Source organism: Lentibacillus kimchii, from assembly GCF_042666895.1.
In the GTDB taxonomy this organism is placed as follows: Bacteria; Bacillota; Bacilli; order Bacillales; family Amphibacillaceae; genus Lentibacillus; species Lentibacillus kimchii.
On record NZ_JBHTGR010000022.1, the window covers coordinates 1 to 57,671 of the forward strand.

Here is a 57,671-nt window from a genome sequence, read left to right on the forward strand (position 1 = left end):
GGCAGCCTGAATCACAAGCAAACAATCGAATAAACATGATCATTTATGATCAATGTGTCGAATATTTTCTTGTCCGAAAAATGGGGTATTGACCACAGGCACCAGTCCAATCCCTCCCATTTTAATTTCTGATAATTTGTAATATAATTAATGTTAGCCTGGAGAGGAAGGGAGATTATTAAATTTATGGCTAATTTCGGCAACCAAGTGCAGTTCCAAAAATACAGGACGATGCAAAATCCGGATCCGCACAGGCTTCCGGTCGTATATGAGGAATGGGAAAGGAAGGCTCGAGACGTTCTGGAAGATGGGCCCTATTATTATGTTGCTGGCGGTGCTGGCGGCGGCAAAACCATGAATTCGAATCTGAATGCTTTTAATCAGTGGCATCTTGTGCCACGCATGCTCCGGGATGTAGAGGAACGGGATTTGACTGTGAACCTGTTTGGCGAAACATACAATTATCCGGTGTTACATGCCCCAATTGGTGTTCAATCGATTATTCATGAGGAAGGCGATCTTGGTTCAGCGAGAGCCTGTGCGGAAATGGGCATTCCGTTTATTGCCAGTTCTGCATCAACTGAACCGATGGAGACAATCGCTGATGAAATGGGCGAGGCGCCGAAGTGGTTTCAGCTCTACTGGAACAAGAACCCTGACGTTACGGCAAGTTTCCTTGAACGGGCAGAATCGTCCGGTTATTCAGCTATTGTTGTGACACTGGATACGCATACACTTGCCTGGCGGGAGTATGATTTAAAAAATGTTTATTTGCCGTTTTTAATGGGAGAGGGAGTGGGCAACTATATGTCTGATCCTGCCTTCCGTGCAAAGCTTGAAAAATCTCCTGAGGAAGATCCTTTGTCTGCTACTATGCAATGGACGGAACTGTTTGGCAATCCCGGTCTGACATGGGATGATTTATCATTTTTGCGGGAGCATACGTCGTTGCCGATTTTATTGAAAGGAATATTGCATCCGGATGATGCGAAGCTTGCCATGGAACATGGGGTTGACGGGATCATTGTTTCCAATCACGGAGGACGTCAGGTGGATGGCGCCATAAGTGCTCTTGATGCGCTTCCGCAAGTTATGGACGTGGTTCAGGATAAACTTCCTGTTTTAATGGATAGCGGCATACGACGCGGTTCGGATATTTTGAAGGCCATGGCTCTTGGCGCAAAGGCTGTACTGGTCGGGCGGCCTTGTATGTATGGATTGGCCGCTGCTGGGGAGGAAGGTGTGCACGAAGTTCTGCAGAATATGCTGGCCGACATGGATTTGACGATGGGTTTGGCTGGTGTAAAATCAGTCCATGAATTAACGCCATCTCATCTGGAGGAGTACCAATAGACAATAGGGTCTGCATCTGAGATGACCAGCCTCCTTCCGTTAAAGTGAATGCTGTACTCGAATGATCATGCAGCTTTAGTTCTTGCCAATCTTTGATATAATGGCATTTATAACCACCGTAACGGGAGGATTTTTAGTGAAAAAAACGGCTCCAGATAAAGACATTGAAAAACCTGCCGCAGATGGATCGGCTGTTGTCGTCGGTGCGTCGCTCTCCGGATTAATGGCTGGTATTGCTCTGGCTCGGGAAGGATTGCATGTAACCATTTTAGAAAAAGCCGATGAGGACAGGCCTGGCGGCGCGGGTTTGCAAGTGGACGGTGGTCTGTTTGATCGGTCGAAAACAGCACGTTATTTGCGAAAAATCGTAACCGATGGAAAGAAATCAATCAAGCTTTGGTCAACGCTCGAAAATCGTTTGCGGACAGAAGTTCAATCTTATTCGACCATTGATTTATGCTTCAATGTACGTGTGCAAACGGTAGACCAGGATAATGCAGCCGCGTGGGCTGAGACGGATGAGGGCGAGGTGTTTCGCGCTGATATCCTGATTGGTGCTGACGGCCATCGCAGTCAGGTGCGTCGCCATGTGGCGCCGCATAAACCAGATGCAACGTATGCTGGCTACTTGGTATGGTTTGCCTCTATCAAAGAAGAATCTATGCCTGAAGGTGAACGTCCAGGCGATGGAGGTCCGAGTGTGAATATGCTGGGCGGCATTAATGGCGGTTTCTTTTTCGGTTCAGTGATTGGACGGGAGGACGGTTCACCCGGATCAGAGAACAGGCGCATTGGCTGTACGTTTTATGATAACACGCGCAATGATCAGTTGCGCCGTCTCGGTTGTGTCCAAGGCAATGTTGTGCATCATTCCCTTGCAGGCCCGGATATTCCGGACGATACACTGGATAAATTAGCTGACCAGGCTTATGAAAGGTGGCCCGAGCCGTGGCTGTCCGCGACGCTCAAGGCTCTGGAGACAAGGAATCTTACGGGAATCCCCATCAAGGAGTATGTGCCGGACAATCTTGTCAAAGGACGTATCGGTCTGATTGGCGATGCCGGGCATGTCCCCGCTCCGATCACGGCCAGCGGTTTTAACGAGTCATTGCAGGATGCAGCGGCCCTGAGCAAATGTGTATCCGCAGGTGTGCAGGGAGATGCGGGCACTAAGGCGCTGGATAAATATGAATCACTCCGTTTAAATAAAGTACGTCAAATGGTGGAATCCGGCCGGGGTTTTGGAATGTCGTATGGCCGTCCGTAGTGGAATGGGTCATACGTGCAACAGCTGGCCAGGTATGCTGGAGGCAGGTTAGAAATGAGACTCGCAATTATTGGCGGCGGCATTGGCGGGCTTGCTTTAGCGGCTGGCCTTCATAAAAAAGGTATCAAAGCGCATGTATTCGAAAAGACGCAAGCGTTTAAACCGCTCGGTGCCGGTCTTGGACTGGGAGCTAATGCGGTGCTTGCCCTGGACCGCATGGGCATTGCGGACGCGATTGAACAAGCTGGTATGCCGCTCCAGGAGCAGCGGTTATTAAACGATGAACTTACGGTGATGAATCGGATTGACTTTTCCCGGTTGAAGAAGCGGTACGGCAAAGAGACGCTGACCATTCATCGGGCCGATTTGCATGAAGCCTTGTACAATGCCGTTGATCCGGATTATTTCCATTTTAATAAGCAGGTGATAGATTTTAACCAGTACGAGGATCAAGTCACGCTGACATTCCAGGATAATGTCACGGAAACGTTTGATTATGTTATAGCGGCAGAGGGCATTCACTCGGTATTCCGGCGCGCGCTTGTGCCGGGAAGTGAACCGCGTTTTGCGGGTTATACGTGCTGGCGGGGCATTGCTTGGAATAAAGGTGATGTGCCATATTATACATCATCGGAAGCTTGGTCTGGACGAGGCCGTTTTGGCTGGGCACCGCTTTATGACGGGCGTGTGTACTGGTTTGCCTGTGTCAATACGCAGGCAAACAATGAATATTATGCTAATCTGACGAAAGAAGGCACGGCGCGCTTGTTTGGGCATTTTTCGCCGACAGCAGAAAGATTGATCCGCGAAACGGAAAGCGGCTCTTTCCTGCATCACGATATTCACGATATCAAGCCGCTCGATTCCTTTGTATACGGACGCATTGCGCTGGTGGGTGATGCAGCGCACGCGACCACGCCGAATATGGGGCAGGGTGCGGGCCAATCAATTGAAGATGCTTATGAATTAATGAACGCCATCAGTCAGGAGTCTTCTATGCCGGCTGCTTTATCGCGCTATGAGGCAAAACGTCTGAAAAAGGCCAATAAAGTCATCAAGCTTTCCCGGCAGATTGGCTGGGCGGCTCAGTGGCAGCACCCGTTAGCCACCGGTTTTCGCAATACAGTGCTTCCGCTGGTCCCCGAATCGTTACTGTTTCGCAGGCTGATGTTTCTGTTTAAATAACAATGGTCAGCCTTTGACGGTATGGTATGAGCGTCTAATCGTCTGCTGCGTCAGCCTGCGATGGTTTACGCCTGTCACCAGTTTCTGCAGATTCATCTGATAATTCGTCTGCTACATCATAATAATTGAGCGCACCTAATCCACCCTCATTGATCATTCGGGAAATCCCCTCTGTCCGCATTTCCTCGTCTCTTTCTGGTCGATTCTTCATGATCAATCCTCCTTTTTAATGTTTGACTATTATCTTTCAAACCCGTCTCATTTATGTCACACCTTTATAATTAGCGGCACGTTTATACGCCACTTTCCTAGAATTCTATGTGCTGAAAACGTATCATGGTATGATGAATGATGAGGAGGGTGTCGTGTGAAAAGAACAGGCCTGTTTTTATTAATCATTTCGTTTATAATGCTTTTAAGCGCATGCAGCGGTGATGGGGAAACGCCTGCCATAACAGACAAAGCGATTCAAGAGGCGAACAATACGATTCATGACGAAGCAGAGGTGCGCGATTCGTCGATTGATGTGTCCGAAAAAGATGAGGAAATCATCTTTATCCTTCAAGTGGATGCATCGACAAGCAAGCAGCGTGCTCAGGAATTAAGTGAAGCCTACATTAAAAAACTTGCCGCAGGTGTGGCAGAGACACCGGACAACGTTAGTGATCCGCCGGAGAAAGACAGTCTCGGCGGGCTTTATGATCATTATGATATACGGGCAGGGGTCAAAAATCCGTCTGATGAATGGCTCCTTGAAGGGGGTAAAATTGGATCAGCTTCTGGTATTATATGGGAATGAGCGGGGTGTTAACTGTATAGCAGCAGCCGACGAATGATTCTGACAACTGCAGTGCATACCCGACACGTGCTATACTGGAGGCCAGGCATTGGGATGGACGGTGAGACGGATGACAAATCGTCAGAAAGAATTGATGCACCGATTACTGACGCAGTCAAATGAATTTGTGCAGGTGCAGGAACTGGCTGATGAGCTTGATTGCTCGGAGAAGACCATTCGGAATGATTTGAATCAGCTGGAGCGTGCGTTTGAAACCGATTCCTCTTTACGGTTTGCGCGAAAACCTGGCATGGGTGTATCCCTTGTCATCAGCAATGAGGCTAAATCCCGGCTGTTTCGCCAGCTGTATCAGTCACAGACGACGCAGGAACATGAACAAATCGCTGAGATAACGTATCAGCTTTTAGTCAGCAACAAGCCTATGACATTAACATTTCTTGCTGATAAGTATTATACCAATAAAATGACCATCAAGCGCTACCTTGAAAAAATTGCTGAATGGCTGGAAGACTACAATTTAACGCTTGTCTCTAAACAGCGTCTCGGCAGTCAGGTGCAGGGAACTGAGCTTAACAAACGCAATGCCCTCGCCCATTTGTCGGAACTCGTGACCTCAAAGATGCAGGAAAAAGCTTATGTGCTGCAGCTGTTTCCGGAACAGGAGATTAACACCGTCAGAAAAGCGCTGCGTGATCTGCAGACACAGTTCTCGTTTTCCTTGAATACTGGTGAGTTTGAGAGCTTGCTGATTCATGGCTTAATCATGATTAAACGAACGCGGCAGCGCTCACTTGTAGCTGTGGAAAATGACACTGAAAAGGGACGCGGTGTGACACTGGAAAACTATCACATGGCCGCTTGGTTCTTAAATCAACTGGAGACAATGCTCGGGCTTAGATTTCCGGAAAATGAGCATATCTATTATACGTGGCATCTGGAAAGCTGCAGGGAAGCACGGCTAGTAACGGATCAGGCGGCTAATCATCTAATCAAGAAAGTTGTTCCAAAAATCACAGAACAGCTGGAGCGGATGACCATGAACCATTTTCAGGCGGATCAGGTATTGCTTGATGGTCTGCAGACGCATCTGGAGTCAGCCATTGACCGGCTGCAAAATGGATTGACAATCCGCAATCCGATGCTTGAAGATATCAAACAGAAATACCCGTATATGTTTAGTATGGTTGTGTTTGCGGTTGAAGATGTGAATGAGACGTATGACCTGACCATTCCAGAACATGAAGCAGCTTATCTGGTTCTTCATTTCCAGGCTTCTGTTGAACGAATGGCTCAGGAACAATCTTATCGTAAACGTGTTGTGATTGTTTGTGAGCTTGGTGTCGGTATGTCGCATTTGCTGCAAGCGAAACTGGAGCAGACATATCAGCAGCTTGACATCATTGGTGTCACCAGCAAGGCAGAGGCTGAGTCGTTTGCGAAACAGCATGCAGCTGATGTCATCATTTCAACAACGGCGATGCCAGATGCTGCTTTGCCTGTCATTGTGGTGTCGCCCCTTTTAGAAGCAGATGATAAAGAGCGGCTCAATCAATGGTTTCGTTCCTCGGATGCCGATGACCCGGTTAGTCAGGAAAAAATCGGTGCACTCCAGCAGCTGTTGCGTGATGATGTGCTCTTTTTGGATATGCAGCAGACGCATCGGCTGGAAGTGGTGGAGATTATGGCTGAGAAGCTTGTTGCGCAAGGTTATACTGACCGGTCGTTTGTTCATAGTGCCATGCTGCGGGAACGATCGTCCGCTACCTCGATCGGAGGAGGGATCGCGATTCCGCATGCCCGGCCGGATCTTGTGACGGAATCGGTTGTCGCAGCAGCCATCCTGCCAGAGCCGCTGCTGTGGGGACATGAACAGGTTTCTGTGGTCTTTCTTCTGGCTATTGCCAGACAGGATGCTCATATGATTAAACCACTGATGCAAACCATCGCATCGATAAGCCGGCAGCCTGCTTTGGTTAAACAGCTGCAGGGAGCAACAAGCGTCGCTGCTATCGTGAATGCGCTTTATCAATAATTCATTTTTTGCCACTTCTCCGGTAAAAGTGAATTATTTTTTATGGGGAAAACCATTATATAATGTAAGCGGATTATCAAAGGGAGGGATTCACTGATGAAGCTCTTAGCTGTAACGGCCTGTCCGGTCGGGATCGCTCATACGTACATGGCGGCTGAGAATCTGCAAAACGCAGCGGATGACTTGGGTGTCGCTATCAAGGTTGAGACGCAGGGCTCGATTGGCGCAGAAAACGAACTGACGGCTGATGATATTAAACAAGCTGACGCCATTATTATTGCGAGCGATAAAGAAGTGGATAAAGAACGTTTTGCCGGCAAACAATTGCTTGTTGTTGGTGTTCAGGAAGGGATCAATAACCCCGAAGAACTGATTAAACGTGCTCAAAGCGGCGATATACCCGTGTATGGAAACGGCGGAAACGATAAGCAGCCAGCTCAGGCTAAGCAGGACAAAAAAGACGGGCAAAACCCGATCTATCGTCACTTGATGAATGGTGTCTCGTATATGATTCCGTTCATTGTTGTCGGTGGTCTTTTGATTGCGATTTCATTAGCACTCGGCGGTGAACAGACAGACGGTGGCCTGAAAATACCGGATGATTCGTTCTGGAAACAAATTGAAAATATCGGTAACGCATCATTCAGTTTTATGGTCCCTATTTTAGCTGCTTTTATTGCTTACAGTATTGCTGACCGCCCGGGACTGGTACCTGGCATGGTCGGTGGTTATATAGCTGTTACGGGAAGCTTTTATGGCAGTGAAGCTGATGCTGGTTTCCTGGGTGGTATTATTGCAGGTTTTCTGGCAGGTTATGTTGCCCTTGGGATCAAAAAGATTAAGGTGCCACAAGCGGTACAGCCTGTCATGCCCATTATATTCATACCAATTATTGCGACATTAATTGTCGGTGCCGTGTTTATTTTCGTTGTTGGCGCACCGGTCGCCAGCGTATTTGAATCGCTGACAACATGGCTGCAGGGAATGCAGGGTGCCAGCTCGATTATCCTTGCCTTAATTCTTGGCGCTATGATTGCAGTTGACATGGGCGGACCCTTTAATAAAGTCGCCTTTCTGTTTGGTTCAGCGATGATTGCTGAAGGGAACTTTGAAATTATGGGAGCAATTGCGGTTGCGATTTGTGTGCCGCCACTTGGCATGGGACTCGCAACATTCATGAACAAACGCAAGTATGAGTCTACGGAAAAAGAAACGGGTAAGGCATCCTTTACGATGGGCTTATTCGGTATTTCCGAAGGTGCTATTCCCTTTGCAGCGCAGGACCCGCTGCGAGTGATTCCAAGTATTATGGTCGGATCAATGGCTGGATCCGTGATTGCGATGATGGGCAGTGTTGGTGACCACGTCGCTCACGGCGGGCCGATTGTAGCCGTGCTTGGTGCCATTGACAACATCGTGATGTTCTTTATCGCAGCTATTGTCGGTACGGTGGTAACGGCTCTCTTGGTCAACGTATTGAAAAAAGATGTGACACCGAAAGCTGTAACCCCTGAAGGTGTGGCTGTCGGCGGCACTGATAATACAGATAACAATTCTGATCAATCAGAGACAAATGCCAGCCAATCCACAGACGCGGCTGAATCGGAGACCAATACGGAAACGGAAGGACAGACCGATCAGGAATCCATTACGATTAATAAATTAACGGATATTCTGACAAAGGATCTAATCACAACAAACGTTGAAGGGACAACTCAGGAAGCAGTCGTTGATGAATTTATCGGCATGCTGAATGCCGAGAATCTGATTTCCTCAACGGAAACGATGAAGCAAGCGATTTTCGAACGGGAACAGGAAAGCACAACCGGAATGGGAATGAACATTGCGATTCCTCATGCGAAGTCAGCTGCGGTTAAGCAGCCTGCAGTTGTCTTTGGTCACAGTCAACAGGGCGTCGACTGGAAGAGCATGGATGGAACGGATGCTCATTTGATCTTCATGATAGCAGTTCCGGAAGAGCGCGCTGGAGACGATCATTTGCGAATCCTGCAAATGCTTTCGCGCAAGCTCATGGATGAATCATTCCGCAACGACTTATTGCAGGCGGATTCTAAAGAAAAAGCCTACGAGCTGCTGGATACGATTCAATAATTATTTAAGAGAGGATCAGCTGTTGTGATCCTCTCTTTTTACGTGTCAGAGAGTTTGGCGTATACATGATTCCAGGTTTGTTTACTGGCTTCATCGATCAGGAGCGGCTGGAAACCGAAGTGCAAGTAATTATGTATGGCGGCCAGATTGTGCGGCTGCGTTTTTAAATAAGCCTGGTTGTGGTGTTGAGCGAGCACATTCATGGCTTTAGCAATTAACGGCTTGGCCAGTTTTTGCCCTTGATATGCCGGATGAATAGCGGTCCAGTGCAGCCGCCCGATTGTTTGGTGGTTGTACGCATTAAACCAGGCCATTGTGGTACCAGCATAATTACCGTTCGGATTCAACAGGAAGATGAGACGTTTTCGTACTTCATCCAAGTGTGGCTCGCACTCATTCTGGAACCGTCGCAATGCGCTTGCTTCAATTTGGAATTCATTGGCGGCGGTTTCGATTTCCGCCCAATGATTTCTGTCATCGAAATCGCTGAAAAATTGAAATTGATAACCCTCCGGGAGAGTGTGATCCGGAATAAAAGATAAATCGTGTGTCATGTATAACGTATTTTTCATTAAAGCTCACCACAAATCATTTAGTACTATAACTGTATTATAGCATAAAATAGTTGCTATAATGAGATTAAAGCTGATCGAATTTAACGTAATGGAGGGAGTTCCATGTCTAACGAACCGATTTTTTTACAGCCCGTATTCAAAGAAAAAATATGGGGCGGCCAGAAATTAAAAACGGAATTTAAGTATGATATCCCGTCTGAGCAGACAGGGGAGGCTTGGGTCATTGCAGCCCATTCTCATGGCGCAAACGTTATCGAAAACGGACCGCTAAAAGGCTGGACGCTCGCTGACGCCTGGGAGAAACATGGCGATCTATTCAATCGTGCGCCAGATGCTGATGATGCTTATCCGCTTCTGGTTAAAATACTGGATGCTCATGATGACTTGTCGGTCCAGGTTCATCCGAATGATGCGCTCGCCCGCGAAATGGAAAATGAGCCATATGGCAAGACAGAATGCTGGTATGTATTGGATGCTGAGCCGGATGCTGAACTGGTTCTTGGCCATCATGCTGAGACGCAGGATGAGCTGAGTCAAATGATGGATGATGGTAAATGGGACAAGCTATTGCGGCGTGTGAAAGTGCAGCCTGGTGATTTCGTGTATGTTCCCAGCGGCACGATTCATGCGATCGGCGCAGGTGTAGTTATTCTCGAGACCCAGCAGAGTTCGGATATTACGTATCGTGTCTATGATTACGACCGGCAGGACAGTCAGGGCAATCAACGCGAATTGCATCTTGATAAGGCTAGACAGGTGACAAATGTTCCTCATCAGACTCCGGAATTGGATCAGAGCACGTCGCATGTTGGTGACATGAAGGTGACGAAACTGGTGGAAAATAACTATTTTGCAGTCAGTCACTGGACACTTAACGGTACAGTTGAAAAGACGCTATCGACAGACTTTCTGCAAGTCAGTGTAATTTCAGGTGAGGCTGTGCTGAAGGTTGATGGCGACGAATATTCTCTTTATAAAGGCACGAACTTCATTTTGCCACATGACATAACGGAGTATGAGCTCTCTGGTGAAGCTGATTTTGTGGTGTCATGGGTTTCGTGAAAAACATATTAACCGCGTGAAGACTTTAGTCTTTTTCTCTGCTAAATCTGAGCTTCGTTTGATTTAGAGTCGATCACTTTCGTTTTATCCCCCCTCCTTTTTATGTTGTTGTTTACAGGGATGCTTTAAACAATGGTCTGAATTCTTATTCTCATTTCAGGGGTAGTTTCAGTATATGGCTTGCGGGTATACTGTAAGGGGCATGAATTAGAAATAAGACAGGAAAGGAGGAAAATTATGGCGTCAATGACAGTTGGGCTGATTCCTTCTCCGGATTTGCCTGCAAATGTTGCTGAAAAAGTTATTAGCCGATTGGCTGAAGACTTGGAGAAGCGCGTCGATGCAACCGTTGATTGGCATGTTGAAAGAGAAGTTAATCCGATTACAGGAGCTGCGGAATATGTCAGTGACATTATTGAAAAGGCGGCCCGTATTAAACAAGAGCACGCTTGGGATTATGTGATCTGTCTTACCGATCTGCCGAGTTTTTCCGATTACAAGGCCGTTACGACAGACGCCAGCGTTCAGCGCGGAGCAGCTCTGGTATCTTTACCGTCGTTCGGTGCTTTCCCGCTTAAACACCGAATCCGGAAAGCGTTCGTTTTTATTGTTGAACTGCTTTATACCAATGGTTACACAGATCAAACGGAAAAAAAGACGTCACCTATTCGCGAGCGGTTTTTATTAGCCAGGGTTAACCGAGTCATTCCACAGGAAAGCGGCAGTACAGATGTACGCTTTATTCTGCAATCAAGCGTTTTTGGCTGGCTGCGGGTATTGTCCGGCATGACATTCGCTAACCGGCCGTGGCTGGCGCTGAAGTCTTTTAAAAAAATTCTGGCTCTGGCCTTTGCGACAGGGACTTATATATCGATTTTTTCAACACCGTGGCAGTTAAGTGTCTCCTATACACCGCTCCGGTTTATACTGCTGATGCTTTTGTCTATTGGCGGCATGGTGACATGGATTATTTTTGCTCATAATTTATGGGAAAGGCCTTCATCTAAAGGGCAGAATCAATACCGGATGTTATATAATACCACGACTGTTATGACATTAATCTGTATTGCTGTTCTTAATTATGTTCTGCTGTATGCGATGTTTATGTTCAGTATTTCACTCTTTGTTCCAGCTGGTCTGTTTGAGGAATGGACCGATTCTGGTACTGATCAGCCTTTGCAAAATTTCATGCGGCTGGCGTGGCTGGCAACGTCACTTGGAACACTCGCCGGAGCCATTGGTGCTACCGTTGAAAAAGAAGACGAAATCCGGCATATTGCGTATTCTTACCGGCAGCTGACACGCTACTATCAAATGGAGCAGGGCACAGTCGAATCAGATAATCGTGGTATCGCAAAAGATGAATCGTCCTCTTATGAGGGAACAGAGCAAAGACACAGAGAGGAGGAGGGTGCGCCATGACACAAACGATTAAAATTGGTCTGATTGCAGCGCCTGAGCTTGCGGAAAGACTGGCTCATGACTTGGCCAGGACGTTGCCTGACACACTGACAAGCGCGCTCTCCCGTGAAGCAGAATGGGAGGTAGAGACTGTCGTTGATTCACTGACCGGTGCCGCTGAAACAGCTGGCGAGATTATTAGTGAAGCCGCCGGTTACCGTCAAACAAAAGATTGGGATTATATTATCAGTCTGACAGATTTGCCTGTGTTTCATAATAAATATATCGTTGCCGTTGATATCGATGAGGATCGTGACGTCAGTCTCATTTCTATTCCAGCATACGGCTGGATGCCTGTTTTGAAACAAATCCAGAAAACGGTGCTGCATAATGTCCAGCATATGCTGAGCGCTGATGAGAGGGAGCGTGCGGTTCCGGGCTCTCGGGTGCTGCAGAGACAATTTCCCATTTCGCCCGTACGAAAAATGCGGGCAAGGCTTGAGGAGACGGGGAATCGCCACACGCGCTATATCTTCACACCGCAAGTGAATGGCACGATTCGTTTATTATCGGGCATGACATTTGCTAATAATCCGTTTAGCATGATGACAAGTCTGACAAAGGTTATTGCGATTGCGTTTACCACTGGTTCGTTTGGGATGATTTTTACAACGATGTGGCAGTTGAGTCATTTATTTTCAAGCTGGCGTCTGGTAATCGTGACATTTGCAGCTATTTTCGGTATGGTTCTCTGGATAATCATGGCCAACGATCTCTGGGAACGTCCGTCAACGCGAAGTCAAAAACGTATTCGCAGGCTTTATAACTTAACAACAGTGCTGACCCTGGTGATTGCTGTTAGCATTTATTATGCGGTCTTATTTTTGTTGTTTTTAGTTACCTCACTTGTATTTATCCCGCCAGATTTTCTGGGCGAAACGTTATCGCTTAAGACGTCTGCCGGTATGGTGCAATACTTGAGAATCGCCTGGTTTGCATCCTCGATTTCGACTGTGGCTGGTGCCATTGGCGCCGGACTGGAAAATGAGGCACTGGTGCGCAACACGACCTATGGCTACAGGCAAAAACACCGCTGGCAGCAGACACATTAAACAGATGAATGGAGGCATCTGCCCGCTTTAATCACGACTCTTCAGGGGTTGTGCTTACTCGCTGATTGATGTAATATCGTGAAGGATGTAATATGTGCATCAGTGTGTCTGCGGTTGCTGCGATGGCATCATGTTTGTGAGTGTTTAAGGAAAAGGGGGCAGGCAATATGGCTTCGGTGGATTTATCACGTTCTTATAGACGCTTGATTGTGGCGATTACCTTATCGGCATCTTTTTTATCTGTTTTGACACAATTTCTGCTTATCACAGCCTTCCCGAAAATCATGGAGGAATTCTCCGTTAACTCGACGGAAGTTCAATGGCTGACAACTGGTTATATGCTGACGATAGCCGTCTTGATTCCAATAACGGGCTATTTGATCGATAAATTTAAAACACGGACATTAATGCTGAGTGCGATGTCGATGTTTTTTATTGGAACATTGATTGGTCTGGCGGCACCTTCCTTCCCTGTCTTGCTGGCAGGACGGATCTTTCAGGGTGTCGGTTCTGGTATTATGATACCGCTGATGCAGACGATTCTGTTTTTGGTGTTTCCTAAGGAAAAACGCGGATTCGCGATGGGACTGGCCGGTCTTGTGATTAATGTGGCACCTGCTATCGGGCCGCCGATATCGGGCGTTATGGTACGCTATTTTGAATGGCGTTCATTATTCTGGGTAACGCTTCCGATTGCTGCATTAATTCTTGTTTTGGTATTTATATTTATGCGCAATATTACGGAACAGCGAAAAACAGATATTGATTTTTCCTCAATTATACTGTCAACGGTCGGTTTTGGCGGCATGCTGTACGGATTTAATCGCGTAGAGGATGCAGGCATAGGAGATCCGATTGCGATTGTGAGCATGCTTGTGGGTGCTGTCGCGCTGGCGCTATTTGCTGTCCAGCAGCTGCGGTTGCAGACGCCGATTTTAGAACTGCGCGTGCTCAAAGTGCCTACGCTGGCATTAGTTGCATTTGTTTCGATTCTCGCATTCAGTCTGCTTATTTCGTCTGAGACGATGCTGCCGATGTATGTACAGAACGCGCAGCAGTTTTCGGCATTTTATGGTGGTCTGATTGTGATGCCTGGTGCTTTAACGCTTGCGCTGATGTCGCTTTTCGCAGGCAATTTGTTCGATAAATATGGCGGAAGAATCATTGCGATTATAGGGTTTGTTTTGTTAGTTGTGAGCACACTCGGCTTCCATTTCATTCTGACGCTTGACACACCATTTATTGTGACGATGATACTCTTCATGCTGGCCATGGCGGGTGTCGGTTTGATTAATATGCCGATCATGACCGCCGGCATCAATGCGCTGCCAGATGAGCTGATTCCGCACGGGACTGCGGTTGTCAATACAGCACGGCAGTTTGGTGGATCACTCGGACTGACGTTTATCATTTCCTTTATCAGTCAGGCTGAAACTGGCTCGGAAGCGGTGGATCCTTTGAATTATTTAAGCGGTGTGAAAACAGCCTTTTTCGTTGCCTTTCTATTCGCGGTGATTGGATTGATATCCGCCTTCTTTATCGACCGGAAGCGAAAGTCAGCTAGAGGCTAAGTGACGTTAATAGCAGTAAATCACAGGAAAAAAATAAGCTTGCCGTCCCCGGGGGGAATTCGCAAACCCCGGGGCTGTTTAATGATTCAGCTGTTCAGGGCCTAACTAAATGAAAATTACGAAAAGCCTCTCTTTTTTCTATTATATTGACGATTGTGACGTTATAGCAGTATAGTAGTCAATACTATAAAACAAATATAATTTTGTTTAAATTTTAACGATTGAAAGGGGTTTAGTACATTGTCCTCTGCACAGCAACGAAAAACACCTAAAGGTTTCTTTGGACATCCCCCTGCGATGTTCACATTATTCAATATGGAATTATGGGAGCGTTTTTCCTACTATGGCATGAAGGCGCTCGTCATCTATTATATGTACTATGAAGTATCACAGGGCGGCCTCGGTTTATCGAAAGACTTAGCTTCCTCTATTATGTCGGTTTATGGGTCGCTTGTCTTTATCTCCGGTATTATTGGCGGCTGGGTTGCGGACAGAGTTTTAGGCAACCGCAATACGCTGATCTGGGGCGCTCTCATTATTATGCTCGGGCATATTACACTATCATTTCCGGGTGGAGTTGGGCCATTATTTATCGGAATGCTGTTTATCATTCTGGGCTCCGGCTTAATGAAGCCAAATATTTCGAATATTGTTGGAGATTTGTATAGTCCGACAAGCCCTAAGCGTGACGCAGCTTTCAGTCTGTTCTATATGGCTGTCAACATTGGCGCTCTTGTCTCGCCGCTGATTGTCGGTCCTGTCGGGCGGAATGTCAATTTCCACTTAGGTTTCAGCCTGGCTGCGATTGGCATGGCGCTCGGCTTGATTATTTATATCTTTACAGCGCGTAAAAATCTTGGTGAGATCGGTAAAAGCGTTAAAAACCCGCTTGAATCAGGTGAACGCAAAACCATGTCAAAACGCATTATGCTGGGAGGCATTGCTTTTCTGTTTCTCCTTCTGATCGCGTTTATGACTGATAATCTGACTGTACAGATGTTCATTAACTTTATTAGTTTCATAGGTATTGCGATTCCAACGGCATACTTTATTGTCATGATTAAAAGCAAGAAAACAACAGATTTAGAACGTTCACGTATCTACGCCTATATTCCACTGTTTGTTGGGGCGATGATGTTCTGGTCCATCCAGGAGCAAGGGGCTGTTATTATGGCCCGGTTCGCTGACCAGCGAACAAATCTGGATTTGTTCGGTTTTAGTATTGATCCGTCATGGTACCAATCTGTGAACCCGTTATTTATTGTGCTATTTGCGCCGATGTTTGCCGCTATGTGGCAAAAGCTGGGAAATAAACAACCGTCAACGCCGCATAAGTTTACAATGGGCTTATTCCTAGCCGGTTTATCGTTCTTACTGATGACATTGCCGGGCTTGCTTCAAGGTACAGATTCACTTGTCAGTCCGCTGTGGCTTGTCGGTTTCTTCTTCCTGGTGACAATGGGTGAATTGTTCATCTCGCCAGTTGGCCTATCAGCGACCACGAAAATGGCGCCGAAAGCCTTTGCCGCACAGACCATGAGTGTCTGGGGTCTGGCTAACGCTGCAGGCCAGGGCATTAACGCGCAAATCACGCCTCTGTACGGACCTGAGACGGAAGTCACTTACTTTGGGATTATTGGCGTTATCAGTATAGTACTTGGTATTATTCTGTTATTACTGTCACCGAAGATCAGTTCCTACATGCGCGGATTGAAATAATAACGCCAAACTGACAATTGACTATGCCGCTCACAAGCCCGTTTGCCGAGAAACCTTCTTGGCAGACGGGCTTTTTAGGTGCGGGCGCGGGCGCCCGTGCCTGTCACCACCCGATTTTCCTCGAATTTTGTCGAATATCTACTGCCGTTTGATCACATCTATTTATTAGGAGCACGCCACTCAGTCTGATACAGTAGAGATAAGATACGTGGAGCGGTAAGGCAAAGGCAGGCTTCATTTAGCTAACAGGTATCAAAACTGTTGTCGTGAGAACATGAGCAAAAGATTGCTGCAAATGAGTGAAGCGGGGGAAGTCAGCATGTTTTATCGAATAACATGGTTTATGGTTGCTATTTTTCTGATTGTGCCAGTAATCGGAATGAGCTTAATGTGGCTGCGCAAGTCTTGGTCAAAGGCCGTTCGAATCACTTTAACGGTTTTATTCAGCATTTATGTTATTGTTATCGTGATTTTCCTGCTGCCATCTGGCGGCACTGGTCCAGATGAGCAATCCCAACCCGACCAGGGGCAAGATGAGCAGACGGAGCAAGACACCGACCAAGAGCAACCGGGGGAAGCAGATGAGGAAAAAGATGAACAGCATGAGCGTGATCCGGCTGAAGAAAAAGGTGATCCCAAAAAACAGATTAAGCAGGGTCTGGCAGATATGTCTGCTGCAAACGTGTTAGCTATTAAAGGGTCATTTGATCAAGAGCCTTATGATATAGAGCTCGTATTACGCGGTGTTCAGGGATCAACTGAGAGTGAGTCGGTGAAAAACATGAAAAAGGGCATCTTAAAAGCCGTTTATGTGGTGAAGGACTCTGGTTATGATATTGAGGATTTAGATATTAATGTTAAGTATCCTGTCACTAATCAAAATGGCCTTGACGAAGAACAGTTCGCTATCAAGTCAAATTTCAGCGGGGAAACCATAGACGAACTGGCAGGAGATCAAGCAGATACTGATGTGACTGAGCTTGATACGATAGCGGACAGCTGGTGGAAGCATCCGGTATTAAATGGATAATATTTTGTTCTGTGACCGTTTTGGCGACACCAATGAGCGGCAAACTCATATGAATACACCTATGGCCATTCGCCTCAAACGTTCACGATCCCCAGTCAAAATAAAATCTTAAAGGTAACCATATGAACTGCTGGTTTATAAAAACTGGCAGCTTTTTTTATGTCCTAACGAATGCTTTTTAAAATGTCTGAAAAGAATATCAATAAAGCATTGACAATGCATTTTCCATGTTTTATTATATAGTTAAATAACGGAATGTGTTTCCGATAAACGGAAAAAGGTATTCTGTTAAACTTATTTACGGTTATCACTTATTAATGTAACGCTCGTTTGTAAGCGTTTACGTAAACACGGGTGCAATACCTTAACTTGAGAGCTGGCGTTCGCAAACAGCGGATTTATTAGATACATGAGTCTAATAGATTCCTGTTTATAGATCATTAAATGAACTGCTAGTACCGGAGCATTTATTGGAGGTGAGAGGCTTGCTGGCAGCGGAGAATATGAAGCATCCATTGCGTCATGCTTCTGAAGTGATGAAACTGGAACGAATTGGTTCACTTCGGCTAACCAGCTTAAGTTTTTTGCGGATCATGATGCGGCATGTGATGCGGGAGAATTGGACGATTGCGTGCAGCACATTTGATTTGGATGATGAAGGGCATGGGCATGTGATTTACGACATTTACACAGCCAAGCATTATTTTTCGTTTGTGGTGATTTCCTCAGATATTAGCGATGACGAGCGAAGTGACCGCGTTATTGCTGAACAATGGGATGTCACTTTCGCACTTAGCGAAGGGGGTATATCCGATGAAAAGTTAGAACGATTAAAGATAAACTTGCCCAAACAAGAAGCCGGACGGGGAGAAGCCTCCGATCTTGTCTGGTCACGAGCCAATAAAAGTAATCGTGTATTTGACTACGTTATCGATTGTCTGACATCGGGGGAGCAGCCGGATCCGAAAGTGCTGAATGAAGTCGGCTATCTGCTGCGGACAACAGCTGTTTACGGAAACGGGAAATTCGGGATTTCTCCCTATGACAAGATCAGGGGTGATCACCCTTTCAATGGTCCGTTTCAAGCGCAAATGTTTGCTGTGTATATGCTGCGACATTTTAGTTTTGACCTGGTGGAACACATCGCTAAACGGCAGGATCCAGAGGCTATCCCGCTTGATCCTGAGGTAAAACGTTTTATCGGCACGGGCAATGCAACCGGCCTTGGCATGGCACCATTTCTGATATCACATCCGCGATTGATTCACCAGTGGATCTATATCCGTGAAGTGGCTATTGCCAGAGTGAAAGACATCAAGCCGTCACAGGATGATTTGATGCTTCTGGTCCAGTGGCTGAACCGCGTTGCGAACTACTTTGATGAATCTAGGCTGATCGACAGACAGATTTACGCCAAGCCGGAAAAATTGGCTGAACAAAGCCGTTTCCTAACGGAGCGTGTTCTGGAGTATTTGGAACTTGGTACATTTGCTGGAATTCCTGCGAATGATGTTTGGGAAGCGTTGTCAGAGATGGCTGTCCGTACCGTTTCAATTGAGATGCAGGAATTACTGCATACCTTGCTCTTGGAGATATATGCCGATCACGTTATGGACCTGGAGCAATATATGAATGTCGAGGAGACGTATCAAATTTCTCCGCGTATGAGTATTCAGGAGCTGAAAAACCTCATTAATCGGCAGTATCAATGGGCTTTTCAGTACGATTTTAATGATCCGGATGAAAAATACTATTTTTGGTATCGCTCGGAGGAAAAAGAGGAACCGCGTTTAGGTGTGCGTCATGAAGAGGCAGGAGCTGAGCTGGCTATGTCTATGAATATTGCCGAGCAGGTGCAGGATTTATATGCCATGTTAAAACAGGCATCACCGGAAGAAATGGTTGCAGCCTTTATTTTAAGATATCCGCGCTATAAGGGCATTATTCAGCGCATTCAATCACTTGACGGCTATGAATACGGCGAAATTCAAGCGAATCTATTAAACAAAGATTTTATGCCGCTCCATCTGCTGCGGTGCAAACTAGCATTCTTTGGGGCCGAACGTTTTAACCCGAAATCCAATCGCTGGCTCCGCATCACCCTATTTCAGGGGGCGCCGCTTGTTGAGGAGATTGGCGAAACATTCCCGGACAATTGGGTTTTCCCACATTTACCAACGATGGAGGAAGATAAACATGCGTAATCAGCAAGACACAATCGTTATCGATGCACTGGAATTAAGTAATTGGGACCGCGATTTTCTGACGATGCTGCAGCAAGGTGGTGTTACGTGTGTTCATGCGTGCTGCGGCATATGGGAAAATGCTCGGGAAACCCTCAGCAAAGTGGGCGAATGGCATCGTTTCTTTAAAGAAAATGCTGATCTGGTACTGCCGGTGCAACAGGGTGATGATATTCGCAGAGCGAAAGAAGAAGGGAAAATTGGTGTTGTGCTCGGCACCCAAAACACGTCACCTCTGGAAGATGAACTGTCACTTGTCTCAGTGTTTAATAAGCTTGGCATTAAAGTGATGCAGCTGACGTATAACAATCAAAATCTGGTTGGGAGCAGCTGTTATGAAGCACGGGATGTTGGTCTCTCACGGTACGGAAAACTCGTTGTCCAGGAAATGAATCGGGTGGGCATGGTCGTTGATCTTTCCCATGTCGGGGAGCAGACATCCCTGGACGCGATTCATACCTCATCACGACCCGTAGCGATTACGCATGCGAATCCGGATTGGATTTATCCGAACAAGCGCAATAAACCATCCGAGGTATTGACGGCCCTGCGTGATAACGGCGGCGTACTTGGATTATGTGCTTATCCGCACCTGGTAAATGGCAAGGAAACAACGTTGGATGAATTTTGCGATATGATTGTCCAGACTATTGATTTCATGGGCATTGATCAGGTCGGCTTGGGGACCGATTTAACATTGAATAAGTCAACTGAGTTCCTGCACTGGATGCGTATGGGCCGCTGGACACATGAAATGGATTATGGTGCTGGATCCAAAGAAAATCCGTCCTGGCCGGAATGGCCGTCCTGGTTTAAAACACCAGCCGATTTCCCCAATATTGCACAAGGATTGTCAGACAAAGGCTTGTCTGCTGAGGCCATTAATAAAGTGATGGGAGGCAATTGGCTGCGTTTCTTTACGGATGGTTTTAAACCCGAAAAGGGGGCGTAGGATATGCGCGTATCTTTCGTAGAGATGTTTAACCATTGTAAAAAAGTGTTCCTTGCATGTGATATTCCTTATGGCTGTGCAGATGACGGAGCAGGTGTGGTCACATGGAGTGAATTTGTTGGCCTTCCCGGGATGCACGTGCTGCAGCGGGAAATTCCGAATATGCATCCGCCTGGCATGGAGAGTGTTAATCTGCTTCAGGAAAGTGAAGGATTGCTTCATTTTGACGGAGGCAAGCAGAGCGCCATCATTCTAGGAAAGCTGATGGCCGACTATGCCTTGTCACAGGCTGAGACAAGGGAAACAGTCCGTGTCCACATGGAAAATACAACCCGTTCACATTTACTGGCACAGCCTGCTAATTATATCGCATCACGCAACAGGGGGTGTTTGATAAATTACAAAACAAGAGACGGGCTGCCGATGTGGATTTTGTCCACGCCGGAGATCGCCTATCCCGTTTTTGCAGAAGGTACTAAAGCTGAGGAAATGGTGCAGCATAGCCTGACCGCAGAACTGGGACAGTATGAAACAACCAGCTTAATGTCTGATGATTTTTGGCTCGTTTGCACAACTAAAACGAACTTAATCACATCTTGTATCCGGAATCTCAGACAAGAAGCAAAATATGGCACCTTTCAATTGACCGAATCAGCGAAGTTGAAAGCGATATTTGAAAGGAACTTCAACAACGGTCTGGAAGTAAATGATCAGCTCTGGCAGGAACTGGACGACATTGGAAGACAGACGCTGGTCAGCGCAACTGAAGAATCAAGACAGCGCGGTGCCGGTGAAATGGGCCCATAGTAAAACTAGATTGATAAAATCATTTGAAGGAGGATTATCATGACAACACGTACAGCTATTACATTGAAAAATTTCGTAAACGGTGAATGGGTAACTCCATCCGGTGAGGCAAAAGAAGGACGGAATCCAGCTGACACGCGAGAAGTTGTTTCATCTTTTCGCCAGTCAACTTCTGAGGACGTGAAAGCTGCGATTGACACAGCAGCGGAAACGTTTCCGTCCTGGCGCAATACACCTGCTCCACAACGCGGCGATTATTTATTCAAAATAGCCGCTTTAATGGAAGAGGAAAAAGATGATCTTGCGAAAACAGTGGTACAGGAAGAAGGCAAAACGTATAACGACGCTGCCAAAGAAGTGGGTTATGCTGCAGGTATCGTCAAGTACTACGCTGGCGAGTGCCGCCGCATGAAAGGCACTATTCAGGAAGCAGACATGCCGAATATTCAAATTGAGACAAAACCTGATCCGCTCGGTGTCGTTCTGGTTGTAACACCATGGAATTTCCCTATGTCCATACCAGCCTGGAAATCGGCACCAGCGATTGCAAGCGGCAATACGGTCGTCCTGAAGCCATCATCTGAAACGCCATTAACCGTTATGAAATTTATGGACATTATCCGGCGCGCAGGCGTGCCAGCAGGTGTCGTTAACCAAGTGGTCGCACCCGGCAAACTCGTTCCGGAAATGATCCATCATCCAGCCGTTAAAGCTGTGACATTCACAGGCTCTAATCCGGTCGGGAAAAAGATCTATGCTGAAGCAGCGAAAGATATGAAACGCTGCCTGCTGGAGATGGGAGGCAAAAACCCTCTGATTGTTATGGATGATGCCGATGTGGATGAAGCTGTGCAGCTGGCGGCCGCAGGTGCATATGGCCAGACTGGGCAGGCTTGTACTGCAACAGGCAGAGTCATTGTCCATGAAAAGGTCGCCAAAGAATTCACGGACAAACTGGTTGAAAAAACGAAAAACTTCCAAGTAGGTAATGGCATGCAAGAAGGGATTGACATCGGACCGCAAGTCAATGAGGATGAACGGCAATCCACCCTTGATTTAATTCAAAGTGCCCGCGACGAAGGGGCTACTGTGCTGACCGGCGGCAAGGTGCCTGAAGGAGCCGAGACGGAAAACGGCTATTTTGTTGAGCCGACAGTCATCAGCGGCGTCAAACCATCCATGACGATTGCTCAAGAGGAAGTATTTGGCCCCGTCAATAATATTATCGAAGTCAGAGATATTGACGAAGCCATTGAAGTTGCCAACAACGTGGATTATGGTCTGTCATCATCGATTTGCACGAAAAACCTGGAATATATGAATCAAGCACTCAGTGAAATCGAAGCAGGCATTGTGAAAGTCAATATGACAACAACCGGAACCTTCTTCCAGGCACCATTCGGCGGCTATAAACAATCCAGCACAGGCACGTTCAAAGAACTCGGCAGTGAAGCTCTGGATTTCTATAGCCAGTACAAAACACACTATATTAAAAGTAACTAATACGATCGTGATGTGAATACCTGTGCGTAAGCAGCGCAGAAGGCTTTAAGGGTCTTGTGTGCTGCTTACATTTATTTAATTAAGTACTATGGTATAATAGTCAAAACAAACAACGGAAAAACGGAGGACGTTATGGCAACCAAAGCAGATGTTTCTGCAACTGTATTGCGAGCGATTCGCATCTTACATTATTTAAAAGAAACACCAGGTCCGCAAAGTGTCAGCTATATCAGTAAAGCCCTGGATTTGTCCCCAGCCATCGTGCATCGCCTATTGGCAACCTTAAAAACGGAAGGATTTGTTTTCCAGGATCTGCAATCTAAACAGTACTCCCTTGGTGCTGCCTTTTTGGAATATGCAAACAAATTATTAACCGATCTGCCATTCGCCCCCATCGTCGAGCCGTGGCTCCTTCATTTACGCAGCATGACTGAGGAAACAGCCGGATTTTATATCCCGAGCGGCAACGCACGTTTATGTGTCATGGAATATGAAAGCAACCAGGAAATACGGCGTTCTGTTGGCGTGGGCACCCAGCATCCGATTCATGCAGGCGCAACAGGCCGTGCGATCCTCGCCTTTCAGCCTGAAGAGATCCAGGAGCGCATTCTGCAGCAGCTGCCGCTGGAAGAACGAGATGCCTTAACGCAAAAACTGCAAACCACAAGGGATTATGGTTACGCCATCAGTTTTGAGGAAATCAACTCTAATGTAGCAGCGCTGTCGGCACCGGTTTTTGAACAGCAGCAAGTTGTTGGCGCCGTGTCGATATCAGGCCCGACATTTCGCTTTAACGAGGAACTGGTTAATAAACATATCCCCACGTTAACTGAGGCGACAGCCAGGATTTCCAACTCATTTGCCTAGCTTCACGAGGAAGATGTTTCATATTAATGGCCAATGGCTTTTTCAGATAAACAGAGTTATAATAGACTCATATAGTCAGCCAAAAGAGAGGAGGGTGCTATTAATGGCGGACAGCCAAAACGAGAAGATTCTGCAGGCGGTCAGAGAATTGCATGAGCAAATGAATGACGGATTCCGCAAAATCGATCAGCGTTTTGAAGAGATGGATAAACGATTCGAAGGAATTGATGAGAAATTCAGGCAAATGGATAAACGGTTCGATGACATGGAGGAAAGGTTCAGCAAATTGCAGGACAGCATGGATCTCCTGGCGAAGAAACAGTTCGATAATGAAACAGATATTTATCGACTTTAAAAAGCTACAGGTCAACACTGAAGCGCAGCAACAGTGCTGCGCAAAAGACACCATCCTGCAGAAGCAAGAGGCATGATACCCGCACCTGTTTTACTGGCGTCTTCTTAAGCGTCGCGCTCGGCGCTGGTAGGTCGCAAACAAGACACCGCCCACAATCAGCAACGATCCCGTAATTTCGTAAATCGTAATAGGCTTCTGCAAAAGAATAACACCCATGAGCATGGCCGCGAAAGGTTCCAGATTGGATAAAATCCCCGCCTTGGATGCATCAGCATAACGAATGTTTTGATTCCATAGTAACGTAGCGAGACCGTGGACGATGATCGCTGTCACAATTAGAAAGGACCAGCCTTGCCAATCACTGCTAACGCTCACTGGATCATCCATAATAAATATGACCGGAATGGATACAATCAAACCTGTCAAATTGGAATAAAAGGTGGTCGTCATCGGACTGACGCGCTGTGACAAGACACGCGTAATGATAATTAAAATGGCAAACGTCACCATGGTGGCAACAATCCACCATAAACCCGGTTCAAAATGAATGGCCGCGCCGCCCTTCGTTACCACAAAGTAAATGCCAGTGATCGCAATAACTGCTCCCAGAACCATACGCACAGTGATGGATTCTTTTAAAAACACTGCAGCCAGAAAGCCCGTAACGATCGGCGACATAGCCAAAATAAGAGCAGACGTTGTGGAATCCGCTGTCACAAGTCCCTCAAAGAAGGTAAGCTGGTTAAAAAACACCCCGACAATACCCAAAAGGACGATCAATCCCATATCACGAAGCGCTATTTTATGGAGACCTTGTTTGGTCAACACGATGATACTTAGGAATAAGACAATAAATAATAGCCTGAGTGATGTTAAAACGGCCGGTGAGAACTCATCCACAAGTATTTTTCCAAATACAAAATTACTTCCCCACGCAGCCACACACAATGTTAACCACATATATATTTTTAACATAAAATACCCTGTCCTTCTGTATAATCATAGCTGCTATAGAGACGACTATGGACACCCGTGACATATTTGTTATAGCAGAATAAAGTGCTGGAAGCAATTAAAAATCATGATTCGAAAGTAGATCTGGTGTTAGCATATAGCTTATTGACATTTTTCATAACTTTATCGTTAACTCAGCTGCCTGCTGCAATTTATCATACGATTGCAGCGGGCAGTTTTTTATGTTCAGCACTGTATAATATTTTAATGCTTAATAATTGATTTGTTTAATATTTCATTCACGTTTGCGGGAAGCGCCGTGTCAGCAACGATGGTTGGCGTTTTCACTGGTTCACTGGGATTTGGTTATCTGACGGACCGTATCGGTGCTAAATATACAGCACTGCTGGCTATGGTGTCAGGTTTATTATCGATGATTTTGTTGCACGTCTTTCCTGTAATGATCGAGACTGGGACATAGCGAAAGCGAATAACTCAAACTTCGAACAATGGCTCGGTTCAGCGGAGGAAAAGACGGAAACTCCTGCGGGAGCAAAGGTAGGTGAGACCCCGGAGCGCGACAAGTGCTTCGAAGGCTCACCAGCCGCCCGCGGAAAGTGACGTCTTTTTCCGGAGCGGTTCAGTCACACAAGTGGTTCGCGCTGTTGTCTCAGCCCCTTTTCCTGTCTCTAATTATGCGTTAATTATTTGAGCTTGTTTAATCTTCTTTAGAAGCAAGCGCTTTGGTTAAAGGTGTGATTCCCAGGCTCTGCACAATGAGTGAAATCAGAACAGCCGCAAAAGCGAGCGAAAGGATCAAGTTGTATTCACCGGCACTCCGGGATTGAAGCTCGAGAATCAGGAACACGGACATCGAGCCTTTTAAGCCTGACCATGTCAAGACAATGGGTTCACGCCAGGTGACGTGGTGACGCCATGATGGAAACAGTTGGAGGGTGCCAGAAATAATGGCAAAACGAATGATTAGTGAAACAGCAAATATGGCAAACGCAAACCCCCACGCGTTAAAGGCCAGATATTCGGAAGACTGAATGCCAATTAATAAAAACAATAAAGCCAGTATTGTCAGTTCAGCGATGCTCCAGAAGCCATTCAATTTTTCCTTTAGATGATTTTCCTGGATTGTGCGGCCGTATTCAAATGACAGCATAATGCCGGCAAATACGGTCGCCAAAACACCAGAGACCCCAATTTTCTCAGCCAGATTGAAAACGCCATAAGCAAGGATGATGCTCAGCATGACCTGATATTCACGGTTATGCGTGATGTGCACTGCTTTACTCATCAGCCAGCCGAAAATGATACCAATCAAAACCCCGCCGATAGATACAACTAAAAAGTCACGCAAAAAGTTCATGACAGTAAGTGACTGATCACCAAGCAGCATGCCTGACAGAAATGTGAATATAACAATGCTTGTCCCGTCATTAATCAGCGATTCGCCTTCAACGACATTTGCGATCTTAGGACTGCCGCCTGATTTTTTAAGGATCGTCACAACTGAAATCGGATCAGTTGGTGTTAAGATCGCAGCGACAACAAGTGCTCCCGCGAAGGAGATGGACACAAACGCACCGCTCATTACATAAATAACGGAACCAAGTATCGCAACGGTTGCTATGATGCCGAATGTCGCCAGAAACGTAATCATACCAGCGTTTTCCCGGAATAACTTTGAGGAAAAGCGGTAAGCGGATGTAAATAATAGCCCCGGGAGAAGTATGTAGTAGATTAAATCACTGGTGACCTGAATGGAGTCAAAATAGGGGATGAATGACAAAATAATGCCCGTCAGCACTAATACGACGGGCGCCGGTATATAACTTTCCTTTCTGTCGAGTGTATAAATCAGGTAGCCGATTAATAATAGTAAGATGATCTGTGCGGATGTCATGACGATTCTCCTTGCCAAGATGTCTTGTTAGTATCTGCTTTTAGACAAATTGCAATACGCCATTATCTCAGATTGATTGCCCCATTCGGATAAGATAATGAGATTATCCTGTATCCTATTTTTAGCGCCAGCGCAGAGCGATGTTAAGTTTACAGCAGTCCTTATGGTTAACTTGTGATTTAAACAGTAAATGAAGACCGTCAGGATTGAATTGAACATCTACATCAGATGCAATACCCGTCGACTTCATAAATTGTTTTACTTTGTCGTGTTCGGACATTTGTGCTGCATTCATGACTTTCGCGCTGAAATCATCTGATTCGGCAAGCTTGTCGATAATCACGCTTGCATCATCCATCAGTTTTTTCGTTTCGCTGGCTGATTGATTAAAAAGGGATGTATCAATTGCAGGATACTGCGGACGACTCCATCCGTATGGGACATAAGGATAATACCCATTATAAAACGCTTGACCATTGGCATAATACATGAATAAATCACCCCTGATTAATGCTTTCACCCCATTGTATGCATGCAGTCTTGTCTTAGGGCCTTATTCATTGGTGATTCTATATATGATACGGTCAGAAACGATGTATTAAAAGTATGATTGGCCGCTGGAGCTAAAACACTCCTTTCGAATTATACTTTAACCAGTTCGAAGGGAGTACTGGTTAAAGTATAGTTATCTCAACCGGCCACGCAAACCGATCTTCAGCCATGTCCCAGAACATATATTCAAAATAGCTCGTTATCACAACAATGTCTTTCAGTTGCTGTAATTCGTGTTCTGATGTTCTAAATAAGCGTTCCATAAAGGTTCCACCCGTTTAAAAATATATTGGTAACACTAGCAAATAATATTATCGGGCCGCGGGTTTACTCAGCTATCTCTCTTAACTGTACCTTCTGAATTTTACCGCTGGCGGTTTTAGGCAGTTCATCTAAGAAAGTGACGCTCTTAGGACATTTGAAATGGGCCAGTCTGTCGCGAACAAAGGTGATTAATTCTTCTTCACTCGCTATATGCCCTTCCTGGAGGACGACCATGGCATGCGGTGTTTCGCCCCACTTTTCATCCGGTTTCGAGACAATGGCCGCTTCCTGCACGGCAGGGTGTTCATGGAAGATACCTTCAACTTCAATGGATGAAATATTCTCGCCGCCGCTGATGATGACATCTTTTTTGCGGTCTACCATATTAATCCGGTTTCGTTCATCAATCGTCCCCATGTCACCTGTATGGAGCCAGCCATTTACAAGCGTCGCATTCGTTTCTTCTTCATTATTCCAGTAACCCTTCATAACGCCATTGCCTTTGACGATGATTTCACCCACCTCTTGTCCGTCATGGGCAACTTCCTGCTGAAATTCATCGACAACACGCACTTTGGTGCCAATCATTTCATAACCGGTTTTGGCTTTCATGGTGTAATAAGCATCTCCGGTTAAATCGCTGTCCTCGGATGACTGGTAGGAGGCAAGCGTTAAAGGCGAGGATTCAGTCATACCGTAGACGTGGTTGAACTCCCATCCCATTTCTTCTTCCACCTGTTTAATAAAAGCCTGCGGTGGTGCAGCTCCGGCAATGACCACACGCACATTTTGGCTGATGGCTGGTTTTGTTTCCATAAATTTATGAATAATACCGTTAAGAACTGTTGGTGCCATATGCATGACACTCACTTGATACGTCTGTACCTTGTCAAGGATGGCGGCGGGATCAATGGATTTCTGCATAACCTGTGTAGCGCCGTTGGCTGTGTAATAAAATGGTGCTCCCCAGCCATTCACATGAAACATGGGCAGAATGTGCATCAAGGTATCCTGGTCACTGACACGAATATGGTGCATGCTCGATAAAGCATGCAAGTAATTATTCCGGTGGGTGAGCATAACCCCTTTTGGCTTGCCAGTCGTCCCGCTTGTGTACAGAAGGGTCGCGGTATCATTTTCATCGAGATCAGCACGCGGGAAGTCTGCTTCCGGCTGGGACTGCAGCCAGACTGGATAAGCAATGTAGCCGTTGTTCGCATTCTCTGCACCATGGATAACAATTTGCTGAACCGTTTTCATTTCATTGATGACAGGTTCAATTAAAGGGAAAAGGTCATAATCGACGAATAGAACTTTGCTTCCGCTGTCATTTAAAATATACAGATATTCTCGCGGATTCAGTCTTGTGTTGAGCGATACCATGATAGCGCCCGTTTGAAAAATGCCATAAAAACCTTCATACATCTCCAGTGTATTAGGTGCCAGGTAAGCGACACGATCGCCTTGTTCCACGCCAAGTGAGGCCAGACCGTGTGATAATTGGTTCACGCGTCTATTGATATCGCTGTAAGTATAAGAATTCTCATCCTGATCAATGATAGCGGGCTTATTGCCATATAGACGGACAGCACGATCGAGAAAATCAGTCAGAAGCAGCGGCGTTTGCATATGGTATCTCTCCTTCAATTAGATAATTATCTAAATAGTAACATATTTAATATAGCAAGTATATTTTTAAGTCAGGATGAGGACCACTGGCTGATTTAGACCGCATTGTTTATGTCGGTTTGTCTAATTAACTGAGCATGGTTCAGTGAAATGGGGTTCACCGGTTAGCCCCGCGTTTGTAGCCTTTCGATCGAGGATGTTATCCGTGACACGACAGTGTAAGGACCTGTTTCTGAGCTTGCAGAAGAAGTTCACGAGCTTCATCGCCAGTATCATATGTAAAATGCCATAAAACGAGCTCCCTGTAATTTAAGGGAGCTCTTGTTTATTCAATAATGATGACTTCGCCGTCTTTCAGTGTCTTAAAGGGGATGTTATGATTCGTCATATAGGTAACCGTCTGATCCGGGACATTTGATTGGTAGTGTGGAATAATGGTATAGTCTAGTATATTTAAGCCGTCCCAAACCGTTGCATAGTCTTCGCCATATGGTTTTTGGTTTGGATCATCAACTAAATGGAGGCCTTCCAATGTCGGTCCAAGCATGCAGATGCCAGCACTGTAGCCGCCATATAAGATGTTTTTATTATCTTTATAAAACGTTCTAACAACATCATCGAAGCCGCTTAATGCTATGGCCTGTGCCAGAATAAACGTATTACCGCCTCTCACCCAGATGACATCGTACTGAGCGAGTGTATTTTCTAAAGCCTCTCTGTTATTGAAGTATTGTTTCAGATCGACGTTGTCTACAGTGAAACCCAGACGCTCTAGTTCCGATGCCTCACTTGCGTCAATGTGACTCTTCTCGTCCATGTCAGTCATAAAATCCATGGCATTGTTGATAAGAGCAACTTGTTTACTGCTATTTTTTGTCATGTTTTTGAGTTTTTGTTCTTCATTTCCCACGCCTTGGGAAGACAGGTAAAAGTTCATATGACCTCCCTATTTCTGTTAAATAGATTCCGTATGTTTCTACGTTAACAGAGAAATCAACGTACATCATATGAAAAACCTCAAATAGTTAGACAAAATTAACGTTAAAATCACGCTTCCGTCAGTTGTTTAGCTGTTTCATATAAGACATTAACCCCACGAGCTAAATCCAGCTCATGTGTATATTCCTCCGGACAATGACTGAGTCCGTCTTGACTTGGTACAAAAATCAGACCGACATCTGTTACATCGGAAAAAACCATAGCATCGTGTCCGGCGCCGCTGTTCATCTTGGTAGAAGCGATATTTAAATCCGTGCAAGTATCTGACAGTAACGATTGAATATGGTCATTTAATGTTTTGGGTCTTATATACAGAGACTGCTGTATGTTAGTTTTAATACGATCATTGTGATAAGAATGAATAAGTTCCTTCGCTTGATTAAGGATATTTAAAACATGCTCTTCTTGTGCTGATCGAATATCAATGGTGAAGTTTACACTATCTGGAATGACGTTTGCAGCATTGGGTGAAACTTGCAACTGTCCTACTGTAAGAACTGAGCCATTACCTTCATCGGCTGCTAGCCGCGGCAAGTCTGAAATCATTTCGGCTGCTGCTATTAGGGCGTCTGATCGTTTATCCATTGGTGTTGTCCCTGCATGACCAGCCTGTCCAATGACAGTCACATTCAGCTGTGTTAATCCTACAATCGATTGAACGACGCCAATTGGTATCTGGCTTTCTTCTAAAGTGGGACCTTGTTCAATATGCATTTCCAAAAAGGCCCTCATGGTACTCGGGTCTCGGTATATTGGCTGTGATATATCAAGCCCTGCGTTTGCCATCGCATCAGTGACGGAAATTCCGTCGGCATCTGTTATTTCACTAAAAGTGTTTTCTTTAATTGAACCTGTGATCCCACTGGATCCCATGAGACCACGAAAACGTGAACCTTCTTCCTCAATCATTGCAATAACTTCCAGCGGATAATGGGGTGTTAATTGATTATCCTGAAACAAGGCGGCAACTTCCAATCCAGCAACAACACCTGCTGCGCCATCATAGGCACCCCCATTTGGCACGCTGTCAAAATGGGATCCCACAATGACACTTGGCGCTTCCCTCAGTTTGCCTTCCAGCTTGCCATAAATGTTTCCCATTCCATCTTCTTGGACACGTAATCCATAGGACTGCATGGTTTGTTTAATATAGTCACGCGCCTGAAGATCTTCTTTGCTATAAGTAAGTCTTGTGACACCATTTCCAGGTGTTTTGGTAAAAGCACTTAAGTCCGTTATAAGTTGTTGAATACGTTTAGGTTTTGCCTGCATAGTGATCCCTCCATGTATTTTTTACAGAAACTTCACAAGCGTACCAGCTAAAATAACTGACACAATTGTAACGGTAACAAACCCGCCAACAAGCATCGGCGGCAGCATATAATTTGTTAAAACTTCCTTTTCCTCCTCATCATTTGTCAAAGAATCAATAACTTCACTTGTGATAATATAATCTGCTGGGAAACCATATAAAGCAGTTAAGGCCACCGCAAAAGACATTTCCTTACTATACTTAAGGAATTTTCCGGCTATTAATGAAAACAAGTACATACCCGCTATTCCTAAAATGATGCTGCCTATAAGAATAAAAACGATATTCATCATCATATCTGGTGTGGCATTTTTTAAACCGTCAAGTATATAGAATATTAGCCCCATCATAGCAAATCCAAATCCATTGGCTTTTTGTAAAGAATGTTTCTCCAGAAAGCCAACATGAGTCGCTAAGACACCGAAGATTAAACAAAGAACAAAAGGACTTATGGAAACGATTGGGTCTAAGGCGGTTGAGATAAGATAGGCTAAATAACCAACAAAAGCGAGCTTGAATAATTTGAAATAGTTGGTATTATATAAAAGTATCGTCTAAAAAAGGCAAAGCAGTAAATGATACTGCTTCGCCTAATTGAAAAATGATTACATAATGTTTAGGAAACGTCCGGTTTCACTACTTCGCCATGTTCTACGATCGCGCTGGAAGCAGCCAAATCAGGCAATCCACTGACAAGATCCATAGGGTCATATTTTCCTTGTGGGTTCCCCTCTGATGTGGCGTTTAGCGGATCAAACAGATTAACCTGGATGCCATTTTCCTTTTCTTCTTCGGCGACAGTCTTCATAAGGCCTTCAACAGCTGCTTTGCTTGCTGAATAGGCGCCCATACCTTTCATGAAGAAATTCACCATACCGGATGTTACAGAAATAAGTTTACCATTGTTACTTTGCCGCAGCATTGGGAGAAAAGCCTTTGTTGTCAGAAACTGACTCGTGAGATTCAAGTCAAACATGCTGTGCCATTGGTCGAGCGTCATGTCTTCAATTGAGCCCATAGCATTGACACCGCCTGCATTATTGACGAGAATATCGAGTTTCCCATCTGTTGTTTTCTCAATTTGATTGACAAGGTCTTGAATCTGCGCTGCATCTGTTACATCCGCCGGGGCTACGATTGTTTTGTCATTTCCGATCTCATCGGCCACTTCCTGCAGTTTTTGTTCGCGCCGGCCGTTTAGAATAACGGTTGCATCTTCTCTTGCAAATGTGATGGCTATCGCACGGCCTAGTCCTGATCCGGCACCTGTTACCAATGCTGTTTTTCCGGTTAATTTGGCCATTGTCTATCCACCCCTCATGATTAATTAGTCTGTTACATATCATATCATTTTATCTGAAAAATACAATAAATAAGCTTTTAAACCTGATCCGTTTAGTACCCGAATAATGCGTCAAGACTGATTATTAAATGATTTTGGAAAGGGGTATTGCAATGCAGATGGTTAAACGCTGGAGTCTGTTCATCGTTTTATTAAGCATCATGACTGTACTGGCAGCATGCGGTGGCAACGGTGATGATAATAACGCAGATAATCAGGACAATGCTGATCAAGAGGACGCTGCAGAACAGGACAACAATGCGGATCAGGAACAGAACGATGGAGCAGCTGACAATGAGAATGCTGATATGGATAACACTGAAAATGCAGACACACAAACAATCGAGGCAGACTTGGAGAATGGTGATCAAGAATCTGTCGGCACGGCAAAACTGGAGGAAAAAGCAGATGGTGTAAATGTCACGCTAAAGGGTGAAAATCTCCCGAAAGGCACGCATGCTTTTCACATTCATGCAAAAGGTGCATGCGAAGCACCAGATTTTAAGTCAGCTAAGGGCCACTATAATCCTGATGATACCGATCACGGCTTTGATACCCCAAATGGCCCGCACGCCGGTGATATGCCGAACATTGAAGTTGGCGAAAATGGCACGGTAACGCAATCATTCCTTGTCCGGGATGTGACACTGGATAAAGATGACGATCATTCCCTCACAGCAGACGGCGGTACAGCGCTGGTTATTCATGAAGGTGCTGATGACGGTGAGTCACAGCCATCCGGAGATGCCGGTAACCGTTTGGCGTGTGGAGTTATTCGTCAATAATTTAGCTGAGCTTTTCTGCACCTCCCCCAAAGTGACGGCTTTGGGGTTTTTACTATTATGTTTCTTTGGCTGACGTGTGAAATAGTTTAGTCATTTCGAATGATTTTAATTAAAACATCTTTATTTCTTATCTGTACTTATGAAAAAATCAAATCGAACATTTACAAATTGTTATAACGATGATAATTCCTCCGCTAACGACCGAGAATTTTTCATCTTGAGAAGGGCATATTAAAGCCTGCAATCATTACAACCGGCTTTAATAGGCTGAACATCACTCAGAAAAGGAGCGGGCGTTAATATGGAAACACTATATTATGGCGGCAGCATTATTACGATGAATCATAATTCTGAAAATGTTGAAGCTGTTCTTATTGACGATTGGAAGATTAAAGAAGTTGGAACGCTGGAAGTATGTAAAGCTTCGGTTCAGCATGATGATGCTAAAATGATTGATCTGCAAGGGAAAACGCTGATGCCAAGTTTTATTGACCCTCATAGTCATATGTCATTAGTAGGCCCTGTCGCTGAGATGTGTGATTTACATGCCTGTAATAACTTCGATGATATTGTCTCGACGCTTAAGTCTTGTGAAAATGCAAAAGGGGCAGATGCGCCGGATGTTATTCTTGGCTTTGGCTACGATCACAACTTTCTGGATGAAGGTGAGCACCCAACAAAGCATGTGCTGAACCAAGTGTCTGTGGAAAAACCAGTTCTTATAATGCATGCATCAGGCCATGTGGGAAGTTCGAATGATGCAACCTTAACCAAGGCGGGCATTGACCGGAATACCCCTGATGCAGAAGGCGGACATATTGGCAGAGAAGATGACTCAATGGAACCTAATGGCTACTTGGAAGAGGCGAATTTAATGGAATTACGTCACACGGTTCTCTCGGGTCAGTCATTTGACTTTTATAAGCTGGCAGTTAAAGGACAGGATGTTTATACAAGCAACGGGATTACGACTGTTCAGGACGGTGCAACAGGCGCTGATTCGCTTGAGCTGTTAAAGGCATTATCCGAAAATGAACAGCTGAAAGTGGATGTTGTGGCCTATCCGACTATTGCTGATAATCAAGAAGGTTTAAGCAAGAATCAGGCCTATGTCAAAAATTACTATAAGCGGCTCAAGATCAATGGTTATAAAATGTTTTTGGATGGCTCGCCACAAGGGAAGACAGCCTGGATGACTGAGCCTTATGCAGGTGAAGATACCTATCGGGGCTATCCGTCGCATTCAGATGAGCAAGTGAAGGATTACGCCAGACAAGCTATCTATGATAACGTACAGCTTTTAACACACTGTAATGGTGATGCCGCCTCTGACCAGCTGTTACAGAATTATGAGGCCGCTCTCGAGGAAACCGGTGATCCACATAAAAATTATCTGCGTCCTGTGATGATCCATGCTCAGACTGTCCGGAACGATCAGCTGGATAAAATGGCTGAATTAGCTATGATTCCATCTATTTTTAACGCGCATACGTACTACTGGGGTGACATTCATCTGAAAAACCTCGGCGATAAACGCGGAAGGCGGATCAGTCCTGCTAAATCAGCGTTCGATCGTGGTCTGGTCGTGAACTTCCACCAGGATTCGCCTGTTATTAAGCCTGATATGCTTCATACCATCTGGAGTGCTGTCAATCGTACCACGCGGCAGGGGCAATCAATCGGACCAGAAGAACGTGTCGATGTCTATGACGCTTTAAAAGCAGTGACGATCAATGCCGCTTATGCCTATTTTGAGGAAGATCAGAAAGGCAGTATTACAAAAGGGAAACTGGCCGATCTTGTCATTCTGGATCAAAATCCTTTAGCCATTGATAAAGACAAGCTGAAAGATATACAGATCGTTGAGACAATTAAAGAGGGCGAAACCATTTATCAAGCAAATGAATAACTAGCGTCAAATCACTTGCTGTATGTTTGTTATGTTTCCTGGATTAGATAGGGAGATGATTAAACTAATATGCTGCAAGTGATTTTTTTAGGTATATTTTATGAATGATGTATTTATTATGAAAATTCTGCTATAATTAAATCAGCTATTTAGTATAGGCGCTTTTGCAGACCCTGCAAGAATAAATGAAGGGACGGATCAATGTGCGTTATTCCGCTGAACAGCCAATCCAGGTTTACCGGGGAAATTATCTGGAAAGTATACATGATGTGCATATTGCTATTGTCAATGCCAGTGGCGACCTGCTGGCTTATTATGGGGATGCCAGCAGGCTAACGTTTGCCCGTTCCTCGGTGAAACCGTTTCAGGCTGTGCCGCTTGTGCAGTCCGGAGCGATGGAAACATTCCATTTGACCGAACGGGAATTGGCCTTATTTTGTGCCAGTCACAGCGGTGAGTCGTTTCACCGGGAAGCGGTCGCCGAGGTACTTGCAAAACTCGATCTGCAGGAGGATGACTTGCAGTGCGGCACCCATATGCCGCACGATACAGCAAGTGCCAGGCAGCTGATGCGTGAAGGAGAGGAGCCAACCCCTGTTTACAGCAATTGTTCCGGTAAGCACACCGGAATGCTTGCCGCCTGTGTTAAACAGGATCTGGATCTGGCGACATACCGCGATGTGTCTCATCCTTATCAGCAGCAGATTATGAATGCAATTGCTGATATTAGCTGTTTTAAGCGGGATGCTATTGCCACATCAGTGGATGGATGCGGTGTGCCTGTTCATCGACTGCCTTTGTACAATGTGGCGCGTGCGTTTGCCAATCTTGCAGCGCCGAAAGATGATGACAGTCAGGGACAAGCATTGAAGCGGATAAATGAGGCGATGACCGCTTACCCTGAGATGGTAGCGGGAACGAAACGATTTGATACGGATTTAATGGGTGCTTTTGAAGGCAGACTTGTTGCCAAAGGCGGGGCAGAAGGTGTGCATTGTTTCGGTGATAAAGAGCGCGGCGTTGGCGCAGCGATCAAAATTGAGGATGGCGATGTCCGGGGAACCAGTGTTGCGGCCCTGGAGGTTCTGCAGCAGCTTGGTATTGGCGATGAAACGACTTATGAGTTATTGGCCGATTATCACGTAGCACCCGTCTTGAACGCCCGAAAAGACAAAATAGGCCGGATTGAAGCTGACTTCCAGCTGAATGTGCTGCGCTAATGTGTTTAAATGCCTTTTGGAGTGTGCGATGTTTTGAGGGTGTGGTGTGTCGCCAAACATTTGGGGCCATCGTTAATCTTTTCGATGTGACGATGACCCCTCGTTAGTGTGCTGACGGCATAGTGAACGATCCGCTTCTACCAGGTGTCCCACTTTTTATTAAGGATTCCGATGTCCTTTAATAGGCTGATCAGCAGCGTATCTTCCTTGCTGTTTAGTGCCTCTTTTGTACATGATCCATTGGCTTCGTAGTTTTGTTCTTTGGCTTCATCTAAAGTGGCATCTTCCAGATTGTTGCTGGGATCGGCTTGCTCAAAGCAAGGCGGTGCAATATAGGTTTGTTTCGAATGTTCAAGAACAATCCGCGTGTCAGATGACGGTGCTGTCTGTCGGGGAATGACCAGCATCAGTGCAATGGCGATGACAATCAGACCCGCAATTAATAAAATCGTTCGCTGTTTCATTAAGGCTTACCCTCCGGCTGAATAGCAGTTAGAGAAATCTATTACATTTTATTATAACAATTTTAAACACGTTAGCAACTGCTTTCATGTGAGCGCCTTAACAAAATGGAATGAGACATAACAAAAGCAAATAACCCAAATTTCGAACATGGCTCGGTTCAGCGGAGGAAAGACGGAGACGCCCGCGGAGAAGACCTCTTTTTCCGCAGCGGTTCAGTCACGCAAGTGGTTCACACTTATGTCCCATCCCCATTGACGATAAACCTATTTAGCGGACGACCAGAACCGGCCGGTCTGTACGGTGACTGGGAGCCATCTGTTGCAAATACAATCGTATTCATCTGGCAAACCTCCTTTTAAACGGTAAAGTAGAAGACAACTGACAGTAGAATGGATGTGACAGTCATGGCAGCTAAAGGACGCAGAGCACGTGAGCGCAAGTCGCTTAAGCTGACATTCAGACCAAGACCAGTCATGGCTGCTGTTAGTACCCAGGTTGTCAAGGAATCAACGAAATCAAGCACATTGCTGGATACCGGGATAACCGGGCCAATGACATAAGTTCCTAAAATACTCACAATGATAAATCCGACAAGGAACCATGGAAATTCGATTTTTGAACCATCTGCTTCATTTGAATTGCTTTTGCGTTTCATAATCGCAATAAGAATAAAGCATAGTGGCACAAGCAGGAAGACGCGTCCCAATTTTGCCAGTAATGCAATGGCTAATGCGCTGTCACCAGCCGGTGCGCCAGCAAGAGCGACGTGTGCGACTTCATGCAGCGTGCTGCCAGCCCACACCCCATAATCCATGGAATCAAGCGGAAGAATTGGCCGCAGGATGGTGTAGACAATGGCGAAAACAGTTCCCATCAGGGCTATAATGCCGACACCAATGGCTGTATCTTTTTCTTTTGACTTTAAAATGGGCGAAACGGAAGCGATAGCGGCTGCACCGCATACACCTGTGCCGATGCCGAGCAGCAGTGATATGCTTCTGTCAGCTTTAAACAGTTTTGCCAGCCATATGGTTACAAAGATAGCAAAAACAATGACAATAGCATCACGAGCAAGCAATCCCAGACCGTCACTCAATACTGTATCGATATTGAGTTTCAATCCGTAGAGAATAATAGCTGCTCGCAGCAAACGTTTTTGTGAAAAAGCAATGCCTGGCCGGATGACTTCCGGGTAACCGAAAAACTGCCGGTATAAAACAGCGAGGACGATAGCACATGCCATTTGTCCGACACGACTAAAGCCGGGTACCATAGCAAGTAAATAGCCTAATAAAGCAATTAAAAACGTAAATGCTATTCCGCCCAGCCATTTAATCAAAGGAGATGGCTGTTTCTGCGGCCCTGGATTCGATTGTACGTTCTGCATATATGTAACACCTCCTGCATTAAGGATAGGGGATTGATTGCTATAAGAAAAATAAATATTTATAATGATAACCATAAGTATTATGTTATAATGAGAAAATAGGCTAGGTGTTAATCATGGATCAGCATTTACACGTTTTTATGACAGTAGCAGAGAAACATAACTTCTCCCGTGCAGCAGAAGAACTGCATATGACACAGCCCGCCGTCAGTCAGTATATACGTATTCTGGAAGAAAACCTCGATGTCAGGCTGCTGGAGCGGAATAACCAATATGTGCATTTGAACAAGGCCGGTGAAATCGTGTATGATCATGCTAAAGAAATTATCGGCTTGTATACCCGCATGCAAAACCTTTTGGATGATTTAACCCATAAAGCGAATGGGCCGCTTTCCATTGGAGCCAGTTACACGTTTGGCGAATATGTTCTCCCCCATATTATTGCAAACATGAAAACGCGTTATCCGGAAATTCAGCCGACGGTAACCATTGGCAATACAGCTGAAATAGCTGATTTTGTGATGCACCATCAGCTGGATATCGGAATTGTTGAAGGCCATTTTAAAAAAGAAAAACATCTAAAGACCGAGGTATTTGCTGAGGATGATATGGTTGTGGTCGCAAGTACCGGCCATCCCCTGGCTAAACGGCCTGGAAAGGTAACCGTCGGCGATCTAGCAGCACAGACGTGGATTTTGCGGGAACTGGGATCAGGAACCCGTGAAGCAGCTGACAACGTATTTGAACAGCTTAAAATAGAACCGGAAACAATCATTAATTTTGGCAGTACGCAAGCAATTAAAGAAGCTATTGAATCAGGACTGGGCGTCAGTTTATTGTCGAAATGGGCAATTCAAAAAGAACTGCGGCATGGCGACTTGCAGATCATTGAGGTCGACGGACTACCAGTTGCCAGACAATTTTCCCTTGTCACCGCAACACCTTACCAGACCAAGGCATTGCAAGTGTTTATTGAGCTATTGCGCCAGAAAGAATGGCTGGATTGACCATTGAACTGGGATGTTCCTTAATTCTCTTGAGCCGGTGCACCGCATCTATGGGCCGATGCAGCACAGACATAAGTCCCACCGCGGCATGCATGTGTCTTCCTCTCCAGGATCGGTGATATCAAATAACCGCCTGGATCATGTCGACAAATTGCTTGGCGCGGACTCGGTTGGTATGATGGCGATGAACGAGTTTGTAGCCTTCCTGAGCGATTGCCTTCCGTTCTTCGTCGTGCTTTAAATAGTAGAGGGCTTTGTCATAGAAATTGGTTTGATTCGCGGCAATATAATGAACGCCATCCTGAAAGCCCAGCGCTTTTAAATCTGAATTGGGCTCTGCGATTAAAAGCGTATTGCAGCCAGCCACTTCAAAATATTTCATAACTGGATACTGATAAGTTGAACCACACGTGAAGAATATTTTGGCGCGGTTAATCTCTTGTCCGAAAGCATCGTCAATAATCAGCTTCGACCGGTCTTTTTCAAGGTGGCCGGGATGCTTGTGATAGACAAATCCTTGTGTTCCTGCCAATTTATCCCAAACGGCCCGGCGAAATGGATAATTATCTGCCATATGGCCCATCAATAGAAAGTCGATATCTTTTGTGCGCTGCCAGTCTTTTATATGATCGGGATTGATGGAAAAAGGCAGGAACCGAAACTGGGAAGCATACGCGGGAAACCGCTCCAGAAAAGGGTGTTTGCTGACTGAAAAGATCAGAGAAATACGATTGTCACGAAAGTATTTGCGCCGCAGTTCATTTTGCCAGTGAGCATCGATTACATAGGTGCCGACTGGTATAGTGATTTTATCAAGATTGTTAATGCGTGGCGATAAACGGTGTTTGGCCGTTATATCGTAATGAAAAATGAAGTCCGGACGCGTTGGCTGCTTGTTCAATATATTTAATATATCGCCATCGTCATGATGGTAGGTGACATTGGCAAATGCCTCAATTGCCTGTAAGAATTCATATTTTACTTTATGCTTGGGAAATAGTTGATCAAATCGGCGAACGAGTATGAGGATGTTAATTTTTTTAGAGTCAGTTGCTTTTTCTGTTTCTGGCAAATCACCTTCATTATAGGATTGTTTCATCGCTTTTATATCGCGTGTATCCATAGGTTTTGTATATTTTTGGATGGTCTGTTTGATCTGGTTACGATATTTTGGCGCGAGAAGTGCTTGTGCCTTAGGATGCCATCGCTCCATCCAGTCGAATTGCAGATGATCGCCCCGGGTTTTTTTCTTGAGTGCCAGCATGTCTGGATGATTCCCATTATAGTGGGCCGTCACATAGGTTAAGACATTTTCATAATAGATAGGTGATTGTTTAATAATTTTTTGAACTTCGTCAATCTGAAATAAACGATCCAGATACGACTTTTCGAGTGTGCTGTCTGTTGTCGTCTTATCCAGAAGGCCTTTTCGGAAGCATTTATAACAGTTCATACAAGGCTCATGAACCTGGCCTCTGCTGCAGGCGTGAGCAAATGTATAATATGGCGTCTGTCTTGCAATTTGTGTTGTCATAACTTCGCTCAAACCGATTGTTGGCAGCGTAAATGGCATATCAACCGCTTCCAGCAGATGAGACCATGGTTTTCCTATCTCTGTATCCTGACACTCCTGATAAGGTCCGTGCCCGATTTGATAGCCGATTTCCAATGTTTGTCCGTGTCCTGTTGTATCAAGTCCGTAGTAATCCGCTAATAAGAGCGCAGGCACACTATCGGTCAGATACGTGTTAAAGCCGACCGGTTTTCGTATATAGGGCATGTCAGTTTTAATTTTGTGGACGTTTTTTCCCATGTCAGCCATGGCATCACAGGCATAGTGGGCTGCTTCCTGATTTAAAAGCGTGTGACCCATCCCTTCTTGCGTTAGGCGATCAATATAAAACAGATGGGTATCCTCGGGCAGCAATGCAACTGCCGCAGTTGAATCAATTCCGCCGCTGTATGAAAGAGCAGGGACCGCATGTGATGGTGCTTGTCTGGGTTTGATGGTTCCCTGAACGGGTGAGACGCGTATATTCGTGGTTTGCCTGAGGCGTTCGTGGAATGATTTGCTGACACCTCGAGGCACTCGGATGCGCGAACCGCAAAAGGGATAAATAATGGCTATGGTGGCAAGTGCGAGCAGATCAGGATGAACCGAATCGAGCGTCCAGTCAGCCGGCAGATGGAACTCACAACGTTTGGATCCCATACGAGTCGTTTGGTTTGTCTTGAAAACGCTATTAAATACGGTGTTTGTTTTGGGATCGTCGTTTTCTGGCGTGAATCCCAATTCCAGTTTGCCGTTGTCAGCTTGAGCGTTAATGATCACATTTAGTCACACCTTTACAGAAGTTTTGGTCTTTCTAGTATATGTAAAGGTTAATTCGAATGTATGGGTTGCTCTCGCGGTATATCAGTGTCATGATGCTAACGCTTTGACAAGCATTCAAGGTGCTTGGTACTATGACTGTATCCGATTACAAAAATCGACAGAAATCTATTAGGGGAGGCTCGCACTTTAACTATATTTCAATCAGTTACAAACTGTGCGATATTTCAGAAGATACTTAATTAGAAGTCTGAAGTCTAACATTAGAGAATCCGAAACAATACTTTCGATAGGGATGTGGACAAAGAATGAATATTTTATGGGGAATAGCGGGTATTGTAATACTTCTTGCAATCGCCTTCCTATTTTCAAACAATAAGAAGAGAATTAATTTTCGAACTGTATTTGTCGCTCTGGCAATTCAAATCGTTTTCGCACTTATCGTGTTAAAGTGGCCGCTTGGGCATAAGGCACTTGAATGGGTCTCCGGTATTGTGGAGAAGATTATCGGCTCTGCTAATGCTGGAATAAGTTTTCTTTTTGATCCCCTTATCCCTAAGGACGATAGCATCTTTGCTTTTCAGGTACTGCCTGTCATCATCTTTTTCTCGTCACTTATTTCAGTCTTATATTATCTTGGTGTCATGCAGTGGATCATTCGGATGCTCGGCGGTGCGCTCTCTAAACTGCTGAAAACAAGCAAAGTCGAATCCATGAACGCCGCAGGGAGTATCTTTCTTGGACAAACGGAATCACCGCTCGTAATCAGACCGTATGTTAAGAACATGACGCTTTCTGAATTGTTTGCTGTGATGACTGGAGGCCTGGCTACTGTTGCCGGATCAGTCCTGGCTGGCTATGCTTTGCTTGGTGTTCCTATGAGATTTTTAATTGCAGCAAGTTTCATGGCTGCGCCGGCTGGTTTATTAATGGCAAAAATTATTATCCCTGAAGTTAATAAGGAACAAACCACAGATGAAGTTACACTGGAAAAGGATACAGAGACGACCAATGTGATCGATGCAGCTGCCGGGGGTGCCAGTGATGGTCTGAAATTAGCCCTGACGGTTGGCGCAATGCTTATCAGTTTTCTTTCACTTATTGCTCTCGCCAATCTGTTTTTAGGCTGGGCCGGCGGTTTATTCGGTGTGGATGATTTAACCTTGCAGCAAATTCTTGGCTATATCTTTTCACCAATTGCGTTTATGATTGGTATTCCATGGGATGAAGCTATGCGTGCCGGATCGCTTATTGGTCAAAAGATTATTACGAATGAATTTGTTGCTTTTTCCAATTTCGGTCCTGTTATTGATACTTTTTCTGATAAAGCTCAAACTATTATTACATTCGCTTTGTGCGGATTTGCCAACTTTGGCTCGATGGCCATCCTGATCGGCGGACTTAGTCCAATGGCGCCAAATAAAAGGGGTGACATTGCAAGAATCGGGCTGAAGGCTGTGCTGGCCGGGACACTCGCCAATCTATTAAGTGCCGCAATAGCAGGTATGCTTGTTTAAAGCTAGATTGGCAGTCTGACGTACAGCGAAAAGGTCCGTACTTGTTTGACGAAGCCTTCTTGATAAGTTATGCTAAAATTAAATTAATAAGAAATCCACTAGGGGTGCCTGCGCGGCTGAGATAAGATGACTGTCTTAATCCCTTTGAACCTGATCTAGTTTGCACTAGCGGAGGGAAGTGGAGCTGGTACAATAGTTGAGATTGCTAGAAAACCACTCCATTTCCGGGGTGGTTTTTTATTAGTTTCTTGAAAACCAGCAGGGCATCAAATTTATTGTATATCGTCAATACTGTGGTGGAAGTTGGCTGCTAGATGCGGATAATTGGTTGATCATGCATTTTGAGGAGGATTTAGTGATGCGTTTTTCGGAATCTTTGAAAGAGGCGACCGGACAGAGCTGGACATACAGCCTGAACCATCCTTTTGTCCAGGGGATTGTGAGAGGCGATTTGCCGCTGGAAACATTCAAAAATTATATCATGCAGGACATCTATTATTTAAAACACTACGGGAAAGTCCATGCCTTTGCGGCTGCTCAGGCAGATGACTTCAGTCAGGCAGCATCTCTGGCGGAAAAAGCCAAAACAACAGCTGAAGCAGAGCTTACCGTTCATAAGGAACATGCCAGAATTTTAAATATTACCGATGAAGACGTGCAGCAATTCAAACCTGCGCCAACAGCTTATGCCTATACATCCCATTTATATCGCGCCGCGTTATCCGGCAGTCTGGCGCAAATGATCGCTGCGATGCTCCCGTGCTACTGGTTATATGCCGATATCGGTCTGGAAAACAAGGGCACGAAGACCGGCGTCGAAATTTATGATAATTGGATTCAGATGTATGCAAGTGATGAATTTCAGGAATCAACGCGCGACATGATCAACTTGCTGGATGACCTCGCAGCCGAGGCAAGCGCAGCAGAGAAGGCGAAAATTAAAGATCAGTTTGTGATAGCTAAAGAATATGAACTTGCTTTCTGGGAAATGGCTTATAGATTTGAAACGTGGCTTTCGGAGCAGAAACAGACGAAGGTCTCCGGTTAATTATCACAACAGGGTGTCCCGCACTAGAGCGGGGCACCCTGTTTTTTATGGCAATATGAAACAAAGCAATATGAATTTTTCGGGAAATTGTTTATAATGACTAATAGACGTTACGCCAACCGCGCGAGAAAACAGTTCATGTACTAAAACCATTAAGGGAGCATACGTATGTTTAATTTAACGCATGACATGCTGGAAGCTAACAGCGCGATGCAAACAGCTGAAGAAATAGCCCAGCAGCCAAACGTATGGGTAAAAATGACGGACATGGTGTTTAAACAAAAGAGTGCCTGGAAGGAATTTGTTGAATCGATTTATGCCAAGCACGAACGTGTCCGGGTCATTATGACGGGAGCCGGTTCATCCGCTTTTGCCGGGGAAACACTCGTGCCGGAATTGCGCAGGCAAACCGGTACTCATGTAACATTTGAAGCGGTTGCGACAACAGATATTGTTGCCACACCGAAAAATTATTTGTTTCAGAATATACCGACCATCATGGTATCGTTTGCCCGCTCAGGCAACAGTCCCGAAAGCCTTGCTGCTGTTTCCCTGGGGAAACAGATGGTTGATCATTTTTATCAGGTGGTCATTACATGCAATGCGGAAGGTCAATTGGCTGTAAACAGCAAACAGGACGACAATTCCCTGACCATTTTGATGCCGGATGAGGTAAATGACCAGGGATTTGCGATGACGAGCAGTTTCACCTCCATGATGATGACAGCTTATGGCGTGTTTACGGAAAAGCCTTTCACCGGTAATGAGGCGAAACTCCTAATATCAACGGCCGAGGATTTTCTGGCAACTATTCCTGATAAGATTGATGAGCTGCTTGCGTTTGATTTTTCCCGGGTTGTTTATTTAGGCTCCGGTCTGATGAGCCCGCTTTCCCACGAGGCAGCGTTAAAGATGCTGGAACTGACGGCCGGTAACGCTGTTGCCATTCATGAATCGTCATTAGGTTTTCGTCATGGTCCGAAGTCCATTTTGAATGACCAATCCGTTGTCGTTCTATTTGTATCCAGCCATGCGTATACACGGAAGTATGATATGGATTTATTGCGGGAACTGGCAGCTGATAATTCCGGTTCAAAGGTTATCGCTCTCACAGAGAAGCCAGACGAGGAAGCAGACGAGCTGGCTGATTGGGCTATTTATGCGCATGATAGTGAAGAATCGTTTTCAGGTGATTTCCAATTAGCGTTTACCTACATTTTGTTTGCGCAGCTGCTGGCCTTCAGAAAATCATTGCAACTTGGGTTGACACCTGACAATCCGAGTCCGGACGGGCGTGTTAACAGGGTCGTGCAAGGTGTAACTATTTATGATTATGAACAATAGGAAAATGCGAATTTAATCGATCGGGGTGGACGACCCTTCGATCGCAAAGTAACCCATTATAGAAACGGGCTGACCAATTGTTTTGAGGTCGGCCTTCTTTTTTATGGTTGAAATAGGGGTTTTTGTGTTGCTTATATACATTGCAATTGATGTATAACTTTATTTGTATGGGTATATTATCCAATTATTTTGGTATTGGCGGTGTATGGCTTCTTGTACCAATTCTGATTTATATATTTAAGTTCCCTGCCCATTTAGCAATAGCAACTTCCATTTTCTCATTATGCCTTTACTCTTCCTATGGCGTTGTATCCCAGTTTTTTTATGATAAAATCGACTGGATGGCTATTTTATGGGGGGCAATTGGTATCATTATTGGCTCTAAGCTTGGCATGAAACTGGCCCAGCGTATGGGGGATTATTATGCAAAATGCTGTCCATTCTATTAATTTTATTGGCTTTCGCATGTATTTTGGATAGAATAGCCATCGTCAGTAACACACCGAGAGCTTTGTTCCAGTCATAGCCTGTTTTTATCGCGTATAGTCTTTAAAGTTGTTAGCAACCAATGATACGCGTCTTGCTTTAGTGACAGAAAGCCATTACAATATTCGTGTTAATTTTTATAATACGTATTTAAAAGCGGGGGAGAAAGTTGCGGTTAAGAGGGGATTTATTAGTTGTTGTTATGTGTTTCATATTTGTATTAGGGGGCTGTGGTCAGACAAGTAATAATGCTAAAGATGATACATGGGACCAAATAAAAGAAGAAGGGAAACTGGTTGTCGGAACTCCCGGAACGCTGTATCCTTCTTCCTATTACCCGGAAAACTCCGATGAGTTAACTGGTTATGATGTAGAAATAATGAAAGAAGTTGGCAATCGGTTGGATCTAAATGTTCAGTTTGAGGAACTTGGCTTTGACGAAATGTTTGCTGCCTTGCAGTCAGGCCGAATTGATGTTGCACCGGCCGGGTTAAGGGGCAATACTAAGAAAAAGTTTTCGTATAGTAAACCGTACAAATATTCATATGCAACCATGGTTGTACGTGAAGATGAGGTAGATGATTTTACATCGCTTGAAGACTTGGATGGAAAAATTGCAGGTGGTGCTGCGACAACAGTATACAGCGATATTGCCCGTAAATTCGGTGCGGAAGTGAAAACATATGGAAACGTTACGAATGATGTTTATTTAAGAGATGTTGAGAATGGCAGAACGGATGTTGTGATTAATGATTATTACTTACAAATGCTGGCTCTAAAAGCACTTCCCGATTTGGATGTCACGATTCAGCCAGATTTAAAATTTTACCGGTCTAATCAGCATGCTGTTATTGAAAAGAATGCTGATAGACTAAAAGAAAAAATCAATGGTTCTCTAACAGATATGAAACAAGACGGGACCCTTACTAAACTGTCTGAAGAATTTTTTGCTGGAGAAGATGTATCAGAGAAGCCGGAGGAAAATATACGAACAATTGAGGATATTGATTAATGTTTGACTTAGAAATGGATCAAGTTCAGTTGGATAAATTGTTTGATTGGCATTTAGCATGGGATAGTCTGCCATTTCTTTTAGAAGGTGTACCAGCTACATTAATCGTATCATTTATTGGAATGGCAATTGGTTTAGTTCTGGGTTTCTTTTTGGCTTTGGGTCGCGGCTCGAATCGGACTGTCTTAAGGTGGCCGTCGCGACTCTATATATCGTTTATGCGCGGGACGCCTATACTTGTATTTTTGTTTATACTGTATGCAGGACTGCCGGTTATCGGTATTGAACTTTCCGCATTTTTAGCTGCTTCGTTGGCGTTTGGCTTAAATAGTGCTGGTTATATCGCGGAAATTAACCGTTCATCACTAAGCAGTGTCGATAAAGGACAATGGGAATCGGCTAAGGCCCTTAATCTTGGGTATTGGCAGACAATGCGAAAGATTATTTTGCCGCAAGCGACCCGAATCGCTATTCCGCCTCTGACCAATGTTTATTTGGATCTGGTGAAGGCAACGTCACTGGCAGCCGTTATTACAGTTCCAGAACTGTTTCAGAAGGCGCAAATTGTTGCAGGGCGCACATATGATTCGATGACCATGTATATTCTTGTTGCTCTTATTTACTGGCCTATTTGTATTATTATATCTGCTTTGCAGGAACGACTGGAAAAGCGATTCAACCGGTATTTGGAGCCCTGATGATGATTGCAACTATGTTACCTGTTTATATTGCACAGACTTAATCTCCCTGTAAACTAGTGCAGTGGAACCGGGAGTCATTGCGGCATACCTCTATATTATGTTAGTATATTGTATTAATTCAATTCAGAAAAATTAGATACACTAACAGAACGAGAAACTGGACTATACTGCATATTAAAGGAGTTTTCACTGTGCAGCTTGATTATAAGAGTCCGATGCCGTTACATAGCCAATTGAAGGAGGTTATTGAGAAACAGATTGAAACTGGGGAGCTGGCAGGACAAATCCCGAGTGAACGTGAATTCATGGAAACTTATCATGTAAGCCGAAGTACAGTGCGTGAAGCGATTCACTGGCTTGTCCGTGAGGGTGTTCTGGAAAAACGCCATGGAACCGGGACTTTTGTTTCTCTTAAGTCAATCAACGAGTGGCTGGGCAACCTCGTGAGCACGACTGACACCATCAGACAAATGGGGATGGAGCCTGGAGCAAAACTGGTAACCTATTATAAGGTGACGCCGTCTTTAACGATTCAGGAGCGGACAGGTTTTGCAGAGGCTTATTTTATTAAGCGGGTCCGTTATGCCGATAGTATTCCGATAGGTGTTGAATGCCACTACTTTCCGCTGTCCATTGGTGAGGCGCTCGTGCAGTATGATTTAGATGACATATCTCTGTATGAATTTGAGGAGAATGAGCTGGGTATCTGGTTTGCGGAAGCGAGTCAGACGATTGGCGGTGGGCTAATTCCTGAAGAAAACGCGAAACATTTACATATTCCTGCCGGTTCTTCTGGTTTAATTGCTGAACGGCTTATTAAGGATCATGATGATCAGATTATTGAACTGGAGAAGGCCTATTACCGGAGTGATATGTATCAGTTTACGATTAATTTATCACGAAAATTTGGCTGAATCCGGGCGTCTGTTCTTAATCCCACTTCATTTGTTCCTCCGTATGCCGCTTAGTCGTTAAAAGATCCGTCATATACACTTCAATTAATAAAGAAAGATTATAATTGTTATTCAAATCCTTAATGACGGAAATTTCACAAAACTTATTGCGTTCATTGTCTTTTGAGAATATACTGAAGATAAATCAACTAACTGGTCCGGACGTCACAACGTTCACTGGTCTAGCTGGTTTAGGGGCTTATTTAAAGGCGATTGAAAGTGTTTCTGTGCTCAGTGGTGCTATGCGGAAAGTTAATTAACACCGCTTGGCGTACCGCTGTTGCAAAGGGGTGACTGTGATTTAAACACAGAATAGCAGCTGAAATGAAAGCGGTTACTAAAGCGTTGCGATTGCGCAGACAGAACCTGCTGATAAAGTAAGTATTCAATCCATTTCGGCCATTATTCAGTGATAAAGGGGGATGGAATCATGAAAACGGAAAAAGAGGTTAATCGTGTTTCTGCAGCAGAGGACTCACATCTCTGGAATGCCATGCACAAATATGATCCGGAAGCTAAGGCAATGGTTGCTGAATCGGGTAAGGGGTCCTGGTTTAAGGATGAAAATGGTGATCAGTATTTAGATGGCGTTTCTGGATTATGGTGTCTGAATGTGGGCTATGGGCGTGAAGATATCGCTGATGCAGCGGCTAATCAGCTGAAAAAACTAGCTTATTTTCCGCTGACGATGAACCATAAGCCGGCCATCCAGCTGGCTAATAAGCTTAGCGAACTCCTCGGAGCCCAATACCAAACGTTTTTCTCCAACAGTGGCTCAGAGGCGAATGAAACGGCATTTAAAATCGCACGGCAGTATCATATTCAGACAGGAAATCCGACTAAATATAAATTTATTGGCAGATACCGGGCCTATCATGGTTCAACGATGGGTGCTATGAGTGCGACCGCTCAGGCAAATCGCCGGGTTAAATACGATCCAGGTGCGCCAGGTTTCATGCATGTGGCACCTCCTTACAGCTACCGGTCACTTTACAGCGGAACAGCGGAAGAGAAAGATCTTGCCGCAGCTGAAGAACTGAAAGAGAAAATTATCTGGGAAGGGGAAGAAACGGTTGCTGCTGTCATCATGGAACCAATCATTTCAGGCGGTGGTGTTATTATCCCATCCATGAAATATGTTGAGCGGGTGGCAGAGATATGCAAGGAACATCAGGTTCTTCTCATTATGGATGAAGTGGTTTCCGGCCTGGGACGTACAGGTGAAATGTTCGGGTTTAAACATGCAAATGGCGTCACTCCGGATATTGTGACGATGGCTAAAGGACTGACAAGCGGCTACATGCCACTGGCAGCGACTTCAGTCAAAGAGGACGTTTTTTATGCATTTAAACAAGAAGGCAAAGACAGTCACTTCCGGCACGTATCAACTTATGGCGGTCATCCTGCAGCCTGTGTCGTTGCGCTGGAAAATATCCGCATTATTGAAGAAGAGGATATTATTAATCGGGTCAGACAGCTTAGTCAGACAAAACTTGAGGCACTGCATGATTTGACTGAGCATAAAAACGTCGGCGAAGTCCGGCAAAAAGGCTTCTTTATCGGTCTGGAAATGGTTGAAGACAAAGACACGAAAGAGCCGCTGTCAGAAGCGAAAATAGGTGAGATTGTTGCTGGCTGTAAAGCAAAAGGCTTAATTATCGGCAAAAATGGTGATACGGTCCCAGGCGGCAATAATATTATCATGATTGCACCGCCACTGACCAGCACAGAAGACGATTTAGATTTTATTGTCGACACAGTCAATTCAGTTATCCACAGCATGTAGCGCTATGCCGGATGCTGACACTAATATGCTGGATTGGCGGTGTTGAGGCGTGAATTATGAACGATTAAAAACGTTTATCACAGTAGCGGAAAAAAGCAGTTTTTCCGAAGCGGCCAAGCGGTTGTTTGTCACGCAGCCGACAATCACGTCACAGGTAAAAGCTCTTGAAGATGAGCTGGATACCAGATTGTTTGAGCGTACAACCAAAAAAGTCGAAATGACACAGGCCGCCAAGGTATTACTGGATTATGCCAGGGATATTGTACAGATGAATGATGCCGCACACAAAGAAATTTCGCAAATGGAAGATCATGCTTGCGGTGATCTAAAGATGGGATGCAGTCTGACAATTGGTGAGTATTTTTTACCGGAATTTTTGAAGCGCTTTAACGAAGCTTATCCTTTAATCCAGATTCAGGTCAGCATCGCTAATTCCACACAGACTGTTGAGCGGATCAAGGATCAGGTGATTGATGTCGGTTTAATTGAAACGCCGATTGAGGATGAGAGCATCCAGATGGAGTCGTTTTTAGAGGATGAACTGGTGTTGATTGCGCCTCCTGATTTTATAACAGACGAGGATACGATCACGCTGGAGCAGATAGAGGAGACACCTATTATCCTTCGAGAGGGGGGATCAGGAACGCGGGAAGTGCTGAAGTACTATTTACAGCAGGCGGGATTGTCTGAAGATGATTTGGATATTGTTATGGAACTCGGCAGTACCGAAGCTGTTAAACGCGTTGTGGAGTCCGGATTAGGTGTTTCCTTTATATCAAAAAAAGCTATTCAAAAAGAGCGTGAATTAGCGCTTTTAGAAGCTTACAGGATTAATGGTCTTAAATTGAACCGGCATTTTTATATTGCTTGCAGGCAGAAACAGGTTTTAAAAACAGTATCTGAACGTTTTCTTGAATCGCTGAGAGGAATGGCTTGGGAGACAATGCCGGTTCACTGACATACACTGTCACATTTTAAGTTAATTATTATGCCGAGGAGGTATAGACTCATGGTCAAACAAAAAGAAGAAGTGCAGCAGGCAGTTCAGCAGCAGAAGCAGAAGATGACGCCGAGTGAGGCAATTGTGGAAACGCTCGTTCAGGAAGATATAAAAGAAGTTTACGGCATTGTTGGTTCGGCATTCATGGATATGCTTGATTTATTCCCAACTGCCGGCATCCGTTTCCTGCCTGTACGTCATGAGCAGTCGGCCGGACATATGGCTGATGCACAGGAGCGTGTCTCAGGCAAGGCTGGTGTCATTGTCGGTCAGAATGGCCCGGGAATATCGAACATGGTCACGTCAGTTGCTGCCGCTTATCAGGCACACAGTCCGCTGGTTGTGATCTCACCATCTGCTGGTAATCCTGCTAAGGGACTCGACGGATTCCAGGAAGCCGATCAGGTATCGATCTTTGAGGATATCACATTAGAAACAGTTACCGTCACCCATGCAAGCCGTGCTGCTGAACGTCTGCGGACAGCTTTCCGAATTGCTTATGCAGAGCGCGGACCGGTCTTGTTTGATATTCCGCGGGATATGTTCTACGGGGAAATGGAAGACTATATTCTGGAACCGCATCAGTACCGTGCCGAAAAACGGGGGAGCGGTGATGCTAAGGCCATTGAACGTGCTGTGGACTTGCTGAAAAACGCTAAAAACCCTACCATTATCTCCGGCCGCGGCACTGTTGATGCTGGAGGTAATGACACCGTTGTGAAACTTGCTGAATATCTGTCGGCTCCGGCGGCAAATGCCTATATGCATAATGATTCCTTCCCGGCCGATCATCCGCTCGCAGTTGGTCCAATCGGTTATATGGGGTCAAAAGCTGCTATGTATACGCTGGAAGAAGCCGATGTTGTGCTGGCAATCGGTACACGTTTATCCCAGTTCGGTACATTGCCTTGTTACGATATTGATTATTTCCCGAAAAACGCGAAAATCATTCAAATCGATATTAATCCGCGCCAAATCGGACGGACACATCCGGTTGAAGTAGGTATTGTCGGCGATGCGAAGGCTGCCAGTGAAGAAATTTATCAGCAGCTGCAGACGGCTCTTCCTTCACCGCAAAAAGACGACGAGCGGATGAAGGCAGTAGCTAAACGCAAAGAGGACTGGGATCAAGAGCTGGTTGATATGGCGATGGAAGATGGTATTCCCATTAACCCGCGTCGTGCGCTTCTGGAAATGACGAAGGCACTGCCTGAAAATGCCATTGTCTCATCTGATATTGGTAACGTCTCATCAACTGCAAATGGCTACTTGAAATTTACACAGCCGCGTCGTCACATTGCAGCATTGACATATGGCAATACCGGATTTGCCTATCCTGCAGCATTGGGCGCTCAAAGAGCTGAACCGGATGCCCCCGTATTTGCCGTTGTCGGTGATGGTGCTTGGGGTATGAGTCTGCATGAAGTCAGTACAGCTGTCGAACAGGACATTCCGGTTGTTGCCTGCGTATTCAACAATCAGGCATGGGCAGCTGAGAAGAAAAACCAGGTCGATTTCTTTGATGACCGTTATGTTGGTTCGAATATCAAGGGCCCGGAATTTGCTGATGTTGCAAAGGCTATGGGGGCACTCGCCTACAGCATTGACAAACCAGAAGATATTGTCCCTGCGATTGAAGAGGCTCTGAAGCAGCGGAGACCAGCTGTCTTGAACATCTATGTTGATGGGACGCAACTTGCTCCGCCATTCCGTAAAGATGCCTTGAATATGCCGACACGTATACTTGATAAGTATAAACATCTCGACTACAGTCAGTGGGGCAATAAGTAATTTTTGGCGGAAAATCTCTCTGTCGGTCTGTGCTGACAGAGAGATTTTTTAAAAATAAGTTATTGTAATCGTTACCAAGCGAAAGGGAAACAGTCTTTTGGCCACGAAGGTATAGTTCAAGCCAGTCAGAGTCATAATGAGAACCCGTACTTAATTCTGACTTATATAGGAGTCTTGTGTTAAACAGAAAGCTCAGAGGAGGAACATTTTGTAATGGAACAAAGGGGACAACTCTCAAGAACGCTAAAACCCCAGTGGGTCTGGGCGATTGCATTAGGATCGGCGATTGGCTGGGGTGCGTTTGTGCAGCCGTCTGTATGGATGGAAGACTCCGGACCGCTGGGAGCTATGATTGGTTTTGGCATCGGTGCGGTTTTAATGATGATTATAGCAGTCAGTTACGGTTTTTTGATAAAACATTTCCCTGTGTCCGGCGGTGAATTTGCCTATGCTTTTTTAGGCTTTAATCGTAATCATGCTTATGTGGCTGGGTGGTTTTTAGCGTTAGGGTATATCTGCATTGTTGCTTTAAATGCAACGGCATTATCACTTGCTGTGCGCTACATCTTTCCGTTTATTGCGGAACAGGGGTATCTCTACAGTGTAGCTGGTTATGATGTATACCTGATGGAAATCCTTATCACAAGTGCAGCCCTGATTCTGTTTGCTTATACGAATATACGCGGAACAGGCGTGTCGGGACGTGTCCAGTTTGTATTTGTTATCTGTATGCTTCTGGGTATTGCTATTCTAAGTATTGGTGCTATTTTTCATCCGTCCACATCTTTCAGTGGTATGGAGCCCTTGTTTAAACCTGATACATCGATCTGGTCCAGCATCGTTGTGATAGTAGCGATTGCGCCGTGGGCTTTTGTCGGTTTTGACAGTATTCCCCAAGCGGCAGAGGAATTTAATTTTCCGGCTAAAAAAGGCTTCACCCTGATTATTTTAGCACTTTTTTTCGCTGGGATTGTCTATATGGCGATGATTATGGCAACATCCCTGGCAGATCCGTGGCAGAGTATGACAGGCTTGCAGTGGGGGACAGGCGATGCCATGGTTGACTTATTTGGAGATTTCGGCCTGATCATTTTAGCCGTTGCCTTAGTCATGGGTGTCTGCACTGGTTTGAATGGCTTTTACTTGTCAAGCAGTCGTCTGCTGTTCGCTATGGGTCGTGCCAAAATTATACCTGGGATCTTCGCGAAATTGCATCCGAAGTACGGAACACCGTATGCAGGTATTATGTTTACATCTATTGTATGTTTGATATCACCGTGGTTTGGCCGGGAAGTTTTAAATTGGATTGTTGATATGTCATCAGTCGGCGTTACCATTGCGTATATCTACACATGTGTTACGGCCTTTAAAATGTTTAAATGGTCTAATGAGACATCGCTCAGTGATCAGTTTAGAACGCTTCCCTCCGTGGCTGCCCCGTTTAAGAAAGTGTTTAGTTTAGCGGGTGCGCTGATCGGCTTTGCTTTTCTTCTGCTACTGCTTATCCCGGCGTCACCAGCGTTTATGGGGATACCATCATTGATTGCGCTAGTTATTTGGCTTGCTCTCGGAACGGTCTTTTATTTGTATAAGGCTCCTGAGTTCAATAAAATTGAGTACCAGGAAATGGAGCATCTGATTTTAGGTCATCATTCAGAAAATACCAGTCCGAATGATACAGAAGAAGTCAGTGCCACTGATGAGGATCCATCTGCTGACAACATGAAGGGTAAATATGAATGAATGATGACTTGACAATGGCAGGGATACGGCTATCAGCGCCCTGAGTCCCTGTTTTTTGTGGTGGCAGCGGCAGTCGATTATAAGAAATGTGTTTGTTTTTAGCTCATCAAGCCATAATATAAAATGTAAGTGGTTTGACAATGTCAATAAATATTTTTAAATAAAATGTGAAAAATGTGTGACAAATGTGAGTCAATTTGTTATACTAATTGTAGAAATCGCTTACATCACATTAATTGGAGATGGTTAAAATGGATGTTTCTTTTATGCTGTTAGCATCGGTTACACCATTTATGTTTCTGTATCTTAAAAAATATCTGCTCGTGGGTGTGCAATCGATGCTTCTAATTGGAATGTGGTTTTACGTTATAGAGGCAATGTTTTTCGCAGCTCCGAGTGCTTTTTCCATCACGTGGCTGACGTTTTACGGAAGTTTAATTTTAGCAGAAGTAGCCTGGGTACAGTTTATCATCCGCATTGTCGAAGATTCGAAGCAATACACCACTAATTATCGATCCAAAGAAGTTTTTGACTAAATAAACATCTCCTAATATATAAAGAACCTCTTTCCTGAAGAATTCTGGAAAGAGGTTCTTTATGGTTCTGTTTTCGATTTCCACTTTAGAAACCAAATGACATCGTAAGCAGCGAACCGCCGATCAGGACAACAGCTATGACGGCCGCGTGGAACATCATATTCCATGGGGTGTTCCCATTGCTCTGTTCTGTTATGTGCATGAACATAAACAGCTGTATGATTGCCTGTAAAATGGCCATGACAAAAATGGCGATGATAATCCATTTAACCGGTAAGCTGGACCCTAGTGCTGTCCAAGCTGCAAGTACTGTCAGCACGAGCGACAGAACAAAGCCTATAATTTGCTGATACGGTATTTTTTTGGATTTGTTTTCCATATTATACCACCATCCCAATCAGATAAACGCCTGTGAAAATGAAAATCCATACGACGTCTAAAAAGTGCCAGTACAAACTGAAAATAAAGACCTTTCTGCTGGTCGTGGCTGTAACACCCTGCAGAGCTGACTGAATCAAAAGCAGAATGCCCCAGCCGGCGCCAAATGTTACGTGAATGCCGTGTGTTCCTGTCAGGACAAAGAAGGCCGACCAAAAGGCAGCTGACTGCAATGTTACGCCTTCCTGGGTGTAGTGTATAAATTCGTTAACTTCCAAACCCAGAAAACTGAGACCCAGAACCAGCGTGATAGCGAGCCATATGATCAGTCCTTTAGATGACCCGCGGCGCATCTCATGAATGGCAAGCCCAGATGTAAAACTGCTCAAAAGCAGAATGAAGGTCATCACCAGGACACTGCCCGGCTCGAACATGTCAGCGGGTGATGCTGCATCTGCTGTCCGGCCGAACAGGACTGTGTATGTGGCAAACAGTGTCCCGAATAACGCAATTTCCGCTGCCAAGAAGATCCAGAAACCGACAATGCTTAGCTCACCTTTTTCGGTCTGGTGCTCCAGCGGTTTAGCATTGGTTTTTTCTGTACTCATATTATAACCCCCTTGACGAGCGTTCCGTCTCGATGATCTCGTCCCTGCTGATGTGATAACCTTCATCTTTATCAAAGGAACGGATAATCATCACGACAATGCCGCCGATCAAACCGATAATGGCTGGCCATATCCATTCAAAGATAAGGCAGAAGCTGGCGATAGCTAATATACCCATCATTATAAATGGTTTTGCGCTTTTATCTGGCATATGAAGCGATTCAACCTTGGATTCATCATAGACAGATTCGCCTCTTTGTTTCATAACCCAGTAGGCATCCAGTGAATCGACTTCTGGCACAATAGCAAAGTTGTATGCAGGGACCGGATTTGGCGTAGCCCATTCAAGCGTTCTGCCATCCCAAGGGTCGCCGGTTGTCTCACGTTCACTGTACCGATAGCTGTAATAGACATTGTAGACAAATACTGCAAAACCAATGCCCATGCCAAAGGCGCCGATCGTTGAGACCACATTCAAGTCAAACCATTCTGGAATGATGTGGAATACCCTGCGTGGCATTCCGTTGAGTCCCAGGAAGTACTGTGGCAGGAAACAGATGTGAAAGCCAATGACAAAGAACCAAAAAGCAACCTTTCCAAGAGCTTCGTTCATCCTGTGGCCGAACATTTTAGGATACCAGTAAACCAGTCCGGCAAAGCAGGCGAATACAGTACCTGCAATCAGCACATAGTGGAAGTGAGCGATCAGGAAATACGAGTTATGGAATTGTTTATCAGCTGCTGCCATGCC

Annotated in this window: 52 protein-coding genes, 1 pseudogene and 1 riboswitch (1 of these 54 running past the window's edge); of the genes and pseudogenes, 36 read left to right on the forward strand and 17 right to left on the reverse strand. The window is 45.1% G+C overall.

What is annotated here, in order from left to right:
• The first annotated feature begins 186 nt into the window (after nucleotides 1-186).
• The 3 genes from ACFQU8_RS08850 (at nucleotide 187) to ACFQU8_RS08860 (ending at nucleotide 3,805) form a co-directional block, all read left to right on the forward strand.
• Entirely contained in the window at nucleotides 187-1,353 is a 1,167-nt protein-coding gene (locus ACFQU8_RS08850; RefSeq protein ID WP_382358849.1) for a lactate 2-monooxygenase, read from the forward strand.
• Nucleotides 1,354-1,489: 136 nt separating this feature from the next.
• On the forward strand, nucleotides 1,490-2,620 hold the full coding sequence (locus ACFQU8_RS08855; RefSeq protein ID WP_382358850.1) for an FAD-dependent oxidoreductase: 1,131 nt from the start codon (nucleotides 1,490-1,492) through the stop codon (nucleotides 2,618-2,620).
• Between the two features lie 54 nt (nucleotides 2,621-2,674).
• Nucleotides 2,675-3,805 carry an FAD-dependent monooxygenase gene (locus ACFQU8_RS08860; protein WP_382358852.1) on the forward strand — a complete coding sequence of 377 codons (1,131 nt, stop codon included), beginning with the start codon at nucleotides 2,675-2,677 and terminating at the stop codon, nucleotides 3,803-3,805.
• A gap of 34 nt (nucleotides 3,806-3,839) precedes the next feature.
• Here the strand turns inward: ACFQU8_RS08860 and ACFQU8_RS08865 are convergent, their stop codons facing one another.
• Complete coding sequence (locus ACFQU8_RS08865; protein WP_382358854.1) at nucleotides 3,840-4,016, reverse strand: hypothetical protein; 177 nt, start codon at nucleotides 4,014-4,016, stop codon at nucleotides 3,840-3,842.
• A gap of 156 nt (nucleotides 4,017-4,172) precedes the next feature.
• Here ACFQU8_RS08865 and ACFQU8_RS08870 point away from each other — a divergent pair, with 156 nt between their 5' ends.
• From ACFQU8_RS08870 to ACFQU8_RS08880, 3 genes are all read left to right on the forward strand, one after another.
• Entirely contained in the window at nucleotides 4,173-4,604 is a 432-nt protein-coding gene (locus tag ACFQU8_RS08870) for a hypothetical protein (RefSeq protein WP_382358856.1), read from the forward strand.
• Nucleotides 4,605-4,692: 88 nt separating this feature from the next.
• On the forward strand, nucleotides 4,693-6,636 hold the full coding sequence (locus ACFQU8_RS08875) for a BglG family transcription antiterminator (RefSeq protein ID WP_382358858.1): 1,944 nt from the start codon (nucleotides 4,693-4,695) through the stop codon (nucleotides 6,634-6,636).
• Between the two features lie 96 nt (nucleotides 6,637-6,732).
• The gene (locus ACFQU8_RS08880) at nucleotides 6,733-8,748 is read left to right on the forward strand and encodes a fructose-specific PTS transporter subunit EIIC (RefSeq protein WP_382358860.1); all 2,016 of its coding nucleotides are present in this window, start codon (nucleotides 6,733-6,735) and stop codon (nucleotides 8,746-8,748) included.
• A gap of 38 nt (nucleotides 8,749-8,786) precedes the next feature.
• On the opposite strand, the gene ACFQU8_RS08885 is transcribed toward ACFQU8_RS08880, so the two are convergent.
• Nucleotides 8,787-9,302 carry a GNAT family N-acetyltransferase gene (locus ACFQU8_RS08885; RefSeq protein ID WP_382358862.1) on the reverse strand — a complete coding sequence of 172 codons (516 nt, stop codon included), beginning with the start codon at nucleotides 9,300-9,302 and terminating at the stop codon, nucleotides 8,787-8,789.
• A 123-nt stretch (nucleotides 9,303-9,425) separates the two neighbouring features.
• Between ACFQU8_RS08885 and manA the strand changes: the two genes are divergently transcribed.
• The 12 genes from manA to ACFQU8_RS08945 all read left to right on the forward strand — a co-directional run bounded on the left by manA (nucleotide 9,426) and on the right by ACFQU8_RS08945 (nucleotide 23,945).
• A complete protein-coding gene (manA, locus tag ACFQU8_RS08890) occupies nucleotides 9,426-10,385 on the forward strand; it encodes a mannose-6-phosphate isomerase, class I (protein ID WP_382358864.1) in 960 nt (319 codons plus the stop codon).
• Between the two features lie 237 nt (nucleotides 10,386-10,622).
• Nucleotides 10,623-11,807: a hypothetical protein gene (locus tag ACFQU8_RS08895; protein WP_382358866.1), complete on the forward strand. Its 1,185-nt coding sequence runs from the start codon at nucleotides 10,623-10,625 to the stop codon at nucleotides 11,805-11,807.
• Nucleotides 11,804-12,898 carry a 5,10-methylene-tetrahydrofolate dehydrogenase gene (locus tag ACFQU8_RS08900; RefSeq protein WP_382358868.1) on the forward strand — a complete coding sequence of 365 codons (1,095 nt, stop codon included), beginning with the start codon at nucleotides 11,804-11,806 and terminating at the stop codon, nucleotides 12,896-12,898. Before ACFQU8_RS08895 ends, ACFQU8_RS08900 begins: the two co-directional genes overlap by 4 nt.
• Before the next feature lie 167 nt (nucleotides 12,899-13,065).
• The gene (locus ACFQU8_RS08905) at nucleotides 13,066-14,469 is read left to right on the forward strand and encodes an MDR family MFS transporter (protein WP_382358870.1); all 1,404 of its coding nucleotides are present in this window, start codon (nucleotides 13,066-13,068) and stop codon (nucleotides 14,467-14,469) included.
• 240 nt (nucleotides 14,470-14,709) lie between these two features.
• Complete coding sequence (locus ACFQU8_RS08910) at nucleotides 14,710-16,188, forward strand: peptide MFS transporter (protein ID WP_382358872.1); 1,479 nt, start codon at nucleotides 14,710-14,712, stop codon at nucleotides 16,186-16,188.
• Between the two features lie 319 nt (nucleotides 16,189-16,507).
• A complete protein-coding gene (locus ACFQU8_RS08915; protein WP_382358874.1) occupies nucleotides 16,508-17,218 on the forward strand; it encodes a hypothetical protein in 711 nt (236 codons plus the stop codon).
• A gap of 485 nt (nucleotides 17,219-17,703) precedes the next feature.
• Nucleotides 17,704-19,422 (forward strand): hypothetical protein, encoded by a 1,719-nt coding sequence (locus ACFQU8_RS08920; protein ID WP_382358876.1) that lies wholly within the window; start codon nucleotides 17,704-17,706, stop codon nucleotides 19,420-19,422.
• Nucleotides 19,415-20,413 (forward strand): membrane dipeptidase, encoded by a 999-nt coding sequence (locus ACFQU8_RS08925; protein WP_382358878.1) that lies wholly within the window; start codon nucleotides 19,415-19,417, stop codon nucleotides 20,411-20,413. The genes ACFQU8_RS08920 and ACFQU8_RS08925 overlap by 8 nt, the downstream gene beginning before the upstream one ends.
• 3 nt (nucleotides 20,414-20,416) lie before the next feature.
• On the forward strand, nucleotides 20,417-21,220 hold the full coding sequence (locus ACFQU8_RS08930; RefSeq protein ID WP_382358880.1) for a hypothetical protein: 804 nt from the start codon (nucleotides 20,417-20,419) through the stop codon (nucleotides 21,218-21,220).
• Between the two features lie 39 nt (nucleotides 21,221-21,259).
• Nucleotides 21,260-22,723, forward strand: a complete 1,464-nt coding sequence (locus ACFQU8_RS08935; RefSeq protein WP_382358882.1) for an aldehyde dehydrogenase family protein — start codon at nucleotides 21,260-21,262, stop codon at nucleotides 22,721-22,723.
• A 132-nt stretch (nucleotides 22,724-22,855) separates the two neighbouring features.
• Entirely contained in the window at nucleotides 22,856-23,590 is a 735-nt protein-coding gene (locus tag ACFQU8_RS08940; protein WP_382358884.1) for an IclR family transcriptional regulator, read from the forward strand.
• Nucleotides 23,591-23,693: 103 nt separating this feature from the next.
• Nucleotides 23,694-23,945: a hypothetical protein gene (locus ACFQU8_RS08945; RefSeq protein ID WP_382358886.1), complete on the forward strand. Its 252-nt coding sequence runs from the start codon at nucleotides 23,694-23,696 to the stop codon at nucleotides 23,943-23,945.
• 90 nt (nucleotides 23,946-24,035) lie between these two features.
• Here ACFQU8_RS08945 and ACFQU8_RS08950 read toward each other — a convergent pair whose 3' ends face one another.
• Nucleotides 24,036-24,920, reverse strand: a complete 885-nt coding sequence (locus ACFQU8_RS08950; RefSeq protein ID WP_382358888.1) for a DMT family transporter — start codon at nucleotides 24,918-24,920, stop codon at nucleotides 24,036-24,038.
• Nucleotides 24,921-25,182: 262 nt separating this feature from the next.
• Here ACFQU8_RS08950 and ACFQU8_RS08955 point away from each other — a divergent pair, with 262 nt between their 5' ends.
• On the forward strand, nucleotides 25,183-25,380 hold the full coding sequence (locus ACFQU8_RS08955) for a hypothetical protein (RefSeq protein ID WP_382358890.1): 198 nt from the start codon (nucleotides 25,183-25,185) through the stop codon (nucleotides 25,378-25,380).
• 237 nt (nucleotides 25,381-25,617) lie between these two features.
• On the opposite strand, the gene ACFQU8_RS08960 is transcribed toward ACFQU8_RS08955, so the two are convergent.
• The 8 genes and pseudogenes from ACFQU8_RS08960 to ACFQU8_RS08995 all read right to left on the reverse strand — a co-directional run bounded on the left by ACFQU8_RS08960 (nucleotide 25,618) and on the right by ACFQU8_RS08995 (nucleotide 32,873).
• Entirely contained in the window at nucleotides 25,618-26,814 is a 1,197-nt protein-coding gene (locus tag ACFQU8_RS08960; protein WP_382358892.1) for a cation:proton antiporter, read from the reverse strand.
• Between the two features lie 121 nt (nucleotides 26,815-26,935).
• On the reverse strand, nucleotides 26,936-27,304 hold the full coding sequence (locus ACFQU8_RS08965) for a hypothetical protein (RefSeq protein WP_382358894.1): 369 nt from the start codon (nucleotides 27,302-27,304) through the stop codon (nucleotides 26,936-26,938).
• A gap of 184 nt (nucleotides 27,305-27,488) precedes the next feature.
• Nucleotides 27,489-27,629 carry a thiaminase II/PqqC family protein gene (locus ACFQU8_RS08970; protein WP_382358896.1) on the reverse strand — a complete coding sequence of 47 codons (141 nt, stop codon included), beginning with the start codon at nucleotides 27,627-27,629 and terminating at the stop codon, nucleotides 27,489-27,491.
• Nucleotides 27,630-27,693: 64 nt separating this feature from the next.
• Nucleotides 27,694-29,259 (reverse strand): long-chain-fatty-acid--CoA ligase, encoded by a 1,566-nt coding sequence (locus tag ACFQU8_RS08975; protein ID WP_382358898.1) that lies wholly within the window; start codon nucleotides 29,257-29,259, stop codon nucleotides 27,694-27,696.
• Between the two features lie 325 nt (nucleotides 29,260-29,584).
• Nucleotides 29,585-30,196: a Type 1 glutamine amidotransferase-like domain-containing protein gene (locus tag ACFQU8_RS08980; protein WP_382358900.1), complete on the reverse strand. Its 612-nt coding sequence runs from the start codon at nucleotides 30,194-30,196 to the stop codon at nucleotides 29,585-29,587.
• Between the two features lie 110 nt (nucleotides 30,197-30,306).
• Entirely contained in the window at nucleotides 30,307-31,530 is a 1,224-nt protein-coding gene (locus ACFQU8_RS08985) for a Zn-dependent hydrolase (protein ID WP_382358902.1), read from the reverse strand.
• 21 nt (nucleotides 31,531-31,551) lie between these two features.
• Nucleotides 31,552-32,112: pseudogene (locus ACFQU8_RS08990) on the reverse strand (hypothetical protein); the annotation flags it as partial.
• A 74-nt stretch (nucleotides 32,113-32,186) separates the two neighbouring features.
• Nucleotides 32,187-32,873 (reverse strand): SDR family NAD(P)-dependent oxidoreductase, encoded by a 687-nt coding sequence (locus tag ACFQU8_RS08995; protein WP_382358904.1) that lies wholly within the window; start codon nucleotides 32,871-32,873, stop codon nucleotides 32,187-32,189.
• A gap of 152 nt (nucleotides 32,874-33,025) precedes the next feature.
• Here ACFQU8_RS08995 and ACFQU8_RS09000 point away from each other — a divergent pair, with 152 nt between their 5' ends.
• The 3 genes from ACFQU8_RS09000 to ACFQU8_RS09010 all read left to right on the forward strand — a co-directional run bounded on the left by ACFQU8_RS09000 (nucleotide 33,026) and on the right by ACFQU8_RS09010 (nucleotide 36,826).
• Nucleotides 33,026-33,697 (forward strand): superoxide dismutase family protein, encoded by a 672-nt coding sequence (locus tag ACFQU8_RS09000; protein WP_382358906.1) that lies wholly within the window; start codon nucleotides 33,026-33,028, stop codon nucleotides 33,695-33,697.
• A 301-nt stretch (nucleotides 33,698-33,998) separates the two neighbouring features.
• Nucleotides 33,999-35,606 carry an amidohydrolase gene (locus ACFQU8_RS09005; RefSeq protein ID WP_382358908.1) on the forward strand — a complete coding sequence of 536 codons (1,608 nt, stop codon included), beginning with the start codon at nucleotides 33,999-34,001 and terminating at the stop codon, nucleotides 35,604-35,606.
• A 185-nt stretch (nucleotides 35,607-35,791) separates the two neighbouring features.
• Nucleotides 35,792-36,826, forward strand: coding sequence for an asparaginase (locus ACFQU8_RS09010; protein ID WP_382358910.1), 1,035 nt, complete (start codon nucleotides 35,792-35,794; stop codon nucleotides 36,824-36,826).
• Nucleotides 36,827-36,963: 137 nt separating this feature from the next.
• Here ACFQU8_RS09010 and ACFQU8_RS09015 read toward each other — a convergent pair whose 3' ends face one another.
• Together ACFQU8_RS09015 and ACFQU8_RS09020 are read right to left on the reverse strand one after the other, a co-directional pair.
• Nucleotides 36,964-37,290: a hypothetical protein gene (locus ACFQU8_RS09015; protein WP_382358912.1), complete on the reverse strand. Its 327-nt coding sequence runs from the start codon at nucleotides 37,288-37,290 to the stop codon at nucleotides 36,964-36,966.
• 356 nt (nucleotides 37,291-37,646) lie between these two features.
• Nucleotides 37,647-38,678, reverse strand: coding sequence for a YeiH family protein (locus tag ACFQU8_RS09020; protein WP_382358914.1), 1,032 nt, complete (start codon nucleotides 38,676-38,678; stop codon nucleotides 37,647-37,649).
• A 116-nt stretch (nucleotides 38,679-38,794) separates the two neighbouring features.
• On the opposite strand from ACFQU8_RS09020, the gene ACFQU8_RS09025 reads away from it, so the two are divergent.
• Entirely contained in the window at nucleotides 38,795-39,685 is an 891-nt protein-coding gene (locus ACFQU8_RS09025) for a LysR family transcriptional regulator (RefSeq protein WP_382358916.1), read from the forward strand.
• Nucleotides 39,686-39,806: 121 nt separating this feature from the next.
• Here the strand turns inward: ACFQU8_RS09025 and ACFQU8_RS09030 are convergent, their stop codons facing one another.
• Nucleotides 39,807-42,017, reverse strand: a complete 2,211-nt coding sequence (locus ACFQU8_RS09030; RefSeq protein WP_382358918.1) for a DUF6395 domain-containing protein — start codon at nucleotides 42,015-42,017, stop codon at nucleotides 39,807-39,809.
• A gap of 308 nt (nucleotides 42,018-42,325) precedes the next feature.
• Here ACFQU8_RS09030 and ACFQU8_RS09035 point away from each other — a divergent pair, with 308 nt between their 5' ends.
• From ACFQU8_RS09035 to ACFQU8_RS09095, 13 genes are all read left to right on the forward strand, one after another.
• A complete protein-coding gene (locus tag ACFQU8_RS09035) occupies nucleotides 42,326-43,534 on the forward strand; it encodes a NupC/NupG family nucleoside CNT transporter (protein WP_382358920.1) in 1,209 nt (402 codons plus the stop codon).
• A 90-nt stretch (nucleotides 43,535-43,624) separates the two neighbouring features.
• Nucleotides 43,625-43,728, forward strand: a riboswitch (TPP riboswitch).
• 164 nt (nucleotides 43,729-43,892) lie between these two features.
• Nucleotides 43,893-44,582, forward strand: coding sequence for a thiaminase II (gene tenA / locus ACFQU8_RS09040; protein ID WP_382358922.1), 690 nt, complete (start codon nucleotides 43,893-43,895; stop codon nucleotides 44,580-44,582).
• Between the two features lie 168 nt (nucleotides 44,583-44,750).
• Nucleotides 44,751-45,926: an SIS domain-containing protein gene (locus tag ACFQU8_RS09045; protein WP_382358924.1), complete on the forward strand. Its 1,176-nt coding sequence runs from the start codon at nucleotides 44,751-44,753 to the stop codon at nucleotides 45,924-45,926.
• 167 nt (nucleotides 45,927-46,093) lie between these two features.
• Nucleotides 46,094-46,375, forward strand: a complete 282-nt coding sequence (locus tag ACFQU8_RS09050; RefSeq protein WP_382358926.1) for a sulfite exporter TauE/SafE family protein — start codon at nucleotides 46,094-46,096, stop codon at nucleotides 46,373-46,375.
• Between the two features lie 206 nt (nucleotides 46,376-46,581).
• A complete protein-coding gene (locus ACFQU8_RS09055) occupies nucleotides 46,582-47,424 on the forward strand; it encodes a transporter substrate-binding domain-containing protein (protein ID WP_382358928.1) in 843 nt (280 codons plus the stop codon).
• Nucleotides 47,424-48,122, forward strand: coding sequence for an amino acid ABC transporter permease (locus ACFQU8_RS09060; protein WP_382358930.1), 699 nt, complete (start codon nucleotides 47,424-47,426; stop codon nucleotides 48,120-48,122). The genes ACFQU8_RS09055 and ACFQU8_RS09060 overlap by 1 nt, the downstream gene beginning before the upstream one ends.
• A 194-nt stretch (nucleotides 48,123-48,316) precedes the next feature.
• Complete coding sequence (locus ACFQU8_RS09065; RefSeq protein ID WP_382358932.1) at nucleotides 48,317-49,039, forward strand: GntR family transcriptional regulator; 723 nt, start codon at nucleotides 48,317-48,319, stop codon at nucleotides 49,037-49,039.
• A 122-nt stretch (nucleotides 49,040-49,161) separates the two neighbouring features.
• Entirely contained in the window at nucleotides 49,162-49,338 is a 177-nt protein-coding gene (locus ACFQU8_RS09070; RefSeq protein WP_382358934.1) for a hypothetical protein, read from the forward strand.
• A 170-nt stretch (nucleotides 49,339-49,508) separates the two neighbouring features.
• Nucleotides 49,509-50,864 (forward strand): aminotransferase, encoded by a 1,356-nt coding sequence (locus ACFQU8_RS09075; RefSeq protein WP_382358936.1) that lies wholly within the window; start codon nucleotides 49,509-49,511, stop codon nucleotides 50,862-50,864.
• A 49-nt stretch (nucleotides 50,865-50,913) separates the two neighbouring features.
• The gene (locus ACFQU8_RS09080) at nucleotides 50,914-51,822 is read left to right on the forward strand and encodes a selenium metabolism-associated LysR family transcriptional regulator (RefSeq protein WP_382358938.1); all 909 of its coding nucleotides are present in this window, start codon (nucleotides 50,914-50,916) and stop codon (nucleotides 51,820-51,822) included.
• A 51-nt stretch (nucleotides 51,823-51,873) separates the two neighbouring features.
• Complete coding sequence (xsc, locus tag ACFQU8_RS09085) at nucleotides 51,874-53,655, forward strand: sulfoacetaldehyde acetyltransferase (RefSeq protein ID WP_382358940.1); 1,782 nt, start codon at nucleotides 51,874-51,876, stop codon at nucleotides 53,653-53,655.
• A 213-nt stretch (nucleotides 53,656-53,868) separates the two neighbouring features.
• The gene (locus ACFQU8_RS09090) at nucleotides 53,869-55,398 is read left to right on the forward strand and encodes an APC family permease (RefSeq protein ID WP_382358942.1); all 1,530 of its coding nucleotides are present in this window, start codon (nucleotides 53,869-53,871) and stop codon (nucleotides 55,396-55,398) included.
• Between the two features lie 251 nt (nucleotides 55,399-55,649).
• On the forward strand, nucleotides 55,650-55,934 hold the full coding sequence (locus tag ACFQU8_RS09095) for a hypothetical protein (protein ID WP_382358944.1): 285 nt from the start codon (nucleotides 55,650-55,652) through the stop codon (nucleotides 55,932-55,934).
• Between the two features lie 85 nt (nucleotides 55,935-56,019).
• On the opposite strand, the gene qoxD is transcribed toward ACFQU8_RS09095, so the two are convergent.
• The 3 genes in view from qoxD to qoxB are tightly spaced (at most 1 nt apart) and all read right to left on the reverse strand, a layout consistent with a single transcriptional unit that may run on beyond the window.
• On the reverse strand, nucleotides 56,020-56,313 hold the full coding sequence (gene qoxD, locus ACFQU8_RS09100; protein ID WP_382358946.1) for a cytochrome aa3 quinol oxidase subunit IV: 294 nt from the start codon (nucleotides 56,311-56,313) through the stop codon (nucleotides 56,020-56,022).
• Between the two features lies 1 nt (nucleotide 56,314).
• Entirely contained in the window at nucleotides 56,315-56,920 is a 606-nt protein-coding gene (gene qoxC / locus ACFQU8_RS09105; protein WP_382358948.1) for a cytochrome aa3 quinol oxidase subunit III, read from the reverse strand.
• A gap of 1 nt (nucleotide 56,921) precedes the next feature.
• Nucleotides 56,922-57,671, reverse strand: partial view of a cytochrome aa3 quinol oxidase subunit I gene (qoxB, locus tag ACFQU8_RS09110; RefSeq protein ID WP_382358950.1) — the 3' end only. The gene runs 1,185 nt beyond the window's last position; only the last 750 of its 1,935 coding nucleotides appear in the window; the start codon falls outside the window, past its right edge; the stop codon is at nucleotides 56,922-56,924.

Excerpts from the sequence above, each read along its gene's own strand:
- ACFQU8_RS08860 (WP_382358852.1), top strand. The coding sequence starts at position 2,675 with ATGAGACTCGCAATTATTGGCGGCGGCATTGGCGGGCTTGCTTTAGCG.
- ACFQU8_RS09005 (WP_382358908.1), top strand. The coding sequence starts at position 33,999 with ATGGAAACACTATATTATGGCGGCAGCATTATTACGATGAATCATAAT.
- ACFQU8_RS09020 (WP_382358914.1), bottom strand. The coding sequence starts at position 38,678 with ATGCAGAACGTACAATCGAATCCAGGGCCGCAGAAACAGCCATCTCCT.
- ACFQU8_RS08925 (WP_382358878.1), top strand. The coding sequence starts at position 19,415 with ATGCGTAATCAGCAAGACACAATCGTTATCGATGCACTGGAATTAAGT.
- ACFQU8_RS09025 (WP_382358916.1), top strand. The coding sequence starts at position 38,795 with ATGGATCAGCATTTACACGTTTTTATGACAGTAGCAGAGAAACATAAC.
- ACFQU8_RS08905 (WP_382358870.1), top strand. The coding sequence starts at position 13,066 with ATGGCTTCGGTGGATTTATCACGTTCTTATAGACGCTTGATTGTGGCG.
- ACFQU8_RS09090 (WP_382358942.1), top strand. The coding sequence starts at position 53,869 with ATGGAACAAAGGGGACAACTCTCAAGAACGCTAAAACCCCAGTGGGTC.
- ACFQU8_RS08985 (WP_382358902.1), bottom strand. The coding sequence starts at position 31,530 with ATGCAGGCAAAACCTAAACGTATTCAACAACTTATAACGGACTTAAGT.
- ACFQU8_RS08945 (WP_382358886.1), top strand. The coding sequence starts at position 23,694 with ATGGCGGACAGCCAAAACGAGAAGATTCTGCAGGCGGTCAGAGAATTG.
- ACFQU8_RS09060 (WP_382358930.1), top strand. The coding sequence starts at position 47,424 with ATGTTTGACTTAGAAATGGATCAAGTTCAGTTGGATAAATTGTTTGAT.
- ACFQU8_RS08940 (WP_382358884.1), top strand. The coding sequence starts at position 22,856 with ATGGCAACCAAAGCAGATGTTTCTGCAACTGTATTGCGAGCGATTCGC.
- ACFQU8_RS08975 (WP_382358898.1), bottom strand. The coding sequence starts at position 29,259 with ATGCAAACGCCGCTGCTTCTGACTGATTTTCTCGATCGTGCTGTCCGT.
- qoxC (WP_382358948.1), bottom strand. The coding sequence starts at position 56,920 with ATGAGTACAGAAAAAACCAATGCTAAACCGCTGGAGCACCAGACCGAA.
- ACFQU8_RS08970 (WP_382358896.1), bottom strand. The coding sequence starts at position 27,629 with ATGGAACGCTTATTTAGAACATCAGAACACGAATTACAGCAACTGAAA.
- tenA (WP_382358922.1), top strand. The coding sequence starts at position 43,893 with ATGCGTTTTTCGGAATCTTTGAAAGAGGCGACCGGACAGAGCTGGACA.
- ACFQU8_RS08900 (WP_382358868.1), top strand. The coding sequence starts at position 11,804 with ATGACACAAACGATTAAAATTGGTCTGATTGCAGCGCCTGAGCTTGCG.
- ACFQU8_RS09035 (WP_382358920.1), top strand. The coding sequence starts at position 42,326 with ATGAATATTTTATGGGGAATAGCGGGTATTGTAATACTTCTTGCAATC.
- xsc (WP_382358940.1), top strand. The coding sequence starts at position 51,874 with ATGGTCAAACAAAAAGAAGAAGTGCAGCAGGCAGTTCAGCAGCAGAAG.
- ACFQU8_RS09010 (WP_382358910.1), top strand. The coding sequence starts at position 35,792 with ATGAAGGGACGGATCAATGTGCGTTATTCCGCTGAACAGCCAATCCAG.
- ACFQU8_RS08935 (WP_382358882.1), top strand. The coding sequence starts at position 21,260 with ATGACAACACGTACAGCTATTACATTGAAAAATTTCGTAAACGGTGAA.
- ACFQU8_RS08930 (WP_382358880.1), top strand. The coding sequence starts at position 20,417 with ATGCGCGTATCTTTCGTAGAGATGTTTAACCATTGTAAAAAAGTGTTC.
- ACFQU8_RS08850 (WP_382358849.1), top strand. The coding sequence starts at position 187 with ATGGCTAATTTCGGCAACCAAGTGCAGTTCCAAAAATACAGGACGATG.
- ACFQU8_RS08915 (WP_382358874.1), top strand. The coding sequence starts at position 16,508 with ATGTTTTATCGAATAACATGGTTTATGGTTGCTATTTTTCTGATTGTG.
- ACFQU8_RS08950 (WP_382358888.1), bottom strand. The coding sequence starts at position 24,920 with ATGTTAAAAATATATATGTGGTTAACATTGTGTGTGGCTGCGTGGGGA.
- ACFQU8_RS08965 (WP_382358894.1), bottom strand. The coding sequence starts at position 27,304 with ATGTATTATGCCAATGGTCAAGCGTTTTATAATGGGTATTATCCTTAT.
- ACFQU8_RS09075 (WP_382358936.1), top strand. The coding sequence starts at position 49,509 with ATGAAAACGGAAAAAGAGGTTAATCGTGTTTCTGCAGCAGAGGACTCA.
- ACFQU8_RS08885 (WP_382358862.1), bottom strand. The coding sequence starts at position 9,302 with ATGACACACGATTTATCTTTTATTCCGGATCACACTCTCCCGGAGGGT.
- ACFQU8_RS08895 (WP_382358866.1), top strand. The coding sequence starts at position 10,623 with ATGGCGTCAATGACAGTTGGGCTGATTCCTTCTCCGGATTTGCCTGCA.
- ACFQU8_RS09050 (WP_382358926.1), top strand. The coding sequence starts at position 46,094 with ATGGGTATATTATCCAATTATTTTGGTATTGGCGGTGTATGGCTTCTT.
- ACFQU8_RS09045 (WP_382358924.1), top strand. The coding sequence starts at position 44,751 with ATGTTTAATTTAACGCATGACATGCTGGAAGCTAACAGCGCGATGCAA.
- ACFQU8_RS08960 (WP_382358892.1), bottom strand. The coding sequence starts at position 26,814 with ATGACATCCGCACAGATCATCTTACTATTATTAATCGGCTACCTGATT.
- ACFQU8_RS09070 (WP_382358934.1), top strand. The coding sequence starts at position 49,162 with ATGACGGAAATTTCACAAAACTTATTGCGTTCATTGTCTTTTGAGAAT.
- ACFQU8_RS08980 (WP_382358900.1), bottom strand. The coding sequence starts at position 30,196 with ATGAACTTTTACCTGTCTTCCCAAGGCGTGGGAAATGAAGAACAAAAA.
- ACFQU8_RS09000 (WP_382358906.1), top strand. The coding sequence starts at position 33,026 with ATGCAGATGGTTAAACGCTGGAGTCTGTTCATCGTTTTATTAAGCATC.
- ACFQU8_RS08995 (WP_382358904.1), bottom strand. The coding sequence starts at position 32,873 with ATGGCCAAATTAACCGGAAAAACAGCATTGGTAACAGGTGCCGGATCA.
- manA (WP_382358864.1), top strand. The coding sequence starts at position 9,426 with ATGTCTAACGAACCGATTTTTTTACAGCCCGTATTCAAAGAAAAAATA.
- qoxD (WP_382358946.1), bottom strand. The coding sequence starts at position 56,313 with ATGGAAAACAAATCCAAAAAAATACCGTATCAGCAAATTATAGGCTTT.
- ACFQU8_RS08880 (WP_382358860.1), top strand. The coding sequence starts at position 6,733 with ATGAAGCTCTTAGCTGTAACGGCCTGTCCGGTCGGGATCGCTCATACG.
- ACFQU8_RS09015 (WP_382358912.1), bottom strand. The coding sequence starts at position 37,290 with ATGAAACAGCGAACGATTTTATTAATTGCGGGTCTGATTGTCATCGCC.
- ACFQU8_RS09095 (WP_382358944.1), top strand. The coding sequence starts at position 55,650 with ATGGATGTTTCTTTTATGCTGTTAGCATCGGTTACACCATTTATGTTT.
- ACFQU8_RS08865 (WP_382358854.1), bottom strand. The coding sequence starts at position 4,016 with ATGAAGAATCGACCAGAAAGAGACGAGGAAATGCGGACAGAGGGGATT.